This window comes from Sphingopyxis sp. OAS728 (genome assembly GCF_014873485.1).
In the GTDB taxonomy this organism is placed as follows: domain Bacteria; phylum Pseudomonadota; class Alphaproteobacteria; order Sphingomonadales; family Sphingomonadaceae; genus Sphingopyxis.
Genome location: NZ_JADBDT010000001.1, coordinates 1023308 through 1080075 on the forward strand (window position 1 = coordinate 1023308; position 56768 = coordinate 1080075).

General features: G+C 65.3%; 49 protein-coding genes and 2 tRNA genes (2 of these 51 running past the window's edge). 32 read left to right on the forward strand and 19 right to left on the reverse strand.

The features are described from left to right. Positions 1 to 1426: the 5' portion of a TonB-dependent receptor gene (locus tag GGC65_RS04830; protein WP_192646124.1), read on the reverse strand. Its footprint begins 806 nt before the window's first position; only the first 1426 of its 2232 coding nucleotides appear in the window; the start codon lies at positions 1424 to 1426; the stop codon falls past the left edge of the window. A gap of 153 nt (positions 1427 to 1579) precedes the next feature. On the opposite strand from GGC65_RS04830, the gene GGC65_RS04835 reads away from it, so the two are divergent. The 15 genes from GGC65_RS04835 (at position 1580) to GGC65_RS04905 (ending at position 18381) form a co-directional block, all read left to right on the forward strand. Next, on the forward strand, positions 1580 to 2239 hold the full coding sequence (locus GGC65_RS04835; protein WP_192646125.1) for a TetR/AcrR family transcriptional regulator: 660 nt from the start codon (positions 1580 to 1582) through the stop codon (positions 2237 to 2239). Further along, on the forward strand, positions 2236 to 3378 hold the full coding sequence (locus GGC65_RS04840) for an MFS transporter (protein ID WP_192646126.1): 1143 nt from the start codon (positions 2236 to 2238) through the stop codon (positions 3376 to 3378). The genes GGC65_RS04835 and GGC65_RS04840 overlap by 4 nt, the downstream gene beginning before the upstream one ends. Positions 3379 to 3504: 126 nt before the next feature. Next, positions 3505 to 4086 (forward strand): ANTAR domain-containing response regulator, encoded by a 582-nt coding sequence (locus GGC65_RS04845; protein ID WP_192646127.1) that lies wholly within the window; start codon positions 3505 to 3507, stop codon positions 4084 to 4086. Beyond that, positions 4083 to 5294 carry a CmpA/NrtA family ABC transporter substrate-binding protein gene (locus GGC65_RS04850; RefSeq protein WP_192646128.1) on the forward strand — a complete coding sequence of 404 codons (1212 nt, stop codon included), beginning with the start codon at positions 4083 to 4085 and terminating at the stop codon, positions 5292 to 5294. Before GGC65_RS04845 ends, GGC65_RS04850 begins: the two co-directional genes overlap by 4 nt. 249 nt (positions 5295 to 5543) lie before the next feature. After that, the gene (locus GGC65_RS04855) at positions 5544 to 6776 is read left to right on the forward strand and encodes a nitrate/nitrite transporter (RefSeq protein ID WP_192646129.1); all 1233 of its coding nucleotides are present in this window, start codon (positions 5544 to 5546) and stop codon (positions 6774 to 6776) included. Between the two features lie 2 nt (positions 6777 to 6778). Then, positions 6779 to 7981: an alginate export family protein gene (locus GGC65_RS04860; RefSeq protein WP_192646130.1), complete on the forward strand. Its 1203-nt coding sequence runs from the start codon at positions 6779 to 6781 to the stop codon at positions 7979 to 7981. Then, positions 7981 to 10458, forward strand: coding sequence for a nitrite reductase large subunit NirB (gene nirB / locus GGC65_RS04865; protein ID WP_192646131.1), 2478 nt, complete (start codon positions 7981 to 7983; stop codon positions 10456 to 10458). The genes GGC65_RS04860 and nirB overlap by 1 nt, the downstream gene beginning before the upstream one ends. Then, positions 10455 to 10796, forward strand: a complete 342-nt coding sequence (nirD, locus tag GGC65_RS04870) for a nitrite reductase small subunit NirD (RefSeq protein ID WP_054587453.1) — start codon at positions 10455 to 10457, stop codon at positions 10794 to 10796. The genes nirB and nirD overlap by 4 nt, the downstream gene beginning before the upstream one ends. Continuing rightward, the gene (locus tag GGC65_RS04875) at positions 10796 to 13393 is read left to right on the forward strand and encodes a nitrate reductase (RefSeq protein WP_192646132.1); all 2598 of its coding nucleotides are present in this window, start codon (positions 10796 to 10798) and stop codon (positions 13391 to 13393) included. Before nirD ends, GGC65_RS04875 begins: the two co-directional genes overlap by 1 nt. Then, positions 13383 to 14168, forward strand: coding sequence for a uroporphyrinogen-III C-methyltransferase (gene cobA / locus GGC65_RS04880; protein ID WP_192646133.1), 786 nt, complete (start codon positions 13383 to 13385; stop codon positions 14166 to 14168). The genes GGC65_RS04875 and cobA overlap by 11 nt, the downstream gene beginning before the upstream one ends. Further along, positions 14161 to 15390: a molybdopterin molybdotransferase MoeA gene (locus tag GGC65_RS04885; RefSeq protein WP_192646134.1), complete on the forward strand. Its 1230-nt coding sequence runs from the start codon at positions 14161 to 14163 to the stop codon at positions 15388 to 15390. Before cobA ends, GGC65_RS04885 begins: the two co-directional genes overlap by 8 nt. Then, positions 15390 to 15857: a hypothetical protein gene (locus GGC65_RS04890; protein ID WP_225940677.1), complete on the forward strand. Its 468-nt coding sequence runs from the start codon at positions 15390 to 15392 to the stop codon at positions 15855 to 15857. The genes GGC65_RS04885 and GGC65_RS04890 overlap by 1 nt, the downstream gene beginning before the upstream one ends. A gap of 119 nt (positions 15858 to 15976) precedes the next feature. Then, a complete protein-coding gene (locus GGC65_RS04895; protein ID WP_192646136.1) occupies positions 15977 to 16729 on the forward strand; it encodes a hypothetical protein in 753 nt (250 codons plus the stop codon). 245 nt (positions 16730 to 16974) lie between these two features. Then, a complete protein-coding gene (locus GGC65_RS04900; protein WP_192646137.1) occupies positions 16975 to 17853 on the forward strand; it encodes a hypothetical protein in 879 nt (292 codons plus the stop codon). A gap of 36 nt (positions 17854 to 17889) precedes the next feature. After that, positions 17890 to 18381, forward strand: a complete 492-nt coding sequence (locus GGC65_RS04905; protein WP_192646138.1) for a hypothetical protein — start codon at positions 17890 to 17892, stop codon at positions 18379 to 18381. A 64-nt stretch (positions 18382 to 18445) separates the two neighbouring features. Here the strand turns inward: GGC65_RS04905 and GGC65_RS04910 are convergent, their stop codons facing one another. After that, a complete protein-coding gene (locus tag GGC65_RS04910) occupies positions 18446 to 19846 on the reverse strand; it encodes an amidase family protein (RefSeq protein ID WP_225940678.1) in 1401 nt (466 codons plus the stop codon). Continuing rightward, entirely contained in the window at positions 19843 to 21195 is a 1353-nt protein-coding gene (locus tag GGC65_RS04915) for an MFS transporter (protein WP_192646140.1), read from the reverse strand. The genes GGC65_RS04910 and GGC65_RS04915 overlap by 4 nt, the downstream gene beginning before the upstream one ends. Positions 21196 to 21325: 130 nt before the next feature. Here GGC65_RS04915 and GGC65_RS04920 point away from each other — a divergent pair, with 130 nt between their 5' ends. The 3 genes from GGC65_RS04920 to GGC65_RS04930 are packed head-to-tail and all read left to right on the forward strand — an operon-like array spanning position 21326 to position 25130. Then, the gene (locus GGC65_RS04920) at positions 21326 to 22198 is read left to right on the forward strand and encodes an alpha/beta hydrolase (RefSeq protein WP_192646141.1); all 873 of its coding nucleotides are present in this window, start codon (positions 21326 to 21328) and stop codon (positions 22196 to 22198) included. A gap of 36 nt (positions 22199 to 22234) precedes the next feature. Beyond that, positions 22235 to 24463 carry a TonB-dependent receptor gene (locus GGC65_RS04925; RefSeq protein ID WP_192646142.1) on the forward strand — a complete coding sequence of 743 codons (2229 nt, stop codon included), beginning with the start codon at positions 22235 to 22237 and terminating at the stop codon, positions 24461 to 24463. A 46-nt stretch (positions 24464 to 24509) separates the two neighbouring features. Further along, positions 24510 to 25130 (forward strand): TetR/AcrR family transcriptional regulator, encoded by a 621-nt coding sequence (locus tag GGC65_RS04930; RefSeq protein ID WP_192646143.1) that lies wholly within the window; start codon positions 24510 to 24512, stop codon positions 25128 to 25130. Positions 25131 to 25310: 180 nt separating this feature from the next. Here GGC65_RS04930 and GGC65_RS04935 read toward each other — a convergent pair whose 3' ends face one another. Then, on the reverse strand, positions 25311 to 26219 hold the full coding sequence (locus tag GGC65_RS04935; protein ID WP_192646144.1) for a LysR family transcriptional regulator: 909 nt from the start codon (positions 26217 to 26219) through the stop codon (positions 25311 to 25313). Between the two features lie 184 nt (positions 26220 to 26403). Here GGC65_RS04935 and GGC65_RS04940 point away from each other — a divergent pair, with 184 nt between their 5' ends. The 3 genes from GGC65_RS04940 (at position 26404) to GGC65_RS04950 (ending at position 29923) form a co-directional block, all read left to right on the forward strand. Beyond that, positions 26404 to 27612, forward strand: a complete 1209-nt coding sequence (locus tag GGC65_RS04940) for an epoxide hydrolase family protein (RefSeq protein WP_192646145.1) — start codon at positions 26404 to 26406, stop codon at positions 27610 to 27612. Positions 27613 to 27814: 202 nt separating this feature from the next. Further along, positions 27815 to 28777 carry an alpha/beta fold hydrolase gene (locus GGC65_RS04945; protein WP_192646146.1) on the forward strand — a complete coding sequence of 321 codons (963 nt, stop codon included), beginning with the start codon at positions 27815 to 27817 and terminating at the stop codon, positions 28775 to 28777. Positions 28778 to 28945: 168 nt separating this feature from the next. Beyond that, positions 28946 to 29923 carry a carbon-nitrogen hydrolase family protein gene (locus tag GGC65_RS04950; RefSeq protein WP_192646147.1) on the forward strand — a complete coding sequence of 326 codons (978 nt, stop codon included), beginning with the start codon at positions 28946 to 28948 and terminating at the stop codon, positions 29921 to 29923. Positions 29924 to 30010: 87 nt separating this feature from the next. Here GGC65_RS04950 and GGC65_RS23695 read toward each other — a convergent pair whose 3' ends face one another. The 6 genes from GGC65_RS23695 to GGC65_RS04980 all read right to left on the reverse strand — a co-directional run bounded on the left by GGC65_RS23695 (position 30011) and on the right by GGC65_RS04980 (position 39014). Next, positions 30011 to 30310, reverse strand: coding sequence for an SDR family oxidoreductase (locus GGC65_RS23695; protein ID WP_318780122.1), 300 nt, complete (start codon positions 30308 to 30310; stop codon positions 30011 to 30013). Positions 30311 to 30385: 75 nt separating this feature from the next. Next, positions 30386 to 32026: a tannase/feruloyl esterase family alpha/beta hydrolase gene (locus GGC65_RS04960; protein ID WP_192646148.1), complete on the reverse strand. Its 1641-nt coding sequence runs from the start codon at positions 32024 to 32026 to the stop codon at positions 30386 to 30388. Continuing rightward, complete coding sequence (locus tag GGC65_RS04965) at positions 32023 to 33354, reverse strand: spinster family MFS transporter (protein WP_192646149.1); 1332 nt, start codon at positions 33352 to 33354, stop codon at positions 32023 to 32025. The genes GGC65_RS04960 and GGC65_RS04965 overlap by 4 nt, the downstream gene beginning before the upstream one ends. A 16-nt stretch (positions 33355 to 33370) precedes the next feature. After that, complete coding sequence (locus GGC65_RS04970) at positions 33371 to 34216, reverse strand: 3-hydroxyacyl-CoA dehydrogenase family protein (protein WP_192646150.1); 846 nt, start codon at positions 34214 to 34216, stop codon at positions 33371 to 33373. Next, positions 34213 to 36243, reverse strand: coding sequence for an acetoacetate--CoA ligase (locus tag GGC65_RS04975; RefSeq protein ID WP_192646151.1), 2031 nt, complete (start codon positions 36241 to 36243; stop codon positions 34213 to 34215). The genes GGC65_RS04970 and GGC65_RS04975 overlap by 4 nt, the downstream gene beginning before the upstream one ends. 125 nt (positions 36244 to 36368) lie before the next feature. Then, complete coding sequence (locus tag GGC65_RS04980) at positions 36369 to 39014, reverse strand: TonB-dependent receptor plug domain-containing protein (protein ID WP_192646152.1); 2646 nt, start codon at positions 39012 to 39014, stop codon at positions 36369 to 36371. Positions 39015 to 39166: 152 nt separating this feature from the next. Here GGC65_RS04980 and GGC65_RS04985 point away from each other — a divergent pair, with 152 nt between their 5' ends. Further along, complete coding sequence (locus GGC65_RS04985) at positions 39167 to 40237, forward strand: AraC family transcriptional regulator (RefSeq protein ID WP_192646153.1); 1071 nt, start codon at positions 39167 to 39169, stop codon at positions 40235 to 40237. Between the two features lie 121 nt (positions 40238 to 40358). Here the strand turns inward: GGC65_RS04985 and GGC65_RS04990 are convergent. Then, positions 40359 to 40444: transfer RNA gene (locus tag GGC65_RS04990), tRNA-Tyr, on the reverse strand. A gap of 80 nt (positions 40445 to 40524) precedes the next feature. Here GGC65_RS04990 and rlmB point away from each other — a divergent pair. Then, entirely contained in the window at positions 40525 to 41292 is a 768-nt protein-coding gene (gene rlmB / locus GGC65_RS04995) for a 23S rRNA (guanosine(2251)-2'-O)-methyltransferase RlmB (RefSeq protein WP_192646154.1), read from the forward strand. A gap of 3 nt (positions 41293 to 41295) precedes the next feature. Here rlmB and GGC65_RS05000 read toward each other — a convergent pair whose 3' ends face one another. Beyond that, positions 41296 to 41613 carry a 2Fe-2S iron-sulfur cluster-binding protein gene (locus tag GGC65_RS05000; protein WP_192646155.1) on the reverse strand — a complete coding sequence of 106 codons (318 nt, stop codon included), beginning with the start codon at positions 41611 to 41613 and terminating at the stop codon, positions 41296 to 41298. Between the two features lie 102 nt (positions 41614 to 41715). On the opposite strand from GGC65_RS05000, the gene GGC65_RS05005 reads away from it, so the two are divergent. The 4 genes from GGC65_RS05005 to GGC65_RS05020 are packed head-to-tail and all read left to right on the forward strand — an operon-like array spanning position 41716 to position 44232. Then, positions 41716 to 42333 carry a DNA-3-methyladenine glycosylase family protein gene (locus GGC65_RS05005; protein ID WP_192646156.1) on the forward strand — a complete coding sequence of 206 codons (618 nt, stop codon included), beginning with the start codon at positions 41716 to 41718 and terminating at the stop codon, positions 42331 to 42333. A 32-nt stretch (positions 42334 to 42365) separates the two neighbouring features. After that, complete coding sequence (locus GGC65_RS05010; protein ID WP_192646157.1) at positions 42366 to 42767, forward strand: ketosteroid isomerase-related protein; 402 nt, start codon at positions 42366 to 42368, stop codon at positions 42765 to 42767. Beyond that, complete coding sequence (locus tag GGC65_RS05015) at positions 42764 to 43351, forward strand: GNAT family N-acetyltransferase (protein ID WP_192646158.1); 588 nt, start codon at positions 42764 to 42766, stop codon at positions 43349 to 43351. Before GGC65_RS05010 ends, GGC65_RS05015 begins: the two co-directional genes overlap by 4 nt. Continuing rightward, a complete protein-coding gene (locus tag GGC65_RS05020) occupies positions 43348 to 44232 on the forward strand; it encodes a carbon-nitrogen hydrolase family protein (RefSeq protein WP_225940679.1) in 885 nt (294 codons plus the stop codon). The genes GGC65_RS05015 and GGC65_RS05020 overlap by 4 nt, the downstream gene beginning before the upstream one ends. 65 nt (positions 44233 to 44297) lie before the next feature. On the opposite strand, the gene tig is transcribed toward GGC65_RS05020, so the two are convergent. Both tig and GGC65_RS05030 read right to left on the reverse strand, forming a co-directional pair. After that, positions 44298 to 45902, reverse strand: coding sequence for a trigger factor (gene tig, locus GGC65_RS05025; protein ID WP_192646159.1), 1605 nt, complete (start codon positions 45900 to 45902; stop codon positions 44298 to 44300). Between the two features lie 87 nt (positions 45903 to 45989). Beyond that, positions 45990 to 46074 (reverse strand) — tRNA-Leu (locus tag GGC65_RS05030). A 166-nt stretch (positions 46075 to 46240) separates the two neighbouring features. On the opposite strand from GGC65_RS05030, the gene GGC65_RS05035 reads away from it, so the two are divergent. From GGC65_RS05035 to GGC65_RS05050, 4 genes are all read left to right on the forward strand, one after another. After that, positions 46241 to 46438: a hypothetical protein gene (locus GGC65_RS05035; RefSeq protein ID WP_192646160.1), complete on the forward strand. Its 198-nt coding sequence runs from the start codon at positions 46241 to 46243 to the stop codon at positions 46436 to 46438. Positions 46439 to 46601: 163 nt separating this feature from the next. Then, a complete protein-coding gene (locus GGC65_RS05040; protein WP_192646161.1) occupies positions 46602 to 47306 on the forward strand; it encodes a hypothetical protein in 705 nt (234 codons plus the stop codon). 2 nt (positions 47307 to 47308) lie between these two features. After that, positions 47309 to 48061 carry a hypothetical protein gene (locus GGC65_RS05045; protein ID WP_192646162.1) on the forward strand — a complete coding sequence of 251 codons (753 nt, stop codon included), beginning with the start codon at positions 47309 to 47311 and terminating at the stop codon, positions 48059 to 48061. Between the two features lie 65 nt (positions 48062 to 48126). After that, complete coding sequence (locus GGC65_RS05050; RefSeq protein ID WP_192646163.1) at positions 48127 to 49056, forward strand: hypothetical protein; 930 nt, start codon at positions 48127 to 48129, stop codon at positions 49054 to 49056. Here the strand turns inward: GGC65_RS05050 and GGC65_RS05055 are convergent. The 5 genes from GGC65_RS05055 to GGC65_RS05075 form a co-directional block, all read right to left on the reverse strand. Continuing rightward, positions 49053 to 50393 carry an amidohydrolase family protein gene (locus tag GGC65_RS05055; RefSeq protein WP_192646164.1) on the reverse strand — a complete coding sequence of 447 codons (1341 nt, stop codon included), beginning with the start codon at positions 50391 to 50393 and terminating at the stop codon, positions 49053 to 49055. The genes GGC65_RS05050 and GGC65_RS05055 overlap by 4 nt on opposite strands. A 2-nt stretch (positions 50394 to 50395) precedes the next feature. Then, positions 50396 to 51862 carry an Asp-tRNA(Asn)/Glu-tRNA(Gln) amidotransferase subunit GatB gene (gene gatB, locus GGC65_RS05060; protein ID WP_192646165.1) on the reverse strand — a complete coding sequence of 489 codons (1467 nt, stop codon included), beginning with the start codon at positions 51860 to 51862 and terminating at the stop codon, positions 50396 to 50398. Position 51863: 1 nt separating this feature from the next. Continuing rightward, positions 51864 to 53345 carry an Asp-tRNA(Asn)/Glu-tRNA(Gln) amidotransferase subunit GatA gene (gatA, locus tag GGC65_RS05065; protein WP_192646166.1) on the reverse strand — a complete coding sequence of 494 codons (1482 nt, stop codon included), beginning with the start codon at positions 53343 to 53345 and terminating at the stop codon, positions 51864 to 51866. Next, positions 53345 to 53647: an Asp-tRNA(Asn)/Glu-tRNA(Gln) amidotransferase subunit GatC gene (gene gatC, locus GGC65_RS05070; RefSeq protein ID WP_166939344.1), complete on the reverse strand. Its 303-nt coding sequence runs from the start codon at positions 53645 to 53647 to the stop codon at positions 53345 to 53347. Before gatC ends, gatA begins: the two co-directional genes overlap by 1 nt. Before the next feature lie 73 nt (positions 53648 to 53720). Continuing rightward, positions 53721 to 55502, reverse strand: a complete 1782-nt coding sequence (locus tag GGC65_RS05075; protein WP_192646167.1) for a DUF4153 domain-containing protein — start codon at positions 55500 to 55502, stop codon at positions 53721 to 53723. Positions 55503 to 55581: 79 nt separating this feature from the next. Here GGC65_RS05075 and GGC65_RS05080 point away from each other — a divergent pair, with 79 nt between their 5' ends. Next, positions 55582 to 56768: the 5' portion of a DUF3089 domain-containing protein gene (locus GGC65_RS05080; protein WP_192646168.1), read on the forward strand. Its footprint extends 97 nt past the window's final position; 1187 of the gene's 1284 nt are visible here — the first part of the coding sequence; its start codon is at positions 55582 to 55584; its stop codon lies beyond the right edge, outside the window.

Sequence of the window (56768 nt, forward strand, 5' to 3'; positions counted from 1 at the left end):
GTACCGGCACGGTAATCACGTCGTCGAAAAAGCTGTGGAAATCGAAATCGATGCTGTCGCGCGAATAGCGCAGCCCGCCGGTCAGCGTCAGCCGGTCGGTCAGCTTGACGTCGGCCTGCGCGAAGGCGGCCCAGCTTTCGGTCTTCTGCGTATAGGGATAGGCGAAATTGCCGATCGAATTGACCGGATCGAGCGTCCCGAGCAGGTCGTCGGGATCGCGGAAGACGCGCAGGATGTCGAACGCGCTTTCGGTGACCAGCTTGTCGTGGAAATAATAGCCGCCGACGATCCAGTTGACCGCATTGTCCCCCTTCGACTGGAGGCGGATTTCCTGGCTGAACTGCTGCGGCCGGTCGATATAGGTCGCGGTCAGCACATTGTTCGGGCTGGCGTCGGTGTCCTCGACCGTGGTGCGGCGAACCTGTTCATAGGCGCTGATCGAGGTCAGCGAAACGCCGCCCATGTCGATGCTCGCGGTCAGCGAACCACCGAACACATTGACACGCTCCTGCCCCTCAACGTCATAATCGCCGGCGTTGAGGTCGCCGTCCGTGTCGGCATAGCCAAGGCCGTCGAGCGGTACACCGTCGGCGAAATTCGGGTTGCCGGCAAAGTCGATTCCCGATCCGCGATGCTGGAACTGCCGCGCGCCGCCGCGGTTCTGTCCGCCATGGACGATCGCGCGGATCAGGATATCCGAACTCGGCGTAAAGTCGACGATCGCGCGGCCGGCCCACATGTCGAGATCGTTAAGCTTGTTCCCGGTGACGCGGTTGAGCAGCCAGCCGTCGCGGCGGAGGTACGTGCCCGCGACGCGCGCCTTCAGCACGTCGCCGGCGATCGGCCCGCCGACGCCGCCTTCGACCTGCACTTCGTTGAAGCGGCCATATGACAGGGCGGCATTGGCGCTGAACTCGTCGGTCGGCTTGCGCGACGAAAAGCGGATCGCCCCTGCGGTCGTGTTGCGGCCGTAAAGCGTGCCCTGCGGCCCTTTCAACACCTCGATCCCGTCGCTGTCGAAAACGTTGAACAGCTTGCCGGCATTCGCGCCGAGGAAGACGTCGTCGACATAGACGCCGACCGCGCCGGTGGTGTTCGAGTTGAAGTCACCGATGCCGACGCCGCGCAGGAACAGCGAGGTCGTCGTCGCCGACGTGCCCGCCTGCGACGACAGGCCGGGGACGAGGATCGACAGGTCGCGTGGATCGCGGATACCGACCTCGGTCAGCGCTTCGCCGCTGATCGCCGTGATGCTGATCGGGACATCCTGGATATTCTGCTCGCGCCGCTGCGCGGTGACGACAATCTCGCCGATCCCGTCGTCGGCCGGCGCGGCCTCCGCCGATGCGCCCCCATCCTGCGCAAAGACCGTCACCGGTGCGAACGCCAGCAGCGAGACCGAAAGCAATGCAAAACCGCGTGTCATCGACGTCCCCTTCTCCATATCGGAATATTTTCCGGTTTTGTGAATGCGAATCCGCCAACCTGTCAAGAAAATTTCAAAACCGCCCGTTATATTCGGAATTTTTGTTGATTTATGCGCGATTTTCCCAATGATGGCGCGATGACAGGAGCGCGCATGACCAAGAATGAGGTAGCCAAGGCCGAAATCAGGCGCCCCGCCCAGAAGCGAAGCCGGGCGCGGTTCGAGGCGATTCTCGATGGCGCCGAACGGTTGCTCGATACGCTGCCGCCCGCCGCGATCAGCATCCCGGCGATCGCGACCGAGGTCGGCATCTCGCCGCCGTCGATCTATCACTTCTTCCCCGAACCGCAGCTCGTGTTCAGCGCGCTTGCCGAACGCTATCTAAAGCGTTTCGAGGAAGGGGTGCTGACCGAAGTGCCCGAAGGCGTCGAAAGCTGGCAGGACCTCCAGACGCTCCAGTATCGCGCGGGCCAGAAATGGTTCAACGACCATCCGGCGGCGCGGCAAGTGCTGCTCGAAGGCCCGGCCTGGTCGTCGGACATCCGGCTGCAGGATCTCGACAGCAATTTCGTTACCGCAGGACGCAGCATCGAATTGATGACGCAGATGTTCGTGATGCCAGAGATTCCCGACCTTCACGATCGACTGATCGAGGTCATCGTCATCAACGACGCCATCTGGGCACTGTCGATCCATCGCCACGGCCACATCACCGACGAAATGGAAGAACAGGCCCGCCGCGCGCGGATCGCCTATTCGCGCACCTTCCTGCCCGAATATCTGCCGCTTCGCGCGAAGGACCAGCCCGCGTGATCGCGGCGGGTACGGTCGTCAGCGGCCGCACGCTCGCCCTTTCGATCCTCATCGGCTCGTGCGCGCTGCTCGTGCTCGGCGTGCACCCCGTACTGCTCGGTGCGCTGGTGCAGGAGGGGCGCCTTGCCGACGCGCAGGTCGGCAATCTGGTGACGATCGAGATGCTCGCGATCGTCCCCGGCTCGCTCGCCGGCATCGCCCTGCTCCGTCGCGCCAGCGCGCGCGTCGTCGCGATCGCGGCAGGCCTGGCGATGGCGGCGATCAATATCCTCCTGTTGGGCCAATCGGGCATGTCGATCTTGTCCATCGCTCGCGCGTTTGCCGGATTCAGCGAGGGCGTCCTCGTCGCGATCGCGTTGGTTGCCATATCGCGCGTTATGCGGGTCGAACGCGCCAGCGCGATCTTTCTTGCGGTCCAGACGCTGATGCAGGCGGTCGTGGCGGCCGCTCTGCCCGCAATCGCCATCGCCGGGTCGCGCGTCGACGCCGCGCTGATCGCGCTGGCGATCGCGGGGGTGATCGCCGCAGCAGCCGCGCTGGCACTACCCGCCGCCCTCCGCCCGACCGAGCCCGACGGCGAACGCGGCGCGTTGACGCCCGCCAGCCTGACCGCCCTCACCTGCGCCGGCCTGTTCCTCGGCGCGATCGTGTCGGTGTGGGGCTATTTCGGGCTCTGGCTCATCCACTATGGCTATCCGCCGACCTTCGAGGGGACCGCCGTCTCGCTCTGCCTCGTGGCGCAGGTCGTCGGCGCGCTCGCGGCGGCACGCTTCGGTGAGAGCCTGCCCAACCGCCGGACCATCGTTTCCTGCGCAATGACCGCCGCGGCGCTGGTCGGCGCCTTCTATCTCGCGCGCGGCAACGCGGCGGCGATCATCATCGTCAGTATCGCCTTCGGCTTCGTCTGGCTGTTCACCCTGCCCTTTTTTGCAGGCTGGCTCATCGAGATCGACCCCGGCCGGCGCGCCGTTCTCTATCTTACCGCATTCCAGCTTGGCGGGGCCGCCCTTCTCCCCTCGATCGCCGGCATGGCTGTAGGAGCCTACTCGATCAATGCAGCGCTAGCGTTCGCCGGTTGCGCCTTCCTGCTTCTCGCGACCGCAGCAAGCCTCTCAAACAAGGTAAAATTCGCTAGCTGACAATGGCCTTGGGCATTGTCCGCTTTTTGATAGCCTGTTTCGTCAAGCGGACACGTAGGGCGCAGATTATGTCGCCAGCGACAAAGCCTCTGGCAGATTTGTGCGCTGCAGCGTAAAGGCGCGATCATGAGGATCGCGATCATCGATACCAGCGCAGGGCGAGCGGCGGTCATATCCGACGGCCTGCGCGAGGCGGGCCTCGATGATCTCGTACTGGTCGACACGTCCAGACCACTTGTAGCCCAAATCGAGGCGGCGACGCCCGACGTCGTGCTCATCAACCTCGAAAACCCTAGTCGCGACCTGCTCGAGGACTTCTTCGCCATGTCGCGTGCATTGGCGCGGCCGATCGCGATGTTCGTCGACCAGAGCGATGCCGAGGCGACCGGCGCGGCGATCGATGCCGGGGTGTCGGCCTATGTCGTCGATGGCTTGTCCAAGCAACGCATCAAGCCTGTCGTCGATCTCGCGGTGCGGCGGTTCCAGGCCTTTTCGCGGCTCCAGCGCGAACTCGACGACGCCAAGAACGCACTCGCCGAACGTGCCGTCATCGACAAGGCCAAGGCGATCCTGATGAAAAGGCGGCAGATCGACGAGCCGGAAGCTTATGCCCTGCTCCGCGGGCAGGCGATGCGCACCAATCGTCGCATCTCAGAGATTGCCGAAGCGATCGTCACCAGCGAAGCGCTGATGGGAGACATGGAATGACCGGCGAGCGCTTCCGTATCGGCTTCCTTCCGCTCGTCGACGCGGCGTTGCCGGTTCTCGCCCACGAACTAGGCTTCGGTGCCGCCGAGGGCGTCGCCATCGACCTTGTCCGCGACATGACCTGGGCGACCGTGCGCGACCGGTTACTCTATGGCCATACCGACGCCGCGCACATGATCGCGCCGCTTGCCATCGCAACGACGCTGGGGAAAGACCGCCCCGCCGTACCCCTCGCTGTGCCGTTCGTTCTGGGTCTCAACGGCAATGCCGTCACCTTCTCGGCCAGGTTGGCGGCAGAGACCGGTCTGACCGGCGCGCTGGGTGACCCGATCCGGATCGGCGCGGCGCTGAAGCAGGTGGCGGATGCACGGCTTGCAGCGAGCAAACCGCTGCGCTTCGGCGTCGTCCATCGCTATTCGAGCCACAATTACATGCTGCGCTACTGGCTCGCGGGCGTGGGCATTCGTCCCGATCAGGATATCGAAATCGTCGTCACCAGCCCGCCCTTCGCCGCCGACGCGCTCGCGGCGGGCGAAGTCGACGGGATCTGCGTCGGCGAACCGTGGAACTCGATCGCGGTCGATCGCGGCGTCGGGCATATCGCATTGGCAACGGCGCAGATCTGGCGCCGCGGCGTCGAGAAGGTGCTCGCGATGCGCGAAACCATTCTCAACGAACGCCGCGACGCGGTCGAAGCGCTGATCCGCGCGCTGCATGCGGCAGCAGCGCGTTTCGTCGAACCCGGCGCGGCCGAGGAAAGCGCCGACATATTGGCACGGCCCGAATATCTCGACGCGCCGCGCGATGCCGTCTTGCGCGCGGTCACCGACCGCATCCGGCTTGTCCCCGGCGGCGAGCCGATTCACTATCCCGATTTCATGTTCCAGTATCGCGAGGCCGCCAATTTTCCGTGGCGCAGCCAGGCCGCGTGGCTCTATTCGCAGATGGTCCGCTGGGATTATATGGCGTTCGACGACACCGAGGCAGCGGCGGCCGGCAATGTCTTCCGCCCCGACGTCTACCGCGCCGCGCTTGCAGGCTCCGGCGCGCCCCTGCCCGGCGCGAGTTCGAAACTCGAAGGCGGGCTCGACGAGCCGATCGGCGCCGGTTCGACACAGGGCCGCCTCACGCTCGGTAGCGACCGCTTTTTCGACGGCCGCGCCTTTGATCCCGACGACATCGAGACCTATCTCGCTGAACTTCCCTAGCTTTTCCTTTTATGCTGCACCTGCGAAATAACTACTTGCGGCAAAGCCGCGAATCAGGCAGCTTTAACGCACTCGGCAAGGCTGCCGGGGCAGGATAAGGCGGCGCCGGTTCCAACGAGGGGATCGAACCGCAGGCGGACGGGGAGCCATTCCCCGCAATCCCAACAGGCAATGAAGCCGTCAGGATGCGCCCGCATGGCCGCCGTCCTGGCGGCTTTTTTATTGCCCGTCACACAAAGGGGACGGACGATGACGACTGCAACCACGGAGGCCGCGGCTTCCAAATCGAGCTTCTGGGCGAGCGGGCACTGGCCGACGCTGATCGCCGCCTTTCTCTATTTCGATCTCGCCTTCATGGTCTGGGTCATCCTCGGCCCGCTCGCGCCTTCGATTTCCGACGATCTTGGCCTGACGCCGGCGCAAAAGGGACTGATGGTCGCGGTCCCGACGCTCGCCGGCGCGGTGCTGCGCGTCGTAAACGGGCTTCTCGTCGACCGCATCGGGCCGAAGCGCTCGGGCGCGATCAGCCAGGTCATCGTCATCGCCGGGCTTTTTGCCGCCTGGTTCTTCGGCGTCCACAGTTTCGCGGGCACGCTTGCGCTCGGCGTCATCCTCGGCTTTGCGGGCGCGAGCTTCGCGATCGCGCTGCCGCTCGCCAGCCGCTGGTACCCCCCCGAGCATCAGGGCAAGGCGATGGGCCTTGCCGGCATGGGCAATTCGGGCACCGTGCTCGCCGCGCTCTTCGCCCCCGGCCTCGCCAAGCTGTTCGGCTGGAACGCGGTGCTCGGCCTCGCCTGCATCCCGCTGACGATCGTCTTCTTCATCTACCTCGCGATGGCGAAGGATGCGCCGGGCGCGCCGGCGCCGAAAAAGCTGGTCGACTATTTCCAGCCGCTCAAGACCGCCGACGCCTGGTGGTTGATGGCCTTCTACTCGGTGACGTTCGGCGGCTTCGTCGGCCTCGCCGCCTCGCTCCCCATCTATTTCACCGACCAGTTCCATCTGACCCCGGTGATGGCAGGATATTGCACCGCGGCCTGCGTATTCGCCGGATCGCTGGTGCGGCCGATGGGCGGCGCGCTCGCGGACAAGATCGGCGGCGTGAAGGCGCTGATGGCCGTATTTGTCGTCGCGGCCCTTGCCCTCGCCGGCGTACCGCAAGCGGATACGTTGCCCGCCGCGCTCGGCCTGTTCGTGGTTGCGATGCTCGCGCTCGGCACCGGCAACGGCTCCGTGTTCCAGCTCGTCCCGCAGCGTTTCTCTGCGGAAATCGGCGTGATGACCGGCCTTGTCGGCATGGCGGGCGGCGTCGGCGGCTTCTACCTCGCCTCTTCGCTCGGCTTTGCAAAGCAGTGGAGCGGCAGCTTCGGCCCCGGCTTCTACATCTTCGCGGGGCTCGCGGTCGCGGCGTTGGTCGGGCTGATCTTCGTCAAGGGCCAGTGGCGCGCAACGTGGGGCGCAGCCGAAGGCGTGCGGATCTAGTCATGACCCGTACCGTTGCGATCTTGCTGGCGCTTGCGCCGACCGGGGTGGCGCACGCCCAGGACGTCACCCTCAAACCGCTCGGCGAAGCCCGGCTCCGCTATGAGAGCGTCGACCAAGACGGTCTCGCCGCCGAAGCCCACGCCCTGACCCTGCGCCTCCGCGCCGGGGTCGAGGCGAAAGCCGGGCGCTGGTCAGCACTGGTCGAGGGTCAGGGCACGCTGGCGGTCGTCGACGATTATTTCGACGGCCTCCACGGGGCCGCGACGCGGCCGCTCGTGGCGGATCCCCAGAATATCGCCCTCGCGCGCGCCCAGATCCGCTACGCCTCACCGACCTTCGCCCTCACCGCGGGGCGGCAGCGGATCGCGCTCGACGACGAGCGTTTCGTCGGCGCGGTGCCCTTCCGCCAGAACGCGCAGAGCTTCGACGCGGTGCGTGCCGAGATCACGCCGGCGAAGGGCGTCAAGGCCGACCTGACCTACGCATGGAGCGTGCGCACCATCTGGGGTATCGACGGCACCGGCGCGCGGCAGCAGGCGGTGTCGGGCGACAATGTCTTCGCCAACCTCGGCGTCGTAACGCCGGTCGGCAAGGTTGCGGCCTTCGCCTATCTCGTCGATCAGGACGAGGCTGCGATGCAGGGCTTTCGCATGTCGAGCCAGAGCTACGGCGCCCGGCTCGACGGCAGCCAGCCGCTCGGCAAGGCGAAGATCGCGTACCAGCTGAGCTATGCGCGCCAGTCGGACTGGCACCGCAACCCCAATGATTATGCGGCGGACTATTTCCTTGCCGATGCCGCGATCGACTTCGGAGCCCCCCGGGTCGGCGTCGGGTATGAAATACTCGGCGCCGACGACGGGGTCGCCCTCACCAGCTTCCAGACACCGCTGGCGACGGGTTTCAAGTTTCAGGGCTGGGCCGACAAATTCCTCGTCACCCCGCCCGACGGCGTGCGCGACCTTTATGCGAGCGCCGGCTGGGGCTGGAAGGCGATCGGGCTGCTCAAAGCCGTCACGCTGCAGACAGTCTACCACGACTATCGCAGCGACCGCGCTTCCCGCTCCTACGGCGACGAGATCGACCTGCTGGCCAGCGCCAAGCTTGGCAAGGTCACCGCCTCGGCGCGCTACGCCCATTACGACGCGGACACTTTCGCCACCGATACCGACAAATTCTGGCTGCAACTGGACTGGATGCTCTGATGGAACACCGCCCCCTCAAACCCGACGCCGACACGCGCGAGCATCTCGTCGTCATCGGCAACGGCATGGCCGGCTGCCGCGCGGTCGAGGAACTTATCGCGCGCGATCCGAACCGCTATCGCGTCACGATCTTCGGCGCCGAACCGCGGGTCAATTACAACCGCATCATGCTCTCCCCCGTCCTCGCGGGCGAGAAATGCTTCGACGACATCGTGATCAACGATGCCGCATGGTACGCGGACAACGGCATCGCGCTTGTCGCGGGCGATCCGGTCGCGGCGATCGACCGCGCGGCGAAGACGGTGACGACGCGCAGCGGGCTCGCCGAGACCTACGACCGGCTGCTGATCGCGACCGGTTCGGATCCCTTCATCATCCCCGTCCCCGGCAAGGACCTGCCCGGCGTCATCGCCTTTCGCGACATGGACGATGTCGACACGATGCTCGCCGCCGCCGATGCGGGCGGCGACGCAGTCGTCATCGGCGGCGGGCTGCTCGGGCTCGAGGCCGCGCACGGCCTCAGCTTGCGCGGCATGAAAGTCACCGTCATCCACCTGATGCCGACGCTGATGGAACGCCAACTCGACGAAGCCGCGGGCTGGCTGCTCAAGGAGGCACTTGAGGGGCGCGGCCAGACGATCCTGACCGGCGCTGACACTGCGGAGATCGTCGGCACCGGCAAGGTCGAAGGGGTGAAGCTCAAGGACGGCACGCTGATCCCCGCCAGCCTCGTGGTCATGGCCGTCGGCATCCGCCCATCGGTCGCCCTCGCCCGCGAGGCGGGCCTCGCGGTGGGGCGCGGCATTCAGGTCGACGACCATATGGTTACCAGCGATCCGGCAGTGCTCGCGGTCGGCGAATGCGTCGAGCATGACGGACAGGTCTACGGCCTCGTCGCGCCGCTGTGGGACATGTGCCGCAGCCTCGCCGACGGCCTCGTCGAACAGCACAGCGGCTACCGCGGCTCGGTCACCTCGACCAAGCTCAAGGTGTCGGGCATCGACGTCTTCTCGGCGGGCGATTTCTCGGGTGGCGACGGCTGCGAGGATATCGTGCTCCGCGACGCCAGCCGCGGCGTCTACAAGCGCGTGATCGTCAAGGACGACCGCATCGTCGGCGCCGTCCTCTATGGCGATACCGCCGACGGCAGCTGGTATTTCGACCTACTCAAACGCCAAGAGGATGTCTCCGGCCTCCGCGACCTCCTGATCTTCGGACAGGCCTTCGCCGCGGGAGGCGGCGCGGCGGACCCTAAGGCGGCCGTTGCGGCGCTCTCGGACGATGCCGAGATTTGCGGCTGCAACGGCGTCACCAAGGGCCAGGTCGTCTCGTGCATCGCCAAGGGCGCGCACAGCCTCGACGCGGTGCGCGGCACCTGCAAGGCGTCGGCAAGCTGCGGCAGCTGCACCGGCCTCGTCGAGAACCTGCTCGCACTGACATTGGGCGACGATGTCCAGTCGGGGCCCAAGACGATGTGCAAATGCACCAGCTTCGGCCACGACGACGTCCGCCGCGAAATCGTCGCGCAGGACATGCGCTCGATCCCCGAGGTGATGCAGAAGCTCCACTGGACCACCCCCGACGGCTGCTCCTCATGCCGCCCCGCGCTCAATTACTATCTGCTCTGCGCGCTGCCCGGCGATTATGTCGACGACCAGCAGAGCCGCTTCGTCAACGAGCGCCTCCACGCCAATATCCAGAAGGACGGCACCTATTCGGTCGTGCCGCGCATGTGGGGCGGGCTCACCAACCCGACCGAGCTGCGCGCGATCGCCGATGTCGTCGAAAAGTACAATGCGCCGATGGTCAAGGTGACCGGCGGCCAGCGGCTCGACATCTTCGGGATCAAGAAAGAGGATTTGCCCGCGGTCTGGGCCGATCTCAATGCCGCCGGCATGGTCTCGGGCCATGCCTATGGCAAGGCGCTGCGCACCGTGAAGACCTGCGTCGGGTCCGAATGGTGCCGTTTCGGCACGCAGGATTCGACCGGGCTCGGCGTCAAGCTCGAACGGATGAGCTGGGGCAGCTGGATGCCGCACAAATTCAAGATCGCAGTCTCCGGCTGCCCGCGCAACTGCGCCGAGGCGACGATCAAGGATTTCGGCGTCGTCTGCGTCGACAGCGGCTACGAGTTGCACGTCGGCGGCAATGGCGGAATTCACGTGCGCGCCACCGACCTCCTCTGCAAGGTCGCGACCGAGCAGGAGGCGATGGATTATTGCGCCGCCTTCATCCAGCTCTACCGCGAGGAAGCGCGCTATCTCGAACGCACCGCGCCATGGATCGAACGCGTCGGGCTCGCGCACATAATCGCGCGTATTGTTGACGACGAACCGGGCCGCGAGGCGCTGCGCGCGCGCTTCCTCTTCTCGCAAAGCTTCTCGCAGAACGACCCCTGGGCGCAGCGCGCCGAGGGCGCCGAAGCCGAACATCATGCGCCGATGGCGCGCTTCACCCCGCAGGAGGCTTTCGCATGACCACCGCAGAATGGCTCGACATTGGCTGGGTCGACCAGATCCCCGTGCGCGGCAGCCGCACCGTGCAGGTCGAGGGCGGCGACGACATCGCCGTCTTCCGCACCGCCGAAGGCAAGGTCTTCGCGCTGCTCGACCGCTGCCCGCACAAGCATGGACGGCTGTCGCAGGGCATCGTCCATGGAGGCGCGGTCGCCTGCCCGCTGCACAATTGGCGGATCAGCCTGTCGACCGGCGAAGCGCTTGGCGAAGACAAGGGTTGTACGCCGACCGTCCCCGTCAAGATCGACGGGGGCCGCGTCCTCATCTGTCGCGCGAGCACGCTGAAGGCCGCCGCCTGATGGCAGAAGCAGTCCGCACGACCTGCGCCTATTGCGGCGTCGGCTGCGGCATCCGCGCGACGGTCACGGGCGAACGGAGCGTCGAGATCGCGGGCGATCCCGATCATCCCGCGAACCGTGGCCGCCTCTGCTCGAAGGGGACGCATCTGGGCGAGACCGTCGGGCTGGAGGGCCGCCTCCTCCACCCGATGATCGGCAACAAGCGCGCGAGCTGGGACAAGGCGCTCGATCTCGTCGCGAAGCGGTTCAAGGAGACAATTGCACGCCACGGTCCGGGCAGCGTCGCCTTCTATGTTTCGGGGCAACTCCTCACCGAGGATTATTATGTCGCGAACAAGCTGATGAAGGGGTTCATCGGCACCGCGAACATCGACACCAATTCGCGACTCTGCATGTCGAGCGCGGTCGCGGGCCATATGCGCGCGTTCGGCGAGGACATCGTCCCCGCCACCTATGACGATCTCGACGCCGCCGACTTGTTCGTCCTCGTCGGGTCGAACACTGCCTGGTGCCACCCGATCGTCTATCAGCGTATCCGCGGACGCTGCGAGGCGGGCGCAAAGCTCGTCGTCATCGACCCGCGCCGCACCGAAACCGCCGAGGAAGCCGACCTCCATCTGTCGATCCGGCCGGGCAGCGACGTCGCCCTGATGAACGGCCTGCTCCAGCATTGCCGCGAAACCGGCATCGTCGATGAGGATTATCTCGCCGCACATGTCGCGGTACCCGCGGAATATTGGGACCGGCTTGGAGAGGGAAATGACCTGTGGTCGGTGGCGCGGACTTGCGATGTCCCCGCCGCCGACCTCAGGCATTTCTACGAGCTGTTCGCTGCGAACGCCCGCACCGTCACCCTCTTCAGCCAAGGGATCAACCAGTCGACCACCGGCACGGACCAAGTCAACGCGATCACCAATCTCCACCTCGCAACCGGCCGGATCGGCAAGCCCGGCGCAGCGCCCTTCTCGATCACCGGCCAGCCCAATGCGATGGGCGGCCGCGAGGTCGGCGGATTGGCCTCGACGCTCGCCGCGCATATGGACTTCGCGCCCGAGAACCGCGCGCGTGTCCAGCGCTTCTGGGCGTCGCCGACGATGGCCGAGAAGCCGGGCCTGAAAGCCGTCGACCTGTTCCGCGCGATCGGCGAAGGCCGGATCAAGGCGCTGTGGGTGATGGCGACCAACCCCGCCGTATCGATGCCCGACGGGAACGCCGTGCGCGAAGCCCTGAAAACATGCCCCTTCGTCGTCGTCAGCGACGTCGTCGAAAAAACCGACACCGGCGCCTTCGCGCATGTCCACCTGCCTGCCGCGGCGTGGGGCGAAAAGGGCGGCACCGTCACCAACAGCGACCGCACGATCAGCCGCCAGCGCGCGCTGTTTCCGCTCCCCGGCGAGGCGATGCCCGACTGGTGGATCGTCAAGGAGGTCGGGCGGCGCATGGGGTGGAAAACCGCCTTCACCTACGACCGCCCTGCCGACATCTGGCGCGAGCATTGCCGCCTGTCCAACTACGATAACAACGGCGCGCGGCTCTTTGCTTTGCCCGGTGCAGCGCTGGGCGGCAACGCCGCCTATGACACGATGGAGCCGTTTCGCTGGGGCGGCGACCATCCTTTCGCCGACGGGCGTTTTTCGACCGACGACCGCCGCGCGCGTCTCATCCCCGTCGCGCAAAAGCCACTCCCCGAACCGCTCGCCAAATGGCCGCTGACGCTCAACACCGGCCGCTACCGCGACCAGTGGCACACGATGACGCGCACCGGCCTCGCGCCGAAACTCGCGCGCCACCGCGAGGAGCCACTTGTCGAGGTCCACCCCGACGACGGGGCGCGCCTTGGCCTCACCGACGGCGGGCTCGCGCGCATCGAAACGCCGCAGGGCGACAGCCTCTACCGCGTCGCCTTCCACCCCGGTCAGCGCCCCGGTGAGCTGTTCGTGCCGATCCACTGGACCGACCGCACCGCGAGCGTCGGCCGCACCGGGCTGCTCCCCCGCCCGCTCGTCGATCCGGTATCGGGCCAGCCGGGCTTCAAGCGCACCCCCGCGTCGATCGCCGCCGTCACGCCCAAATGGCGCGGCTTCCTGCTCCTCGCCCGCGAGCTCGCCGACACCCCGCGCTGCCTGTGGGCGACGCGCGTCGCGGTGCCGTCGGGGGTGATGTGGGAAGTCGCGGGCAATGGCTACGTCAAGGCCATCGAAGCGCTGCTCCCCAAGGGCGAACGCATCGAGGCGCAGGACGCCGCGCGCGGAACGCGGCGCATCGCGATCGTCGCGAACGGCCGCCTCGCCGGCGCGCTCTTTGTCACCGAGAGCGGCGAACTGCCCCCGCGCGACTGGCTGATCGCACAGCTTTCTGCGCCCGACATCGCCCCCACCCTGCTCGCCGGCCGCGCGCCCGGGGTACAGGCCGACCGCGGCCCGATCGTCTGTGTCTGCTTCGACATCGGGCTCAAGACCATCGTCGCCGCGATCCGCGACCAGAAGCTGACCGACGTCGCCGCGATCGGCGCGGCGATCGGCGCCGGCACCAATTGCGGCTCGTGCCGCCCCGCGCTCGCGCGCATCCTGACCGAGGAGACCAGCAATGCAGCCTGACGATTTCGCGCCCGGCACCGTCTGGCTTGTCGGAGCCGGCCCGGGCGATCCCGAACTGCTCACCATGAAGGCCGTGCGCTTGGTCGAGCGCGCCGACATCGTCTTCTACGACGCGCTTGTCGGCGTCGGCGTGCTTGCGCTGATCCCGACCGGGACGGAGACGGTCAGCGTCGGCAAACGGTCGGGGCGGCACTCGAAGGACCAGCGCACCATCGACACGATGCTGGTCGAAGCGGCTGCTGCCGGCAAGCGCGTTGTACGTCTGAAGGGCGGCGATCCGTCGATCTTCGGCCGCTCGACCGAGGAGCTGACCGCGCTACGCGACGCGGGATACCCCGTGCATATCTGCCCTGGCATCACTACCGCCTGCGCCGCTGCGGCCTCCGCCGGCCTCTCGCTGACACTTCGCGGCGTGGCTCGCGACGTCCGCTTCGTCACCGCGCACAGCAAGCGCGGCGCGGCGCTCGACATCGACTGGACCTCGCTCGCCAGCGGGGGGTCGACCCTCGCCGTCTACATGGGTCGCGATGCCGCGGGCGAGATCATGCGCGGGCTCATGCGCGCGGGCCTGGCTGAAGGCACTCCAGTGATGATCGCTTGCCACGTCAGCGGCCGCGACGAACGCAGACTGGCAACGCGGCTCGATCTGCTCGAGCTCGCGACCCGGTCGTTCACAGCGAACGCGCCGACGCTGATCCTCATTGGCGAGGCGGTCAGACAAGGCGCCTCCGCGCTTACGATTTCGGAAGCGCAAGCGAGACAGACGCATGGGTAAGCTGGTTCCCGCACTGGCATTCGGCGCCTGCGCTGCTTCGATCGATTTCGACGGCGCGCTGGCGATCCTCGCCGCGAATGCCCGTCCCCTCGGCAAGGAAAGCGTCTCGTTGGCCGATGCCGGCGGACGCCATCTCGCTGCCCCGGTGGTCGCACGGATCGATGCTCCACGGCGCGACTGTGCAGCCATGGACGGCCATGCGGTCCGCGACGCCGACCTTAACGGCGGCACCATAATCTTGCGATCGAGGGGCACGAGCTATGCGGGCGCTGCCGAACCGGGCGCAATCTCGGCGGGCGAAACCTGGCGCGTAATGACGGGCGCGCCCCTTCCCCACGGAAGCGATCGCGTCGTGATGATCGAGCATTGCCGCCATCGCGGCGAGCTCGTGGTACTGGACGCTCCCCCGCTCGGGAAACCGCACGTCCGGAAAGCCGGCTCTGATTTCCTCGCGGGCGACGAGCTTCTTGCTGCGGGCACGAGGATGACGCCAGCGCGGATGGTCGTGGCGGCCGCCGCCGATCGCGCGGAGGTCGAAGTATGGCGCACTCCGCGTATCCTGCTGGTTGCGACCGGTGACGAAATCGTCGCGCCGGGGTGTGCATCGCACATGCGGAGCGCGATCCCGGACAGTCTCAGCCTCGCAATAGGGCAGTTGTGCACTTCGACTGGTGCGGAAGTCGTCGCAAGCCTCCGGCTTCCCGACAATGAGCAGGCAATTGCCGAAGCTCAGCAAGAGGCCCTCGCCGACGTGGTCGTCGTCATCGGCGGCGCCTCGCGCGGCGACCGCGATTTTGGACGGTCGGCCTTCGTATCGCTTGGGCTCGACGTCGCTTTTGCCGATGTCGCCATGAAACCCGGCAAGCCGGTCTGGTATGGCCGGTTGGCGCAAACGCATGTTTTGGGGCTGCCGGGAAACCCGACTGCGGCACTTACGGTTGCCCGCCTGTTTCTATCACCGTTGATCGCAAGTCTCTCGGGCGGCGCGATATCCGACGCGCTGCCCTGGCAACTCAGGCGGGCGACGAAGCCGATGCCCGCCAATGGCCCGCGCGAGGCATTTCTTTGTGCATCGCTATCCTACGAGGGCGCCGCCATTTGCGATCGTCAGGACGCATCCGGGCAAGCCGCACTAGCTTTGGCAGATTGCCTGGTGCGCCGCCCCCCCAACGCGCCCGCAGTGGCCGCGGGTGGTCTCGTACCGGTGCTACCGCTGTGCTGATGGGCCTCCTGCTCGACCGGTTCCGCGCCCATGGGGCCCAGCCGCATCCGGCAAGGACAGAGAATTCTACCAGCCTTGAAACGATGCTCGCAGCGATTGCCCGGAAGGTCGAAAGCAGAGGCGGGACGGCCCTTTCCGCGAAGGAGAGCAAGGTGTGGAACACGGCGGTCGTGATCTCATTCATGTCGTCTGATCGAAGAGACCATGCCCCTGCAAACGCCAAGGTGCTCAGCTGGGCAGCGGCGCGGGCCGGCTTCGAGGACATGGGTTTGCCGACCGCCGCGGCATTCGTCACATCCTTGGTGACCGAACTGGCCTTTCGAACGGAAATCGATCCCCGCAACCGGCGGCGCGAGGCGGATTCGCTCGTCAGGCTTGCCACGTTGAAACGGCAGTTCTCTTCCATCGAGGAACAACATGACCTCTGGGAATTGCTGCGAAAGTTGATCGAGCCAACAGCTCCCTAGCTTCGCTTCGGCAAAAAATGCGCCCACCGAATGACTCCGACGGGCGCAATTCAGGCGCCCGAGCGCCGTGAAAAAACGATCCGCTTGTATGCGTCGTCGCCGACCAATAAGCGGAATATATGCACATCGGCGCAAGGCTTCCTGCACTTATTCTCTTTGCGATCATCCTTTTCGGTGGTTTCGGCATAGTGCGGATGGTCTTCGTTCGCCACGATCCCGTTGGGATCTCAGCCATCGTTGTAGCGCTGGTTTTGGTCGCGATATTCGAGCGTGTTGCAACGTCCCGACATCCTTTGGCCAACAGGGTTATGGGCGTCCCGGCATCGAAATGGCCAATAAAGCTCGCAACAGCAGCAAGCGACAGCTTCGAATTTTTCCCGGGGCGCCCGGAGGGCTATGTCGGTTACACCGATTACACTGCAATGAGCGTCGATGTTAACGACGATCTAGCGGCGAGAAGGCCAGCAGAGCAATATGCGCTTCTTGGTTTCGGGAATGGCTTTCTGCAAAGCATTCGGGACAGAATTGTCGATGTTGGAGATCGCCGCGTTAATTTCCGTGTCATCAACGCCTCCGCACCATGCCAAGAGTCGATCGGGTGGCTCGCCTATCTCCAACGGTCGGGCACGGACAATGCAGGGCCGTCCACCGAAAACCTGCACTCTGTGATTCAATCAGTTTCAAAGGACGTCGGCTCGGAAGGGCCAATTACGATGACGTTTTGGAACAAGGTTCACAATAAGCAAAGCGAAAGTCTCGACACAAGCGGTACCTCCCTTGCGATGCTCGATGAATGGATGAGCATCTATCAAGCGGCAGTCGCGGAAGGACGGAAACAGGCTATCGAAGCGGTCGTTATAACGAACTCCTAATTGAGCGTCCGCTTTCCGGAACTTGCCGATGCGAAGCCGGTTGGCCGCTTGCTGCCTGACCGTCTTCGATCAGCCAAGCGACGATTGCCGCCATTCGAATAATCAGTTCCGGCACTCGCTCAACCCATTCACCGCACCCCTGCTCGGAAACTGGGCGGATAATATTGCGAATGGCAATGCAATGCGCAAAAAGGCAATCAGGGTCAGCGGCTTGCGCGAGTTTGCGAGTGCTAAGGGGGACTGCAATGATGACGAACTGGGGAACGCGCTTGGTCGCGCTTGCGGCAGTGCTGGTTGCGACACCGGCGACGGCCGAAATGAACTGCTATGAGCCGCAATGGCAACGCTTCGCCGATCCGCAGCTTGGGGTCGCGCTCGAGGTCAGCACCGACGTGCATCAAAGCTATTCGCTGGACCGCGAGAAATTCGTCAACATCGAAACACGCGAAAGAGCGCGGCCGGGCAACGAAATCGGCGGCCGTTGCAGCAGCTTCAACTTCAATGTCGTCGATTTCGGCAACAACAGCATCTCCGATGCGGCAGGTCTTTTGAAGGACCACAGCGACCGGATCGCGAGCGGCGGCCTCAACGGCTTCAAGGTCATAAGGAATCGGGCGCTGACCTTTCAGGGCCTGCCTGCGCGCGAGGTAATCTTCACCTTCACGATCGACTATTTCCATACACCCGCGACGCACCGGTATCTGAGCGTGGCGCGCGACAACAAGCTTTATACCTTCGGCTGGGTCTGGGGCGATGCCGGGGCGGTTCCAGCCGACTCAGCGCGCGTCTATGATTCGATCCGTTTCACTCCCGTGGCGGCGGATCCTAACGGCCGCTCGCGGGCCATGTTGGAGGATACGATCCTCCTCTACTGGCTACGCGGCGAATATCCGACGACGATCCACATGTCGCCATCGCTCCGCCAGATCGCCGACCCGAAGCGTGTGGCGGAAAGCAAGTTGGTCGACGGTTACGGCTATGTGCAGAAGGTCGACTATCTGCGAACCGAGAAGGGCTTCCGGGTCTTTCGTGTCGAGCACAGCAAGGCGATCGTCGACTGGTATACCGCCGACGATGGAAACCAGATTTCGGCCCTGTACTGGAAAAAAGTCCGTGACCTCTGACCGAAAGACTCCGCGGGCAGCCGGCCAAACCACCGCATGAGCGCCGCCGCTACCTACGCCATCATTCCGGCCTTCCTTCGCTTCGACGTCGGCGCGATCGGTCTGGATATGGGCGGCGCCCACGGCGACTATGAGCGGCTGGAGCGTTACATGTTCGCGCCCTTGAATGCGCTCGCCAGCCAACGGATCACAAGCGCGGCGGGGGTTCTCAACGCGCTGAAAGGAGAACTCGTCATCGCCGATGCGGCAGAAGACGGCTCTGATTGGAACGGAAGCATCCGCCGAAGTATCTTTGCGAGCAACGGTTCGGACGCGGTCGATTATGTCGTCCAGCTCGACCTGTCGCCGCTGGCTTTCGACCGCCTCATCGCGCTGATGCAGACCGGGCGGATGTTGTCGCTGCTATCGCTGGATTTCCAGAATATCGACGGCCCGCTGAACGAAGATCCGCTCGATCGACCAATCCCTTGGGATGACGTGCAATACCCGCACGTCGCCTTGACAAACTTTACGCTGCGATGGGTTTGACCGTCGATGGCCGATAACGGACCATCGGCTTTGGGACGGCTATGCCAACAAGCGAACAATTTCATCAATTTCCGGGAAGCGCTCCGACCCAAATCGGCGGGATTCGAGCTTTCCATTCAAGTGCCGCCTCAAGCTGATATGCCAGTGCCAAGAGCAATGCTTCTCCACCCACGCGGGTCGCGAACTGGATGCCGACGGGAAGGCCCGTGTCGCTGAATCCGACGGGCAGGCTGATCGCAGGCGTTCCCGCGAAATTGTCGATCCAGCAATAGCCGGCATAGTCGATCAGCGCATCGCGCTGTTCACCCCAGGCGACGTCGGGGCCGAAGACGCCGATACGCGGGATTTCGTGGCTCAGCGTCGGGGTCATCCAGATATCGATCTGTTCCAGCCGTTCGAGATAGGCGGCGACCACATCCTCCATCGCCCCCCAGGCGGCGGCGTAATGCTCGTCGCTCATCGCCTCGCCCGCGGCGATCAGCGTCGCCGAGCGATGCTCGAGGTCGTCGGCGCGCAGTTCGATGCCGATTTGCTGCGACAACATGCCAAGCCGGCGCGCGAACATGCCCTCCGTAATATCGCCGAGCAGTGTCATTGCAGCGGGGCCGTCGAAGGGCAGCGCAGCGTCGGACACATGGTGGCCGAACCGGTCGAGCAAGGCGACCGCTTCGCCAAAAACGCGCGCGACGCTGGCGTCGGGCGCGGCGCCGGTGCGCATCACCGCGCTATACGCGTGGATGCGCAGCCGATGCTCGACCGGCCGGTCGACCAGCTCAACCGGCAGCAGGCAGGCGGCGTCGTGCGTCTGGGTCGCCGCCAGCCACGCCGCGGTGTCGCGCACCGTGCGACTGACGCAGCCGTTGACGGTCAGGTCGGTGATCGCGCGAAACGCCTCTTCGCCCGCATTACGCCCGCGCGACGGCTTGAGCCCGACGAGCCCGCACGGCGCGGCGCCATGGCGGATCGAGCCGAGCCCGTCGCTGGCGTGCGCGACCGGCACCACCCCCGCGGCAACCGCCGCCGCGCCGCCGCCCGACGAACCGCCGGGGGTGTGGTCAAGGCTCCAAGGGTTGCGCGTCGGGCCGATCAGCGGCGACTCGGTCACCGCATTGAGCCCGAGTTCGGGCATCGAAGATCGCGCGATCGAGATCGGCCCCGCCTTGCCGATCGCCTGCGCATAGGGCGCATCGGCGGGCGCGATGAAATCGCGGAGCGCGGCCGACCCGAAGGCGGCGGGCAGCCCCTTTTCGGGCAGCATGTCCTTGATCAGCGTCGGGATGCCCGCCAGCGGGCCCGGGCGGGGCGCCGCTGCCTGCTCGCGCGCGCGGCCGTAATTGCGAAAGGCGATGAAATTGAGCTGCGGATTGACCGCCTCGGCGCGCTCGATGGCCTGCTCGACCAGCGCGGCAGCGGTCGTGCGCTCGTCGGCGAGCGCTTCGCGCATCGCCACCATGTCCGTCATCATATCGTCTCCTGCGAAGGCCGCGGGCGGATCGCGCGCAGCGTAGCGGCATAGGGCGTCGGCGCGAGCATCATCAGCACAGCCGAGAGAATCAGCGAAGGGAGGCTGACAACCGCGATCGCCTGCAGCATGCCGCGCGGCCCGTCGAACAGCCCTGACAGCGCACCAATCGCGAGCGGCGAAGCGGCGAGCGCGAGCGCGTTGACGATGCCGAGCAACGCAAGCACGCGCGAGCGCAGCGCCGGCGGCGCCAGATTCTGGAGCACGCCGGGCATCAACGACGAAGCCGCAATACCGAGCGCGCCCTGCACCCCCGCCACGAGATAGGCCTGCAGGGGCGAGGCGGTGAAGGGAAGCAGCGCGGCGGGAAGCGGGGTCAGCGCGACGAAGATCGCGGCGACGCGGAGCGGGTCGAGTTCGGCGTCGCGGCGCCGGAGCCTGAGCAGCGCAGGCGCGAGCAGGACGCCTGCCAAGGTCGCGACCGTGATTGCGGTGCCCAGTCCTACCCCGACACTCGCCGGGTCGATCCCGAACGCGCGCGGCAGTGCAAGCGGAAACCACATCACGCCCGAGGTCATTGCAACCGCCATCGCGAAGATCGACCCGAAGACACAGGCGAGCGTGCGCCAATGCGCGCGCGCATAAGGCAGGAAGTCGCGCGATGCGTCCGATTCGGCCTCGGCCCCTGCGTCCGCCGCCGCAATTTTCGCCACCGGCATCGTCAGCACCAGCAGGAAGAAGAGCGGCCCCGGCAAGGCTATGAGCATCATCGCGATCCGCCAGCTGTCGACCCCGGCGAGCCACGCCGGCAACACGTCTGGCGCGGTTGCAAGCCACTGCAACAAAGCACCGCCGAGCGCCATGCCCAGGCCCGCGCCGAGCAGCGAGCCGCCGTAGAAAATGAAGTTGGCGGTATTGCGCTGCCGCTCGGGGAAGAGGTCGGGGATCAGCGCGAATACGATCGGCGCGAGCCCCGCCTCGCCGATCGCGATGCCGATCGTCGCCACGAAAAGCCCGCCGAAGCTGTCCTGGAACGCGCTGAGCCCGGTCGCGATCGACCAGCAGGCCACGCCGAGCGCGAGGATCAGGCGGCGCCCGTAGCGGTCGGCGAGCCAGCCCATCGGATAGCTCGCGACGCTGGCGAAAACCGCCATGCCGAGCCCCTGCAGCAGGCCGAGCTGCCAGTCGCTGAAACCGAGCGTCGCCTGCAACGACGGCGCGATCAGGCTGAGCATCTGGCGCACGACGAAGGCGAAGAGCGTCGTCATCAGCAGCACGCCCAGCCCGTACCAGGCCCACACCGCCGCGCGAGGTGATTCGCCGTTGAAAGCCTTTGCTGCTGCGCTGTCCATGTCGCTCTCCCGACCGATTGCTTGGTTTCATATAAACAAGTTGACTTTATTGTAAATGGAGTCGATGAAGATATCGCACGACGGGACGGGACTCAGCGCGAACGGCGCCGGTCCAGCTTGGAGACAATCGATGGCCTTTTCGGTTCGCGCGTCGCTGGAACAATTCGCCCTGCCCCATCCGTCGGGCGAAGGGCAGCTGACGATCAGCGTCGCCTCGCCGGCGGTCCCTGCCCCCGATGCCGCCGTGCCCGTGCTCACCGTCGTCGACGGCGACATGTTGTTCGGCCTCGCCGCCGAGACCGCACGCGCGGTGTCGAGCGTCGCAGCCTTTCCCGCGCATTATGTCGTCGGCATCGCCTACGACGCCGACTATGCCGAATTCCTCAAGCGGCGCACCGCCGACCTGACCCCGCCGATCGGCGCCGAGGCGCTCGCCAAGCTTGGCGGGATGGGCGCGGCGATCGGCAGTGCGCAAGGCGGCGGCGCCGACGCCTTCCTCCCCTTTCTGACAGAGACGCTGCGCCCCGCAATCGCCGAGCGCCATCCCGTGACGGCCAGCGGCCCTCAAATCCTCTACGGCCATTCGCTTGGCGGGCTGTTCACGGCACATGCCTTGCTCACTCGCCCCGACAGCTTCGACGCCTTCATCGTCAGCAGCCCATCGCTGTGGTGGAACGATTTCGCCATCCTCGGCGAACTGCCCGGCTTCAAAGAGCGCCTCGCCGCCCTGCCCCGCCGGCCGCGCGTCTTCGTCGACGTCGGTGCGCGCGAGCAGGACTTACCGGCCAGCGTGCCCGAAGGCCTGGGCGTGACACTCGAGGAAGCGCAGGCGCAGATCCGAAACGCACGCATGGTCGATGCGGCGCGCGAATTCGCCGACGCGCTGCGCGGCGCGGGCGTGACCGCGCTGCACCACATCGCCTTCGCGCACGACGACCATGTTTCGGCCGCACCCGCTGCGCTGCTGCATGGTATGCGCTTCGCGCTCGGACGCGACCATTGAACTTCGAGCCATAAGATATTGATGAGGGGAATGATTATGCGACACCTGACCAAAGCCCTCGGCGGCACCGCCATGATGCTCGCGCTGGCCGCGCCGGCCATGGCGCAAGCGCAGGGCAGCGAAGCGAGCCCGGGCGACGAGATCGTCGTCACCGCGCAGAAGCGAACCCAGTCGCTGATCGATGTCGCACAATCGGTCTCGGTGGTGTCCGAAGCGACGCTCGAGGCGCAGGGCGCGACGGGCTTCGTCGACTATCTCAAGAATGTCCCCAGCCTCCAGCTCGTCCAGGGCACGCCGGGCCAGGGCCGGCTCGTGCTGCGCGGCATCAACACCGGCGGCGTCGCGTCGACCGTCGCGGTCTATCTCGACGAAACCCCCTTCGGGTCGAGCACCGGCCTCGCCAACGGCTCCGAACTCGCGGGCGACTTCGACAGCTTCGACATCGCGCGGATCGAGGTGCTGCGTGGCCCGCAGGGCACGCTCTATGGCGCGAGTTCATTGGGCGGCCTGCTCAAATTCGTGACCAACGCGCCTTCGACGGCGGGTTTCGAGGCCAAGGCGCTCGGCGGCGCCGAATTCACCGACGGCGGCGACGCCTCCTACCGCGGTGCGGCGATGGTGAATGTGCCGCTCGGCGAAACGCTCGCCTTCCGCGCCTCGGGGTCGTACCGCAAGCAGGGCGGCTATATCGACAGCGTCGGCACCGCGGGCTCGAACCTGCGCAGCAACATCAACGATTTCGAAAATTACGGCGGCCGCGCCTCGCTGCTCTGGGAGCCTGTTAGCGGCACCAAGGTGCGGCTGAGCGCGCTGTTCCAAAATCTCTATGTCGACGCGCCAAGCATCGTCGAGGCTGACGCCGCGACGCTGAAGCCGCTTTATGACGGCCTCACGCAATCGGAATATATCCCGACCTTCAGCGACGTGAAATACCGGCTCTATAACGCGACGATCGACCATGATTTCGGCGGCGTGACGCTGACCTCGGCGACGAGCTATAGCCAGCAACTCCAGTCGTTCCGCGCCGACTACACCGCCAATCTGTCGGCGGTGCTCGGTGGTCCTTACGTCTATTTCGACCAGCAGACCGAGAACCGCAAATGGACGCAGGAACTACGCCTCGCGTCAAACGGCGGCGACTTCATCGAATGGCTGGTCGGCGGCTATTACACCCACGAAAAGGGCCGAATCTTCCAGAATCTCAAGACCGCGGTGCCGGGGACGCCGGGCGTACTGACCCCGATCGACCTGCCCTTCGAACTCGCGGTGTTCAACCTCGACTCGCGCTACGAGGAGGTCGCGGGTTTCGCCAATGCCACGCTCCACCTTGCGCCCTGGTTCGATATCGACCTCGGCGGGCGCTACAGCCACAACAGCCAGCGCGCGGCGCAGGTCACCGACGGTATTCTTCTGGGCACTGCGGTGATCGACGGGCTCCACTCCTCGGACAATGTTTTCACCTGGTCGGTCGCACCCAAGGTCAAATTCGGGCGGCAGGCGTCGCTCTATGCGCGCGTCGCCAAGGGCTATCGCCCCGGCGGCCCGAACGTCATCCCGATCGGCTCGCCGCCGGGCACCCCGACGACCTTCGACCCCGACACGGTCACCAGCTACGAAATCGGCTTCAAGGGCGATACCGACGACCGCAGCGCCTCCATCGAGGCCGCAATCTATCATATCGACTGGACGAACATCCAGCTCGCGGCAGTGGTCAACGGCTTCGGGGTCAACGTCAACGGCGCGAGCGCCAAGGTGGACGGCGCCGAAATCGCCGCGACGCTGCGCCCGGTCGCCGGGCTCACCGCGTCGATCAGCTTCGCCTATAACGACGCACGGCTCAGCGGCGACACCGATCCGGTCGCGGTCGGCGCGGTCAAGGGCGATCCCCTGCCCTTCACGCCGAAATATGCGGTCAACGCCAACGCCGATTACCAATGGGATTTGGGCGGCGACGTCAGCGCATCGCTCGGCGCGTCGATCCGCTCGGTCTCGCGCCAGACCGGCGGGTTCGATCCCGCCTATCTCGCCACCTTCGGCCGCTTCCCGCGCATCCGCGCGCATGAGGTGATCGACCTGCGCGCCGGGCTCGACTTCGGGCGCTATGCGATCAATGCCTATGTCAGCAACCTCACCAATTCGGGCGGGATTACGTCGACGCAGGCGCTGCTCGGCGTCGCGGGGCTGCCGCGCAACCCCAATGGCGCGCTCGGCACCGGAGTGGTGCGGCCGCGCACCATCGGGGTCAACGCGACCGTCAGCTTCTAAAGGCCGCTCGCCTATGCCCGTTCCCGACGCTATCGACGAAAGTCGCATGTCGACGACGATCGCCAAACCCCGCCGCAGCCAGGCCGACCGCAGCGCCGCCACGCGCGCCAAGGTGCTGGCGGCGGCGCGCGACGTGCTCTGCGCGCAGGGCTATTCGGGCGCGACGATGCACGCGATCCGCGACGCCGCGGGGATGAGCCTCGGCGCGATCCAGCACCAGTTCCCGACCAAGGCAAAGATCATGGCCGCGGTCGCCGCCGAATTCGCCGCCTATCGCACGCGCGTCTACACCGAGGCGATCCGTGCCGGCGCGACCCCGCGGCAGTCGATGGAAAATCTGATCGACGCCAATTTCCGGATGGTCAGTCGTCCCGAAATGGCTGCCGTGCTCGAAATCCACCTCGCGCGGCGTAACGACCCCGACCTCGAGCAAGAGGTCGGCCCCGGCACGCGGCGCTTCGACCGGCGCGTCCGCCTGTGGGGCCATTTCATCCTCAGCGCTGCGGGCATCGACAACGACAAGGCGTATCAGAGCCTTCAACTCCTCAACAATGCGGTTACGCGCGGGCTGACCGTCGAATATATCCGCAACCCCGATATGGGCCTGATCGAGCGATCGGTAGAGGTGTGGAAAAAACAGATGCTCGACTTGGTGTTCGGTCCCTGACGGCCGGTTGATGCGCGCCGCGCATCGGCGCCCGCGTCCGCATAGCGCGGTACGCTGGTGGCGTGCTTCGGCCTTTTACCCCCCTGCTTTCCATCCCCTCCCCGCCCGCAATAACCGGTGGGGACCGTCCGCCCCCGGCTGTCGAGCTCGGAAAAGTCGGCGCGCATCTCGAACTGCGAATTAGGGCAGGTCCCGAAGCTCTTTCAGGCGCTCCCTGAGACGCGGCGTGATCCAGTCCAGAAACACGCGCAACTTGAGCGGGATCAACCCCTGGCCGACATAGACGAGGTGAACCGGGAACGGATCGACCTCATAGGCTTCCAATATCCGGACGAGAGCGCCAGAGCGCAGATGGTCGGCGACCTGGAAATCGAGCGCACGGGTAATGCCGATCCCGCCGAGCGCTGCGGTGATGGAGGCTGCGGCGGTATTGCCTCGCAGCCGCGGCTGTGGCTTCGCCTCGACGATATTTCCGTCGAGGCGGTATTTCCACCATCCTTCGTTAAGCTTGCCGAACAGGGCGCCGTCGTGAAGCGGCAAGTCGGCGGGCCGGTCCGGCCGACCGCGGCGTTCGAGATAGGCAGGGCTGGCGCAGGTCAATGGCCTGACTTCGCCGATCTTTACCGCTACCAAGGAGCTGTCGGCCAGCTGGCCGATGCGGACCGCAACGTCGAGATGGTCTTCGATCAGCGGCAGGGCGCCGTCGACTGAAACGACATCGATCGTGACGTCCGGATATTCCTCCAGAAACGGCATCAACAAAGGCAGGACGATGAGCCGTCCGAATTCGATCGATGTCGTCAGCCTGAGCTCGCCGCGCGGTACGGTATACTCTCCCGACGCGCGGCGCTCGACATGCTCGATCTGGTCGAGAAGCTGACGAATGCCGTCGACATAATCCTTCCCCGCATCGGTCAGCTGAATATTGCGATGCGTGCGGATCAGCAGCGTGGTTCCCAGCCGCTGTTCCAACTCGGCGACGCGGCGACTGACGTTAGGAAGGGGAATATTGAGGTTGCGGCTTGCGGCCGACAAACTGCCGGCGTCCACGACTGCGAGCAGCACCTGCATTGCGTCCAGACGGTCCATCCCGCGGCTCCCACGGCCGCTCGCCCATAGCAGATAATCGCGGGGCGGCACAGATGGGCGTGGCCAGCCTATCGGAATCGGAGAGGCCGGTTTTCGATCTTCGCGAATTCTGCCGCCCCCTAGCGAGGCGTAATCCCCTGGCACCCGCCGGATGGTCCGGCGCGAACGACCAAGGAGACTAGACATGACTATCGAAACCCTCGACCGCCCCGCGACGCAGGACGCGATCCGGCCTTTCCACATCGCCTTCCCCGAAGCCGACCTCGACGATCTGCGCTACCGCCTCGCGAATACGCGTCTTCCGGAGAAGGAAGCGGTCGACGATTTCTCGCAGGGCGTGCCGCTGAAGACGATCGAGCAAATTCTGCGTTACTGGCAGACCGACTATGACTGGCGGAAGGTCGAAGCGCGCCTGAATTCTGTGCCCAACTTCATCACCGAAATCGACGGGCTCGACATTCACTTCATCCACGTCCGCTCGAAGCATGAAAATGCGCTGCCGCTGATCGTCACCCATGGCTGGCCGGGCTCGATCGTCGAGCAGCTCAAGATCATCGGCCCGCTTACCGATCCCACCGCATTCGGCGGATCGGCGGAGGACGCGTTTCACGTCATCATTCCGTCGATGCCCGGCTATGGTTTCTCGGGCAAGCCGTCGAAGGCTGGCTGGGGACCCGAGCGGATCGCCAAGGCCTGGACGACGCTGATGCGCCGGCTCGGCTACGACCGGTTCGTCGCACAGGGCGGCGACTGGGGCGCCGTGGTCACCGACATGATGGGGGTGCAGGCACCGCCCGAATTGATCGGCATCCACAGCAATATGCCCGGCGCGATCCCTGCCGAGATCGACCAGGCGGCGCTCGCCGGCCTTCCCGCACCCGACGGGCTCAGCGACGAGGAGCGCGCGACCTATGACCAGCTCGTCGCCTTCTACAAGAATGTCTATTACGCATTCTTCATGGGGACGCGGCCCCAGACGCTCGCTGCGCTCGCCGACTCGCCGATCGGGCTCGCCACCTTCATGCTCGACCATGATGCGCGCAGTCTCGAACTGATCGCCCGGTCGTTCGACGGCGTCAAGGAAGGCCTGTCGCGCGACGACTTCCTCGACAATGTAACCCTGTTCTGGCTGACCAACACCGGGGTGTCGGCGTCACGGCTCTACTGGGAAAACAAGCTCGCCTTCTTCGCACCGAAGGGCGTGAAGGTCCCGGTCGCGGTCAGCGCCTTCCCCGACGAGCTGTACCAGACACCGCGGTCGTGGGCGGAAAAGGCCTATCCCAACCTCATCCACTATAACAAGATGGACAAGGGCGGGCATTTTGCCGCTTGGGAACAGCCGGCAGCACTGGCGGATGAAATCCGTGCCGGATTCCGCCCGCTCCGCAAGTAAATCTCGAGACAATTGCTCGGCGCGCACTTCGGTGCGCGCCGGACTCCTTGCCAGCGACGAGAGGCTGACTCTCGCTTTCACCGGCTACTGCAATCGGGCCCGAGAATTTAGATCCGCTTCATCGGCACCGACACGCGGTAACGTCGCGGTCGAGTTCACCGTTGTCCGAATGAGCAGCTACGCTCTTCCAAAGGATCGTGACATGACGAAGCTCACCCCCTCCATCATTGCCGCCGCCATCGCGCTCGGCAGCCCCGTATCGACGCCATTCGCCTACGCGGCCCCCGCCCCCGCCCCCGAGATCGGCTATTTGTCAGTCGACGACGGGATCGACCTGCGGCGAATGGTCGTTCGCCACGCGGAGCCAAGGCCCACCGTGCTATTTCTTCACGGCTTTCCGGAGACACTGTACGCGTGGCAGGATGTGTCGGCCGATCTCGCCGCCGACTATGAGCTGCACGCTTTCGACTGGCCGGGCTTTGGGCTTTCGTCCCGCCCCGCCGATGGCTTTGGCTATTCCCCGCGCGATTATGCCCGCGTCCTTCGCCAATATATCGACAAGGCGGGGATCGACCGATCGCGGCTCGTCATTTACGCGACCGACATCGGCGGCCTTCCCGCGCTTCTCGCCGCACTGGATGAGCCGGGGATCGCCCGCAGGATCATCGTCGGTGACTTCGCACCCTTCGATCGGCCGCAGTTCATGCAGGAACGCCTGCAAGCGCTGAAGTCCAGGGCGACGAACGAGCAGGTCCGTGTCCAGTTCAACGCCGGCCGCGACGAAATCCTGGCCAACGCCATGCGCCGTGGACTGTCCCCCGAGGAGCAGTTCGAGATATCGGCCGCCTATCGCACCGACATGGCGGCAGGCTGGCAGCATGGCCCGATCACCAGCGCCGATGCTTTCGCGCGCTATTATGCCGTCTTCTCCCGCGACCAGGCCGAGTTCGAGACCAAGGCGGAGCAGCTGACGACGCCGGTGTCGGTCGTCTGGGGCGCAAAGGACATTTATATCGATCCGGCAATGGGGGCCGAGTTTGCGGCACGCATCGGCGCGCGCTTTTCGATCCTCGCCGGCGCCGGCCACTACCCCCACCTCCAGGATGCCAAGCGCGCCGCGGCCGAAATCCGCGCCGCATTTGCCGATGAAGGGATCGAGCAATGATATTCGCGCTCCCTATCACGGCGCTTGGCGCCGCGTCGGTCCCCGCAGCCAAACCCGGCGAGCAACGGGCCACGCCGCACGCGGCCCTCGCCGCCTGACGAAGCCGGCGCGGTCGCCGATCGTCGACGTGATCCACGGGTCCTGCGCCACCGATAGAAGGAATTCTCCATGACCAAGATTGTCAAAGCCGCAGCCGTCCAGATCAGCCCGGTGTTGTACAGCCGCGAAGCGACGACCGCGAAGGTCGTCCGGAAAATCCGGGAGCTTGGCGAACAGGGCGTCGAGTTCGCGACGTTTCCCGAAGTTCTGATACCTTATTATCCCTATTTCGCTGCGGTCCAGACGCCAGCTGAGCAGCTTTTCGGCGACGAATATCTTCGGCTGCTCGATCAGTCGGTGGTCGTGCCGTCACCGACCACGGACGCGATCGGCAAAGCAGCACGCGATGCCGGCATGGTCGTGTCGATCGGCGTCAACGAGCGCGATGGCGGCTCGCTTTACAACACGCAGCTCCTTTTCGATGCCGATGGCACGCTGATCCAGCGCCGCCGCAAGATCACGCCGACCCACTATGAGCGAATGATCTGGGGCCAAGGCGATGGCTCGGGCCTTGCTGCGGTTGAGAGCAAAATAGGGCGCATTGGCCAGCTCGCGTGCATTGAGCACAACAACCCGCTCGCTCGCTATGCCTTGATTGCCGATGGCGAAGAGATCCACTCGGCGATGTATCCGGGGTCAGCCTTTGGCGAGCCCTTCGCCATGAAAATGGAGATCAACATCCGCCAGCACGCTCTCGAATCCGGGGCTTTCGTCGTCAATGCGACAGCATGGCTCGATCCTGCACAGCAGGCTCAGATCGTGAAGGACACGCGCTGCAGCATCGATCTCATATCGGGCGGCTGCTTCACGGCGATCGTTGCACCGGATGGATCGCTGCTCGGCGAGCCTATCCGCGAAGGCGAAGGCGACCTCATCGTCGATCTCGATTTCTCCAAGATCGACCGGCGCAAGCAGGTGGTCGACATGCGCGGACATTATGCGCGGCCCGATCTGCTTAGCCTACTGATCGATCGCACGCCCGCCGCCTACGCCCGCGACAGGGAAAGTTGGCAGCGCCACTCGGGGGCAACCGAGGAAGCGATTTGAGCGGCCGATATAGCGAACGAGATTTCCCGCCCGGCTAGAATATCGGACATCCGCGTGACCATATTCCGAAATCCGGCCGGGCCGGTTTCAAAGCGTAAAGCCGCCGTCGATCGTTACGCTGGCGCCGGTCATATATCCGGCTTCGTCCTTGACCAAATAGGCCACGAGCCCCGCGATCTCATTGGGCTGCGCCACACGTTTCAGCGGGCTCATCGTCGACAGCGCTTCGATCCCGCCCGCATTGATGTCGGCAGTCGATACCGCCGCGCGGATCTCTTCCGCCTTGCCGCTGTCCGCACGGATCGCCTTCGCCCGCCCGCTGCGTGCCACGACGCCTTCCTCGATCACGCGCGCGGCGGCTTCGCTCGATACATAGGTGAACGCCACTGCGTAGCCGCGACTGAGGCGGCTACACCCGCAGCGGCAAGGCCCGAAAACTCCCTTCGGTTCAACACCCGCTACTCACCGTGCGTCCGGTGCGGTGCAGGCGAAATTGCTCGCCGAAGACGTTGAACCCCACCCGCGGTAGACTGCTTTCTGCGGATAGGGACAGAGCGGCCGCTGCATGTCGATTCTGCCGATATCGTCGCTTGCGAACTTCGTCGCGATGATCTCATCGGGCGCCTTGCCGCCGTCGGCCCAGTCGATCAGTGCCGAGAAGATGTCATGCCTTGCGTCATAGGCGGGTGGCTGCCGGGGTATGCCGAGCGTGCCATTGAATGAATCGGGGCCGGCACCGCCGCCACAATGCATCATGCCGGGCGCGAGGAACAGGCGCGCATTGTCGGCGAGTTTGCCCATGCCGCCAAATTCCTTCGCATGCCGTTCGTAGAATGCGACCGACTGTCCCGGCGCGACGAGGGTATCGGCAAGCCCGTGGTAGACGATCAGCTTGCCGCCCCGAGCGGCGAAGGCTTTGAGACTGCCACGCGTTGCATCGTTCACGATTGCGTCGAGCCGCTTATCGACCAGAGGCATGTCGCGATCGAAGTCGAAGCTCTTCCAGTCCCAGTCGGCACCGAACACCCACTTGAACAGAGCCCCGAACGGCGGCTCCTCATTGATCGGCTTTTGGAGGAACGCCCACCCGAAGGTGTCGGGCATCTCGCTCCCGGGCAACCAGCCAAAATAGCTCGCCTTGCCCTCGGCGCTCGTCGGGCCCGAATAGAAGGCGCGGGCCGTCTCGATTTCACCCGGCGTGAGACAAGCGTCGGATGCACCACCCTTGCACGCGAGAATGGCAGGATCGAACTTGCAGCCCATCGGATCAGAAACGAACCGGTCGCCGGCAAGGCCATGACCCTGGCGCCAGCAACTCGCGACGGCGGCCTTGTTGAGCAGCTTGAGCTTGGCATCCGACAGTCGGCTCTCTGCCGAGCGATGCGCGGCAGCATAGTCCCACAGCACGGCGGCGTGCCCCCAGGTCCGGTTCATGACCGGGGCGCCCACGAGAATCCCGTCATAGTCTTCGGGATAATAGAGCGACTCGATGAGCCCTTGCTGGCCGCCGGTCGAGCAGCCGGTGTAATAGGAGCGCTTGGCCGGCTCCCCGTAGAAGGCCTTGGTGATCGCTTTTCCGGTGGTCGTCATCACATGCGTCGACAGGCGGCCCCAGTCGCGCCATTTGCGCTCTTGGCCAATGAGGGCATCGCCCTCCAGCGGCGACGCGGGGGCCGTACCGGCGTCGGTCGTCGCGGTTGCAAAGCCGCGCCGCAGACCATCCGCCATGCCCGAATATCCGCCGGCGAGAATGCCGGCAAAGCCGCCATTTCCATTGCCGTGAAAGACACCGGCCCACCCATCGACCGGCAACCAGATTTCGACCCCGATGTCGGACCCGGGCGCCGAGCGGACCCGCGCAACGACGCGGCAGAAGCTGCGATAGCCGGCGACCTCGCCGGCAATCGACGTCTCCGCCGCCTTTCCTGGAACAAGCACCGCGCTCGCAATGGTGGTATCGGCAAGACGGAGCCCGGCGAGGCTTCCGCAACGCGCGGCAAGAGCCCCCGGCGCGGACGCCGGCGCTTTCTCCGCAGCGCTCGCGGGAGCCAGCCATCCCGCCGCGACTCCCGCCAGAATGGCAACACCATGTCTCCGCTTCATGTCTGTTTCCCTAAAGTTGATGCCGCCGCTTGGCCGGTCTCGGAATTGCTGATTAGTCGGGCGAGCCAGACGAAGAGCAGCGCACCGACGAGGTACATCGGCGCGAGCGCGTAATAGGCCATCCGCAGCGCATGCTCGCCATATTGGGGACGAAAATAGTCGCTCGCCATGCCGACGAAAGTCGGACCAAGGCCTAGGCCGATCAGGTTCATGACGAGGAGCAGCAGCGCGCCGGAAATCACCCGCGCGCCCGGGTCGACCTCGCCCTGGACGAAGGTGACAGTCGCGGGAAGAAAGAAGGAATTAAGGAAGAGCGGCACGAACAGCAGGGCGAGCGCGACCTCCCAGCGATCGGCCGCCGCGAAGCCGAGAAAGAATGGCAAGGCGAGGAGCAGCGAGAGCGCCGGAATGCTGGCATAGGCGGCCTTGTTCTTCACGGCGAAGCGGTCGATCAGCCGACCGGCGACGAAGATGCCCGTGCCCATTCCGAGTCCGACCGCCAGTGCATACCAGATCGCGACATCTTCCAGCGTCATCCCCTTTTCGCGCATCAGGAACAGGGTCGCGAAATTGCTGAGGCCATAGGTGATGAAATTGGCGGCACCGCTCGCCAGCGCTGCAACCGCCAGAACGCGATTACCGAAGAAGGAACGAATGGCCGACCCGAAGCTTTGCGCGGGCGCGGCCGCCGAAGCCGGTGCCGGGTCGAACCGGCCTCGCTCGGGCTCGGGAATGACCAGATAGACGATGACGGCGGTAAGCACGCCGATCGCGCCGACAACGTAAAAGGGTATGCGCCAGTCATATGCGGCGGCCAGCGATGCGCCGAAGGCGACCCCGAGCGCCGAGCCAAGCGGCGGCCCGAGATTGAATATGCCCATGGCCGTCCCGCGCTGATCGCGCGGATAGGTGTCCGAAATGATCGCATAGGATGGCGGCACCCCACCCGCCTCCCCCACGCCGACCGCCATGCGGGCGACGACGAGTTGGCCGTAAGTCGCTGCCATACCGCACGCGGCAGTCGCGGCGCTCCACAAGCCGCAGGCGATCGAGAGGGTTTTCACCCGGTTCGTGCGATCCGCGAGCCACCCGACCGGAATGGCGATGAAACAATAGAAGAGCGCGAAATAAAAACCCGTGATCCGGCCGAGCTGGCTGTCGCTGATCTGGAGGCTGTCCTGAATGGGCTTTGCAAGGATCGACACGAGCTGTCGGTCGAGGAAGTTCAGCACATAGACGAAGCAGAGCATCCCGAGCACCAGCCCCCGGTTGCCCGGCGCGCGGCGAGCGGCGGGCGCCGGCCGATCCTGCAATTCGATGGTGTCCATAACTCTCCGCCCCTTTTTATCCGTTTCGCGTCCATCCGGGACGCCCCTTGCCGCCGCCCAGCCCCGCCGCCACGCGCTGCTTGAGTAGCGCCGGGGGTCTGAAACGCTCGCCATAGGCATCGTGCAATATGTCCTGCACCTGCAGACAAAGGTCCGACGTCACGACGTCCATCATCGCGAACGGACCGATCGGATGCCCCAGCCCCAGACGGCAAGCCGTATCGAGATCGGCCGGCGTTGCCACCCCCTCCTCCACGAGGCGGACGGCTTCGATGAGAAGGGCGTGGAGCATGCGATTGACGGCGAACCCGGCCACATCCTTGATCTCGACAGGCTGCTTGCCGACGCCTTCCAGCCACGCCGCAACCTGTTCAACCGTCGCGCGATCGGTGGAAAAACCCGGGATGATCTCGACAAGCTGCATCTGCGACACGGGCGAGAAATAATGGGTGTCGAGGAAGAGCGGACGGCGCCCGGGCCTCAATGAGGCCGCAAGCGTCGAGATCGGGAGCGTCGACGTGTTCGACGCGAGGATGCAATGCGGCGCGCACAAATCGTCGAGCGTCTTGAGGACGCCCGTCTTGGCCTCCAGCGATTCGAAAACCGCCTCGGTCACGAGATCGCGGTCGGCAAGTTCATCAATCTTCGTCGTCGGCCGAATAAGCGTCAGCGCCTCGCGCGCGGCGTCGGCAGCATAGACTTGCCGCGAGATGCCTTTCTCGACGAGGCCGCCGAGCCGGGCCATCGCGCGATCGAGCGCTTCTTCTGATAGATCGGTCAACAGGACATCATGGCCGGCCAACGCGAAGACGAGCGCGATTTCCGCCCCCATCAGCCCTGCCCCGACGACGGCCGCCTTCATGCGGCATCTCCCGCACGCTGCCAGCGTCGTGCCTGGTCGATATACCAGGGCAGGACGTCGGGCGTGGCAGTCGCGTCGGCGTTGATCACTTTTGCAACCGGCCAGCCGGCAAACAGCCGTTTGATCGGCAGCTCCTGCTTCTTGCCCGACAGCGTGAGGGGAATAGCCGGCGCAGCGATCAGGCGATCAGGCACGAAGCGCGGCGAGAGGCTGGTGCGGATGGCCGATGCGATCGCCGTTTCCATGGCGGGATGAAGCTGCTCCCCCTCGTCGGGGACGACGAACATGATCAGCTGGCTGCCACCCGCACCATCCTCGACATCGATGATCATCGTATCGGCAACGCCCGGCAGGCCTTCGACCGCCGCGTAGATTTCGGCGGTGCCCATACGCAGTCCGTGCCGGTTGATCGTCGCGTCGCTGCGGCCCGAGATCGTGCAGCCGCCGTCGATACCGATCGTGAGCCAGTCACCATGGCGCCAGATACCCGGCCATTCGGAGAAATAGGCTTCCCGGTAGCGGTTTCCTTCCTCGTCGCCCCAGAAATAGAGCGGCATACTGGGGAAAGGCCGCGTGCAAACAAGCTCGCCGACCTCGTCGATCACGGGCTGGCCGTTCTCGTCCCATGCCTCGATAGCCGCGCCAAGATGGCGGCACTGAAGCCTGCCGGGCGTGTCGGGCAGTTCGGGATTTCCGGCCATGAAGGCGGCGGCGATTTCGGTCCCGCCGCTGACGTTGCACCACCAAATGCCGGGTCGCCCGGCCGTTTCGAACTGCGCCGATCCCCAGCGCTGCACGTCGGGAGGAAGCGGCGAACCGGTGCTACCGAGTGCTCGGATTCCCCCAAGACACCCGAGACCCGCCAGATCGAGACCCGCCTTGCGGCAACTTGCGAAAAAGGCGGCGCCGGCGCCGAACCAGGTCACGCCGCTCCGCGCGGCAAAATCCCAGAGCCGGCTCCAGTCGGGATCGGCCTTCGTTCCGCTCGGCGACCCGTCGAAGATGCAGATGGTCGTGCCACTCAGCAGTCCGCCGACCTGGATATTCCACATGACCCAGCCCGTGGCGCTGAACCAGTGAAACCGGTCGCTGAAATTATTCGCGGAATAGCTTGGCCCGAGATCGAAATGCAGCCGGCCCGCAGCGGTCGCCAGAAGGACGCCGCCATGACCGTGCACGATCGGCTTGGGAAGCCCGGTCGTCCCGCTCGAATAGAGAATCCAGAGGGGGTGATCGAAAGGGACCCATTCGGGTTCGAACGCCGCCACCTCCGCATCGTCGCGAGCGATCGCCTCAACGAAATCAAGTGCACCGGGCACCCCGATCGCGCCATGTCCGCTGGCGGCCACGAACAGCAGCTCGATACAGGGCAGCTGCGCACCGATTTCGGCGACGGCCGCACTGCGATCGATCGACTTGCCCGCATAAAAGACGCCGTCGACCGCAATCAGTGCCTTGGGCCTGGTCTGCCGGAGCCGGTCGAGCACCGCGCTCGTCCCCATATCGGGCGAGCAAAGGGTCCAGATCGCGCCGAGGCTCGCACAGGCGAGCAGGCCCACGACCGTGGCGGGAATATTGGGGAGGTAGGCCGCGACGCGATCGCCCTTCCCTATTCCGTGCCGGCGCAGTTCGAGTGCCAGCGACGCCACCTGCCGTCGAAGCTCGGCCCAGCCAAGAGTTTCGCTCTCGCCGCGCTCGTTCATGGCGACGATCGCCGGCTGGCCAGCTGCATCCGCCGCTGCGGCGTGCCGGAATATATGCCGCGCATAATTGACCTGGGCGCCGTCGAACCAGCGTGCTCGCGGCATGGCTTCTGTACTCAGCACCGCGGAGAACGGCGTCGGAGATTCGATTGCATCATATTCCCAGATGCTGCGCCAGAAAGCGTCCAGATCGTCGACCGACCAGCGCCACAAATCTTCGTAGCTCGCGAATTCAAGGCCGTGCCTCGCCTTGAGCCATTCCGAATACAGGCGCATCTGCGGAACCGGCGCCGAGACATTTGCGCTGTTGCTGGAAAGATTCATCGACTGACAGGACCTTGTTCAAACGGCGGGAAGGATCGGGGCATAGTCCGGCGTCGCTCCGAGCCCTCCCGGCCTCGACAGCGAAGGATAGGCGGCGACCTCGACAAGGTGCGCCGCCCGAGAGGTCAGAAGGCGGTCCGGAGGCTCATGGCCGCATAGCGACCGATGGCATTGTAGGTACCGCCGATACCGTCCGTCCCCGGGAAGTAGGGCGGCGTCTTGTCGAACAGATCGTTGATCTGCAGACCGATTTCGGTACCCTTCATGAAGCCCGTGTCCGGCAGCTTGACGGAAAGGCGCAGGTCCGCCGTCGTATAGCTCTTCGATTGATAGAGGCTCGATCCCGTCGGGGTCGCGAAAGACGCCGTAATCCCGCTGCGGTGATTGACGAAATTGACGAACGTCACCGGACCCGCTGTGAAGCCAAGCGTGGTACGCAGGGTGGTTCGGGGGATCCCGGCGTCAAGCGAGTTGCTGACCGCCGAGGTCGGCGACAATTGGGTGCGATATTTCAGGATGTAGTTGCCGGCGATCCCGCCGAATATCGTCCCGAAGCTGGCAGTATGCCGGTACCGCACGTCGAAATCGATGCCGTTCGTCTTGCGGATGCCGAAATTGCCCTGACGCAGGTCCAATATGTTGCCGATCGTCGGCACGGCCGAGAAGGTGTAGAAGAAGGGCACGGTGTCCGCGATCGCCGACGTGACCTGCGCGGCGCTCGGGTCGCGAATGACCAGCGAGGCAAAGGTGGGATCGGTAAAGACGAGCGCGCCGAGACCCGACGGGGTGCCGATCACATCGCGATATCTGATGTCGTAGAAGGTCGCACCGGCGGTGAACCCGGGCGCAAAGCGCGGCCGCAGGTCGAAGCCAAGGGAGAAGGTCCGGGCCTTTTCGGGCTTCAGGTTCTGATTGCCACCGAAGAGCAACATCGTGTTGACCTGCGTCGCACCGCGCAGGGGATCTCGCGCGCCAAAGGCGTCGACCAGCGCGGCGGCTGCATAATAAGAGCCGACGGTGGAGCCGAGGTCGCGTAGCCCGGGCGCCCGGAACGACCGGCCGTAACTGCCCCGAAGGTTGATGCCCTCGACGGGCTCCCAGGTAATGCCGACCTTGGGGTTGGTCGTCGAACCGAAATCGCTGTAGTGGTCGTAGCGCCCCGACAGCGACAGGGCGAGACTGCGAAACATCGGTGCCGCATTGTCCGCGCCGAAAATCGGGACGAACAACTCGCCATATACCGACCCGACATTGCGGCTCAAATCTTCGGGAAAGCCCACGCCGCCGCTCGATCCGCGCTGCATATAGGTCTCGCGGCGATATTCTCCGCCAAGCGCGACCTTGAGCTCCCCGCCCGGCAAATCCGCCAGCGGCCCATCAATCTTTACCGCGCCGATCCGCGTGCGCTGGCGGTTGGTGAAATCGGTCGGATTATCGAGAATGGCCGCAACGACAGCCGGATTGGTGCGGGTTCCGAACGGGTCGAGCGCAGTCGCGGTCGTCGTGCCCGCTGCCGCTGCCGTCAGCGCGGTGGTGTTGATGCCCGGCTGGAAGGTGTCGTTTCGCGCCCAGTTGAATGTGCCAAAAATGCTGGCTTTGAAGTCGCCCGGCAATTTGATGTCGAGCCCGGCCGTCGCATTGCCGCTCCTGACGCGAAATGTCTGGTCGAAATGATCGGCGCCAACCAGATTGTCGGGCCGGAAGTCGACAAACTCGAACGTCGCCCCGGTACCGGGGGGCGCCCGGAAGAAGGGATTGGCCGCGGTAACCAGCACGAAGGTCTGCCCGGGTAGTGCTGCCTGAACGACATCCTTTCGATCCGAATAGAGCACATCCGCCCACAAGGTCACGGCCGACGACAGCTCCTGGCGGGCCGAGACGAACGCCGCGTGGGTGCGGTTCTCGGGTACAAGATCGACCGGCCCGCGCGGATCGCAGCTATTGAGCCCCGGTGCCAGGCTGGGCGCGGCATAAATGGTCCCGGTGAACAGGTTGACGTTTGCGTCCGGACACACTGCCGATCGCGTGTCGACCCCGCCGGCCGCGCGAAAATCGAGCGAGCGATACCGCCGGTCAGCGCCGGTGATGTTGCTATTCTCCGAATATTGGTAGGCGGCGACAAACGAACCGCTGCTCCATTCACGGCCGAAAATGCCGCCCGCGTTGAACGCGTGATAATCGTCGGCGAAGCCATAACGCACGTTCGTCTCGACCCCCGAGACGCGCTTGCGCGTGATGAAATTGACCACCCCCGCGACGGCATCCGACCCATAGATCGCCGATGCGCCATCCGCGACGATCTCGACACGCTCGATCGCGAGCTCGGGAAGAAACGGATAGTCGGGATTGGTCTGCTGCGTGCTCCCTGAAATCAGCCGATGTCCGTTCATCAGCGGCAAGGTGGCAGCGGGCGGCAGGCCGCGAAGGCCCGGCGCGAAGGAGCCGAGCCCGCCGTTGCTGGTACGCGGCGCGGTATTGAAGCTGTTGAGCTGCGGCACGGTCGCGAGCAGTTCGGGCGTGCTCGCCGCGCCGACCAGCTTTGCGTCCTCGCGCGACACGCCGATGAGGCCCGACCCCGTCGGCGGAATACCACGGATGCTTGTGCCGGTGACGACGATTTCGCTATCCGCTGCACCGTCCGCGCTTGCCTGAACGCTATCGTCGGCGGACTGGGCCTCAGCAGCGGCCGGCACAAAACATCCCGCCGCGACGATTGCCGAGCCGGACAGCAAACAGGCACGGCGGGCCACGAGAATGATATTGTTCGACATGATGGTCCTCTCCCTCGCTTCTTGAATGCGGCCTGGGCCGCGGCCGGGCTTTGCCGACTTGATGCCGTGCTTATGGTCTGCCAGAGCGGTTTGTAAGCGCCCTGCCGGACATCGATGTGTCTTTTCCGGACAGGCGATACGGGAGAGAGACGATGTCAATCGGCGATGCAGAAGGCGGCGTGGGCGGCAGCGCGCGCGCCGGGTTTCCCTCGCTCAATCAGCGGATCTTTGCGCCCTTCAAGCTGGCCACCGTCATAGACGCGGTCGCCGGCCGCGGTATCATGCCGGAGACGGTATTGGACCGCACCGGGTTGACGCTTGCCGAGGTCCGCGATCCGCATACGCTGACCTCGATCGGCCAGTATCTGATCGCGTGCGAGAATATCGTCGCCGCGGGCGCCGAGTTTGCCGACGCGTTCGAGATCGGCTCGCGGCTCCACCTCTCCGCCTACGGCATGTACGGCTATGCCCTTATGTGCTCCCCGACGATGCGCGAGTTCTTCGATTTCGCGGTGCGATACCAGCCGCTCGCCACGCCGACCGTGCGGCTGGGATGGCGAATCGAAGGCGCATTCGCAATCTGGCGGTTTCAGGAAATCTATCGCGACGTGATGAGCAACGAGGTCCGGACTTTCCTTATCCGCCAGCAGATGAAGATGACCTACACCCATATTCGTGACACCGCCGGGGCGGACAACCTGCCGGTGCGGGCAATATTCGCATTAGCCGAAGATGCGCAGTCGGCAGACGATGAAAAAGAGCTGTCCTGTTCCTGTATCTACGGCGAGGACGCCAATGAACTCCACTATCCGATCGGCATTCTCGAGCAGACACCGGAACTGGGCAACCGGCTCACGAGGGCCATGCTCGAAGAAACATGCGACCGCCTGATCGGCCAGTCGCGGATCGCATCGGGGCTGTCCGGCGAGGTCTACCAGCTCCTGCTGCTCGCCCCGAACCAGGCCGCCTCGATGACATCGATCGCGGAGCAGCTTGGCCTGCAGGAGCGCACCTTGCGCCGCCGGCTCGCCGCGGAAGACACAAGTTATGGCGAGATCGTGGACGACGTTCGCCGCAAGCTTGCGATCGAATATCTGCAGACAACCCGGATGAGCGTGGACGATGTCGCGTGGAAAGTGGGATTTAGCGATAGCGCAAACTTGCGCCGCGCCATCAGACGATGGACAGGAAAGACCATCAACGAAGTCCGCGCCGGAAAATAGAACGCCGACAGAGCATCTCGTCAGCGTATCTCGCTTCCCCATACAAGTTCGGCCGTGAGCGGACGGCCCTCAGCTTTTGCACCATTTCCAGGGATTTTGGGGGAGCCCTCGGATGGGAGGGTGGTGGACAGGGCTGGATTCGAACCAGCGTACGGAAACCCGGGCAGATTTACAGTCTGCTGCCTTTAACCACTCGGCCACCTGTCCATTGGGGCCCGCTTTGGGAAGCGGTCCAATGGCGAAACGATGCTTGCCTGTCAATGCCAGTCATGGGAAAGGCGCGCGCTATGAGACAATTTTCCCGTCACCGCCGCCCGCAGGGCCAAAGCACTCGTGGTCAGCCCATTCGTTTCTGGGGCCGCCACGCCGTATTGGCCGCGCTTGCCAACCCCGAACGCACCGTCAAGCGCATCTGGGGCACCCGCGAAGCGCTCGGCCAACTCGACCTGCCGCCGGTGATTCCGATCAGCTACGCCGACGTCACCGACCTCGCGCGACTCGTCGCGCGCGACGCGCCGCATCAGGGGCTCGTGATCGAGGTCGACCCGCTCGAAGGCGTCTATCTCGGCGATCTGCTGCAGGAAGAAAGCGATTCAGGCAGCAAGCGCCCGCTCGTCATCCTCGACCAGGTCACCGACCCGCACAATATCGGCGCGGTGCTGCGCTCGGCCGCGGCCTTCGACGCCGCCGCCATCATCACGCAGGACCGCCACAGCCCGCCCGAAAGCGGCGTGATCGCGCGCTCGGCATCGGGCGCGCTCGAAATCGTGCCGTGGGTTCGCGTGGTCAACCTGTCGCGCGCGCTGGAAGAAATCGCCGAGGCGCAATATTGGCGCATCGGCCTGATGGGCGACACCGAGACCACGCTCGGTTCGACGCTCGACGGCAGCAAGGTCGCGCTGGTTCTCGGGTCCGAGGGCGACGGCATGCGCCACAATGTCATGGAACATTGCGACGTGCTGGCGAAACTCCCCATCTCGCCGCGCATGGAGAGCCTCAACATCTCGAACGCCGCGGCGATCGCGCTCTACGCGGTCGCGACGGCGGGGCAATAAGGCTCAGTCCTCGGCGGCGATCCGCACGCGGAGGCCGTCGAGCGCGTCGCTGAACGGGATCTGGCACGACAGGCGCGAGGCGTCGTCGCGGTCGGTGGTCGAATCGAGCAGGTCGTTCTCGTCCTCGCTCATCGCGGGCATCGCGGCCGTATCGCCCGCCTCGACATGGACATGGCAGGTCGCGCACGAGCAGCAACCGCCGCACAGCGCGAGCAGTTCGTCGAACCCGGCGTCGCGGATATTTTCCATGACCGTCAGGCTGGTGTCGCCCTCGATCTCATGCTCGGTTCCATCGCGCGTCACGACAATCAGCTTGGCCATGCTAGTCCTCATCTCTTTCTTGTTGCAGGCGCTATGTCGCGCGTTGCGCCCCAAATCAAGCGTTGCTAAAGGCAACTTTGGGAACAAAAGGAGAATATCGCGATGGGTCTCAGCCAGCAGCAGCTGAACGCGGGAATCGATGCCCTCGCGGCGCAGGATTCAAACTTCGCGCGCGCGCTCGGCAATGCGGGCTATCCCGAACCGCGCATCCGTGCGCCGGGCTACACCACGCTGCTGCGAACCATCGTCGGCCAGCAGGTCAGCGTCGCCGCCGCCAACTCGATCTGGAACAAGCTCGAAGCGCAATTCGGCGAGGGCTGCCCGGCGGAAACCGTCGCCGCCGCCGACTTCGACACGCTGCGCGCGTGCGGGCTTTCGGGCCAGAAACAGGGCTATGCCAAAAGCCTCGCGCAGCTGATCCTCGACGGCGAACTCAAATTCGACGCCCTCCCCGCCGACGACGAGGACGCGATCGCGCTGCTCACCAAGGTCAAGGGCATCGGCCGCTGGTCGGCCGAAATCTACCTCCTCTTTGCCGAGGGGCGCCCCGACATCTGGCCCGCCGGCGACCTCGCGGTGCAGGAAGCCGTCGGCCGCATCCTCCAGCTCGGCACGCGGCCGAGCGAAAAACAGGCGCGCGAACTGGCCGAGGCCTGGCGCCCGCATCGCGGGTCCGCCGCGATCTTCAGCTGGCACTGCTACAATATGGATGTGATCTGATAATGCGCAGCGAAACCTTTTCGGAGATTCGCATGACCACCACCCGCGACATCGTCACCGCTTATTATGCCGCCTTCAACGCCGGCGACACCGACGCGATGCTCGCGCTCGTCGCTGACGATATGCGTCATGACGTCAACCAAGGCGAGCCGCGGCACGGCAAGGCGCTGTTCGCCGAGTTCAACGTGCATATGACGCACTGTTACCGCGAGCAGCTCACCGACATGGTGATCTTCGCAGAGGGCAACCGCGCTGCCGCCGAATTTATCGTCAACGGCACCTATCTCGCCACCGACGAGGGCCTGCCCGCAGCGAGCGGTCAGACCTATCGCCTCCCCGGCGGCGCCTTCCTCTCGGTAAACGACGCCGGGCTGATCGACCGCGTCACCACCTATTACAACCTGCAGGACTGGCTGAAGCAGGTCGGCGCATGACGGTCAGCGTCGCGCCGGTGACGGGCGCCGGGCTGGCGGAGGTCATCCCCACCCTCGCCCGGCTGCGCACCACCGTATTCCGCGACTTTCCCTATCTCTACGACGGCGACGCCGCCTATGAGTCCGGCTATCTCGCCGATTTCGCTGCGTCCGGTGGCGCGGTGATCGTCGTCGCACGCGACGGCGAAGAGATTGTCGGCGCCGCGACCGCCGCCCCGCTCGCGACGCAGGACGCGGCATGGCAACAGCCCCTCGCCGCCGCCGGCTTCGACATCGCGCGCACCTTCTATTTCGGCGAATCGGTCCTGCTCGCCAGCCATCGCGGTCAGGGCATCGGCCATGCCTTCTTCGACCATCGCGAGGCGCAGGCGCGCGCGCTCGGCGCATCGCACGCCGCCTTCTGCAGCGTGATCCGCGCCGACGACCACCCCGCCCGCCCCGACGATTACCGCCCGCTCGACGCCTTCTGGCGTGGGCGCGGCTATGCGCCGCTCGCGGGGGTCACTGCGCGTTTCGACTGGAAATGCGTCGGCGAAACGGCCGAGAGCAGCCATAGCCTCCAATATTGGACTCGCGCTTTATGATCCGCGTCGCCAGCGCCGCCTGGCCGATCGACCGGCACCCCGACTGGGCCAGCTATTCCGCCAAACTCGAAGCATGGGTTGCCGAAGCGGCGGGCAATGGCGCGCAGCTGCTCGTCTTCCCCGAATATGGCAATATGGAGCTCGCCGCCCTGCTCGATCCCGAGGTCGCGCTCGACGCAGCGGCACAGGTCGAGCCGCTCGCCGCCATGGCGAGCGACGTGGCGAACCTCCACGCCGAGCTCGCCCAGCGCCACAAGGTCCACATCCTCGCAGGGTCGATGGTCGAACGCGACGAACGCGGCAGCATCGTCAACCGCGCGCGCATCTTCGGCCCCGAGGGCGGCATGGGCCATCAGGACAAGCTGATCCTGACGATGTGGGAGCGCACCCACTGGACGATTGCCCCCGGCGCGCCGCAGGTCACGCTCTTCGACCTCGGCTTTGCGAAGGTCGGCGTGATCATCTGTTACGACAGCGAATTTCCCGCCGCCGCGCAGGCGCTCGCCGCCGCCGGCGCCGACATCTTGCTGATCCCGAGCTGCACCGACAGCCTCGCGGGCTATTGGCGCGTGCGCATCGGGGCGATGGCGCGCGCGCTCGAAGCCCAATGCTTCACCGTCCAGTCGCCGACGGTCGGCGCCGCGCCCTGGTCGGCGGTGGTCGACATCAATGTCGGCGCCGCGGGCATCTTCGCCCCGCCCGACCTCGGCATGCCGGCCGATGGCGTGATCGCGCTTGGCGAGATGGACAAACCCGGCTGGACTTATGCCGATCTCGATCTCGATGCGCTCGCCGAACTACGCCGAAACGGCGCGGTGCGTGGCCCCGTACATTGGGGCGAGCAACCTCAAGCACCCCCGCTCCAGCTTCAAGTACGTTAGCAAACCCCAACAAAAAGGCCGGGTGGATCGCTCCACCCGGCCTTTTGTGTAACCTGAAGTCAGGCTTATTTCTTGGCAGCGGCCTTCTTGGCCGGAGCCTTCGCAGCGGGCTTGTCTTCGGCCGCCTTCGCCGGAGCAGCCTTCTTCGCAGCAGCGGGCTTTTCCTCAGCCTTGGCTTCGGCCTTCTTCGCCGGGGCCTTCTTGGCGGGCGCTTCCTCGGCCTTGGCCTCTTCCTTCACCGCGTCCTTCTTGGCGGCCGGCTTCTTTGCGGCAGCCTTTTTGGCGGGCTTGTGGTCGTGGTCATGGTCGTGGCCGCAACCCGGGCCATGGACGTGGCCGTCGTCATCGGCTTCGATCGCGGCTTCCAGTTCCTCGCGGGTGGTTTCGCGATCGCTGATCTCGGCCTTTTCGAACAGGAAGTCGACGACCTTGTCTTCATAGAGCGGCGCGCGCAGCTGGGCCGCGGCGAGCGCGTCCTGCTGCACATATTCGATGAAGCGCGTGCGGTCTTCGGGGCGATACTGCTGCGCGGCCTGTGCGATCAGGCGCGACATTTCCTGCTGCGACACCTGCACGCCATGCGCCTGGCCGATTTCCGACAGGAGCAGGCCGAGGCGGACGCGGCGCACCGCGATCGCACGATAATCGTCGCGGTCGTTCTCGAGTTCGGCCTTCGCCGCTTCGGGATCTTCCTCGTGGCTGACTTCATGCTCGAGCTGCTGCCAGATCTGGTTGAACTCGGCCTCGACCATCGTCGGCGGCACGTCGAAATCGTGGCTCGCGGCTAGCTGGTCGAGCAGCTTGCGCTTCATATAGGTGCGCGTGAGGCCGTTCAGTTCCTGCTCGACCTGATCCTTCATCAACTCTTTCAGCTTGTCGAGGCTTTCGAGGCCGAGCGTCTTGGCGAACTCGTCGTCGATCTTCGACGTTGCCGGAACCTTCACTTCCTTCACCGTTACAGCGAATTCGGCGGGCTGACCCTTGAGGTTCTCGACCGGATATTCGTCCGGGAAGGTCACCTTCAAGACCTTTTCGTCACCGACCTTGACGCCAACCAGCTGGTCCTCGAAGCCCGGGATCAGCTGACCCGAACCGATTTCGACCGCCATGTCTTCGCCCGTGCCGCCGTCGAAGGCGACGCCGTCAACGCTGCCAGCGAAGTCGATGATGACCTGGTCGCCGGTCGCGGCCTTCTTGGTCTTCGGCGCTTCTTCGAAGCGCTTCATCTGCGCGGCGAATTCTTCGATCTTGGCCATCACGGCCTTGTCGTCGGCGGGAACGGTCAGGCGCTCGAGCTTCAGGCCGTCGATCGACGGCGTTTCGATTTCGGGCAGCACTTCGAGGCTGACGGTCAGTTCGGCGTCCTTGCCGGCTTCATAACCATCGGCGAGCGAAACGGCGGGCTGCAGCGCCGGGCGAAGCTTTTCCTTCGCCATCAGGTCGCGCACGCCGGCGTCGATCGCCTTGTTGAGCGCGTCGGCCGACAGCGCCGGGCCATGCATCTTGCGGATCAGGTTCGGCGGAACCTTGCCGGGGCGGAAGCCGGGCATGCGGACGGTCGGGGCGATGCTCTTCACCTCGTCGTCGACGCGCGCGTCGATATCCTTGGCGGTGATGGTCACGCGATATTCGCGCTTCAGGCCTTCGTTCAGCGTTTCGACGGTCTTCATTGCCTTGGTCTTATCCTTGCTCAAAATCTCGTATCGAACCCCGCCGGAGCGGCGGAGTTCCCCATGATCCCGGCCTGCATTGCAGAATGGTGCGGGCGAAGGGACTCGAACCCCCACATCTTGCGATACTGGTACCTAAAACCAGCGCGTCTACCAATTCCGCCACGCCCGCAGGTGCTTTCGGCCGGGTGCACGAAATCGCGCGCTGCCGCGCACGCCCGTGCGGGCCGCGCGGGGCTATAGCAGACGCGCCGCCAAGGGCAAGGGCACAAAGCCCCCTATTCCGCCAGCGGAACATGCTCGGCGCCCGTTCGTTGGTTAACTCAAGGAGAGTGACCATGACAAGCAGCCCCGACCCGCTTCCCAAGCCGAAGCCCGACACGATCGAACCGCAGGCGCCGCCCGAACAGCCGGTGCAGCCGACGCCGGTCGAAGACCCCGCCGGCCAGCCGACCGAAATCCCCGGCCGCCCCGGCGGCGGCGACATCGACCAGCCCGGCCGCGGGCCGGACGAGATGCCGCCGCAGCAGGTATGATCAGGCACCGCCTCCCAATTTCGCCTCCCGCTGCGCCATGTTTTCCGGCCCCGTCCGGCAGCCCGCGAAAAACCGCTTGCAAAGATGTAAGCAGCAGCTAGCAACCTGCTTTATCTAGCCTATTGGCTAGTGTGACGGGGGTCACACAATGCGTTGGGGGGGAATGGCTGCCGGCTTGTCGGCGGCCGCTTGGTGGAGCACTGCGGGCGGAGCGGCGCAGCCGGAAACGGCGAGCATCCCGCCAGCGCCCGCCATCGTCGCGCCCGCCCCGTCTCCCGAACCCGAATCCCGCCCGACCGCGACGCTCGCCTCCGGAACGCCCGTCTTCGTCATGCTCGACCAGGATCTGTCGACGACGACCGCCGTGCTGGGCGACCGTTTTCCCGTCGTCGTCCTGCACGATGTCGTCGATCGAGACACGATCGTCATCCCCAAGGGTGCGACGGGTTATGGCGAGGTGACCTTCACGACCAACAAGGGCGGCTTCGGAAAACCCGGCATCATCGGCATTGCACTGCGCCGCCTGCAACTCGGCGACCGGCAGGTCGCGCTCAGCGGCCGCTATCGGGAAGAAGGCGCGAATAATAATGGCGCCACCGCCGCAACCTTTTTTGCGGTCGGTGTCTTCGCCGGCTTCATCAACGGAAAACCCGGCGCCATCCCCAGAGGCCGCGAGCTCAAGGCACGCACCGGCGAAGCGATCGTCTTCACGCCCGGCCTGACGGCAACCTTGCCCACCCCGCCGGCCACTGCGGCCCTCGTCGTGGCCGAAGCGCCCGATCCCGCCATTTCCGTCGCAGCCGAACCGGCCGCGACACGCGATTCCCCGGCCGAAGAACCGGAAACAATATCCAAAACAGGAGGATGAATATGAAGTTCGCAACTACCAGGACCGCTTTGGCCGCGATCGCCGTATCGTGCATCGCGATCGCGCCGGCCATCGCGCAGGACAGCACCGCTGCCGCTGAAACGGCCACCGCCGCGGCCGAAGCCACCGTCGCGGCCGAAGCGGTCGACGCCGCTGTGGCGGCTGTCCCCGCCGCACCCGCCGCGCCGCAGCCGGCGTGCGAACTCCACGTCTTCCCCACGCTCGAAGGTCAGGCGATGACGACAGGCTGGCTGTCGGGCTTCGGCGTCGTCGGCGCGATCGCCGACGCCGCATCGAACAAGAATCGCAACATCAGCGAAGCCGAATATCTGAAAGAAGCGCTGGGCCCGCAGATGCAGATCGACGCGCTAAATTCTATCAATCTCGTCGAGGCGCTGAAGCTGCCGCCGTCGCAGATCATCTATGAAACGCCGATCGCCGACCGCAAGATCACGACCAAGGCCGCGACGCGGCTCAGCGCGTCGAAGGCACCCTGCTATGTCGAACTGGTCATCACGCAGAATTTCTACACGAAAAAGGCGATCTACGGCCGCTCGCTCAACAACCGCTTCATCGTCAAGGACTTCCGCACCGGCAAGGACAAGGCGGCGCTGGTCAAGGGGCGCGGCGGTAACGGGCTCGAACATTTCCCGCCCAAGACGACCGACGAAACCGAAGCCGCCGAAAACGAGCTGCGCGAGGTGTTCGTAAAGAACTTCCTCGAATATGCGAAGGGCATCAAGCCCGCGAAATAGGCCGATAATCGACCGGGGGTTCGCGCACGGCCCCCGGTTCTTTCCCGATCGTTCCGGAGCTCAACTTGCGACTTATTACCGGCCCCTCCCTCGCCGCGCTTCTCGCCGCGCTCCTCGCGGCGGTCCCCGCTCATGCCGCGCCCAAGCCGGCGGATGCCCCCGGCACCATCGCCGAACGCGATCGCGCCGACGCCGGTCCGCGCGCCGTCCAGCTTCTCCTCGCGCAAAAGGAGATCGAGACCAGCTTCGATGTCGGCCGCGTTGCCGCCGCTTATGGGGGCGGAATCCTTGACTCGCTGATCATCAGCGCAATGGACAATAAAAAGCAGGTCATGACCGCCAATCTGCGCGAAAAAGCGCTGGTCACGGTGCGTCCGCTGCACGCCGCACTCGCCTCCTTCGACGTCGATGCCCTCGCGCTCACCACGACGCAGGCGGCGTTGGCGAAGCCCGGCTGGCTCAATCCGCTGCCGTTCGCGGTTACCAAGGATGCCTCGCCCGCTGTCCGCTCGGCGTTCGTCGCGGGCGCCGAAACGCCCGGGCTCGCCCTCGTCGCCTATCGCTACGACCTGTCCCCCGACTTCACGCAAATCCGCGTCACCGCCGACATCGCGCTGGCACGCAAGCCGGCCGCGAAAGGTGGCAAGCCGCCCACCACGGCCAGCGACTTTTATCGCCAGCGCATCGCCAGCATCGTCCAGTTGGGCAAGCGCTCATACGAGCATGGCGACAATGTCGCGCAGTGGAGCGCCGACGACGGAAAGCTGGCCCGCACGGCGCTGACGACCGCCTTTGCGGAGATCGAGCGGCTCATTCCCTATGCGCTTGCCCTCGGCCCGGCTGACGTCGCGCGCTTTACCGCCAAAAATCGCGAAAAAGCGTTCGCGGCGGGCCTCTATGCGCCGCTTGTCGAACGCGCGGCCGACGGTTCGGACGCCGTGCTGATCTGGTCGAACGGCCTCGTCCATATCCGGACGCTGCCCGCGGGCAGCTAGGGCATCACACGCGATGCGGCGACGCTGCCCAGCATCGCATCCAGCGCCGCCCGGTCGTACCAGCGTTCGCCGGCCATCACGCCCAGCGGCGCGCGCAGCGTGGCCGGCTTCTCCAACGGATTATCCGGCACGAGCAAAAGGTCTGCCCGATAGCCGGGCGCAATAATGCCGAACTTCGCCGCCCCCGGAACCGTCTTCGCGATAAATTCGCCCGGCGTGCACGTCGCCGCCGACAGCGCCTGCCACGGCGTCAGTCCCGCCGCCAGCATCGAGTCGATCTCGCCGTGCAGCGCGAACCCGGGCACCAGCCCCGGAATCGACGGCGCATCGCCCCCGGTGATCAGCGGCACGCCCGCGTCGGCCATCGCCTTCACGAAGCGCGCCTCGAACGCCACGCGCCGCGACAGGTCGACCGCCTTTTTCTGATAGCCCGACCGCGTCCAGTCGATCCGGTCGCCCGGCTCCAGATAGCGCGCCTCGGGCGCGGCGAGATAGGCTTTCACGACATCGGGCTTGCCGAACTGCGCCGCGATCGTGCGATAGGTGAAGAGGTCCGACGTCACGAACGTCCCGTTCGCCCTCACCAGCGCGACCGCCTCGGCAATCCGCGCGTCGGCGGGCGGCGCCTGCTGGTCGTCCGCGGGCGGTTCGGGGAAGAAGCCGTAAAAGAATTCCTCGACGTGCGCGACCATCGCCTGCCCCGCCGCCAGCTGCTTCGCGAGCCCGACCGCCGCGACATTATGCCCGACGACGCCGATCCCCTGCGCCTTCGCTTCTTCGGCGAGCGCCGCGAACGCCTCGGCCGAAAGATTGGTATAAACCTTCATGAAGCTGTAGCCGTTGGCCTTCGCGAGCCGCACGATCGCGCGCGCCTCCTCGGGCGTCCGTACGACGAAATGCCCATATTGCGGGTCGCCATCGACCACGAAGGCGGCAAAAATCTGCGGTCCCGCAATATCGCCCTTGGCGACGCCCAGCCGGATGCGCCCGACGAAGGCATTGGTCGCCTCGCCCATGTTGAGCATCGTCGTCACGCCATTGGCAAGCAACAGCGCCAGGTCGTCGCGGCTCGTCACATGATTGTGCATATCGGCGAGCCCCGGCACCAGCCACGCACCCTTGCCGTCCACCACCGGCGTGCCTGCGGGCAGCTTCGCCTTGATGCCGATGCTCGCGATCTTGCCATCGGTGACGATCACCGTCGTCCGCGAGATCACGCGCTCGCGGTCCATCGGCACGACATTGACGTCGGTGAACACGATCGTTTCCGCCCGCGCGAGCCCCGCGCCGGCGACCAGCAGCCAGAGGATCAGGAGCGCGCGAAAAACCGCGCGCATCCTCAGCCCAGCGCCTTCTTCAGCAACTCGTTGACGACCTGCGGGTTCGCCTTGCCCTGCATCGCCTTCATCGTCTGCCCGACGAAGAAGCCGAACAGCGCTTCCTTGCCGCCCTTATACTGCTCGACCTTGTCGGCATTGGCGGTCAGGATCTTGGCGATTTCGGCTTCGATCGCGCCGGTGTCGCTCGTCTGCTTCAGCCCGTCGCGCTCGACGATCACGCCCGCGGCATCGCCGCTTTCGAGCATCTTTTCGAACACCTGTTTGGCGATCGTCCCCGAAATCGTGCCGTCGGCGACGAGGCCGAGCAGTTCGCCTGCCTGCGCCGGCGTGACCGGGCAATCCTCGAAGCTCTTGCCGAGGCGGTTGAGCGCCCCGAACAGCTCGCTCGAAACCCAGTTCGCCGCCGCGGCCGGCTTCGCGCCGGTTTCCAGCAGCGTATCGAACCACAGCGCGCTCTCGACCTCGGCCGTCAGCACGTCGGCGTTATAGGCCGAAATCCCTGCTGCGAGATAACGAGCCCGCTTGGCGTCCGGCAGTTCGGGCAAGGACTCGCGACACTCGGCGAGAAACGCATCGTCGAGCTCGAGCGGCAACAGGTCGGGATCGGGGAAGTAGCGGTAATCATGCGCATCTTCCTTCGACCGCATCGAGCGCGTCTCGTTGCGGTCGGGGTCGTAAAGCCGCGTTTCCTGCACCACCGTGCCGCCGCTTTCGATCAGCTCGACCTGGCGCTTCGCCTCACCCTCGATCACCGCCATCACGAAGCGCACCGAATTGACATTCTTCGTCTCGGTGCGCGTGCCGAATTCGTCACCGGGCTTGCGGACCGACACGTTGACGTCGGCGCGCATCGAGCCCTCTTCCATATTGCCGTCGCACGAGCCGACATAGCGCAAGATCGAACGCAGCTTGCGCACATAGGCGCCGGCTTCGGCGGGCGAGCGCATGTCGGGGCGCGAGACGATCTCCATCAGCGCGACGCCCGAACGGTTAAGGTCGACGTAGGACATCGTCGGATGCTGGTCGTGCATCAGCTTGCCGGCGTCCTGTTCGACATGGATACGCTCGATCCCGATGCGCTTGGGTTCGGCAATCCCGGCCTTCTCATCTTCCTCGATCATCAGCGAACCTTCGCCGACAAGCGGATGATAAAGCTGCGAAATCTGGTAGCCCTGCGGCAAGTCGGCATAGAAATAATTCTTGCGGTCGAACCGCGACCATTTGTTGATCTCGGCCTCGATCGCCATGCCCGTGCGCACCGCCTGGCGGATGCACTCGCGGTTCGGTACCGGCAGCATCCCCGGCATCGCGGCGTCGACCAGCGACACCTGCGTGTTCGGCTCGGCCCCGAACGCCGTCGCGGCGCCCGAGAACAACTTGGCGTTGGAGGTGACCTGCGCATGGACCTCGAGGCCGATCACGACCTCCCACTCGCCGGTTTCGCCCTTGATGCGATAATCGCTCATCTTACCACCACTTCTCGGCGCGCGCGTTGAAGCCCGCCCGCTCTTCAATTGCCAGACCGGCGTTCAGCACGCCTTGCTCGTCGAACGCCTTGCCGATGATCTGCAAGCCCAGCGGCAGCCCTTCGCGGTTCAGCGCCGCGGGGACCGACATCGCGGGCAACCCCGCGAGGCTCGCGGGCACCGCGAACACGTCGTTGAGGTACATCGCCAGCGGATCGGCCATCTTCTCGCCCAGCCCGAACGCCGCCGACGGCGCGGTCGGCGCGAGGATGACGTCGCACACCCCGAACGCTTGTTCGAAATCGCGCGCGATCAGCGTCCGCACCTTCTGCGCCTGCGTGTAATAGGCGTCGTAGAAGCCCGCCGACAGCACATAGGTGCCGATCATGATGCGGCGCTTGACCTCGGGCCCGAAGCCGTCGGCGCGCGTCGCGGCATACATGTCCTGCAACCCCGCCTTTTCGGGCAGGTCGCGCAGGCCATAACGCACACCGTCATAGCGCGCGAGGTTCGACGACGCCTCGGCGGGCGCGATGATATAGTATGCCGGAAGCGCATATTTGGTGTGCGGCAGGCTGATCTCGACGACCTCGGCCCCCGCATCCTTCAGCATCGCGATGCCCGCGTCCCACATCGCGTCGATGTCGGGATCGATGCCCTCCAATCGATATTCCTTGGGAATACCGACCTTCTTGCCCTTGAGATCGCTCGACAAAGCCGCTTCCCAATTGGGTACGGCCATGTTCAGGCTCGTCGCGTCCTTGGGATCGAAGCCCGCCATATTTTCGAGCATGATCGCGCAATCCTTGACGTCGCGCGCCATCGGTCCCGCCTGATCGAGCGAGCTTGCGAACGCCACGATGCCCCAGCGTGAGCAGCGGCCATAGGTCGGCTTGATCCCCGAAATCCCCACGAAGGCCGCAGGCTGGCGGATCGAGCCGCCGGTATCGGTCCCCGTCGCCGCGGGGCAGAGTCGCGCCGCGATCGCCGACGAAGAGCCGCCCGACGACCCGCCCGGCGCGAGCGCGGCATTGCCGCCATCCTTGCGCTTCCAGGGCGAGATCACATTGCCGAAATAGCTCGTCTCGTTCGACGACCCCATCGCGAACTGATCAAGGTTGAGCTTGCCGAGCATGCCGCAACCCGCGTCCCACAATTTCTGCGAAACGGTGGATTCATATCGCGGCACGAAACCTTCGAGCATATGGCTCGCGGCGGTCGTCTGGACGCCGTTCGTCGCGAACAGGTCCTTCATCCCGATCGGCACGCCCGACAGCGGCTTCAGCGTTCCCGCCGAACGGTCGGCGTCGGCCACTTTCGCCGCCGCAATCGCATGCTCGGGCGTTTCGACGATAAACGCATTGAGCGCCTTGGCGCCCGCGACGTTGGCGTTGAACGCCTCGGCGACCTCGACGGCCGAAAAATCGCCCGCGCGGTGCCCGTCGCGGATCTCGGCGACGGTCAGGTTGGTCAGTTCGGTCATTATTCGATTACCTTGGGAACGCCAAAAAAGCCGTGCTGCGGCGCCGGCGCGTTGGCGAGAATATCGTCGCGGCGGTTGCCGCCGGTCAGCGGGTCGGCGTCGACGACATCGTCGCGCAGCCGGAGCGTGTTAGGGATCACCGCGGTCATCGGTTCGACCCCGGTCACATCGACTTCGCCGAGTTGCTCGACCCAGCCCAAGATGCCGTTCAATTCGCCTTCCATCGCGGCGGCTTCGGCATCGCTGATCGCGATGCGCGCCAGCGACGCGATTTTCCTTACTGTTGCCTGATCGATTGCCATTCTCTGTGCCTTTACGGGAGAAGCTGCGCCGCTAGCATCCTCCCCAGCCCGCTTCAAGGCAGGCGCGCGATTCTCACTCGAAATCCTCGCCCAGCGGCTTGCCGTTCACGAACACCTGCCGCCGCGCGACCGGCCGCACCTCGATCACTCCCTTTTCGACCTCGTCGTTCGTCGGCCCCTCGGCCACCGCGCCGCCGGAGAAACCCTGATAATTCTCCTGCCAGCTCTTCGTCTTTGCATCGCGCGCGAACAGCACGACATTATTGCCGCGCCCGATCACAACCATGCGGTCCGTTCCTAATATATAGGCGGCACATGGCGCCGTGCGGCACTGCCCGCGATCCTCGATTGCCTTATAGGCATCGGCGTCCAACGCCTGTCCGGCGGGAAGCACGCGCACCTTGTCGCGGATCGGCTTTGCCCCGTAAGAGACATCGGCGGCATCGACAGACTCACCGGGAATATTGAGATCCCAGCGATTCTTGGTTTCGAGCGCCCATTTCGCAAGCTCTGCCTTCGCTTTGTCGGGCGATCTGGCAATCTTCGCCAACGCCTTGCGCCCGCTCGGTCCGAAATCGAACGCCATCGCCGCCCAGTCGAACTTGTCGGCCTTTACCGTCCCGTTCTGCAGCCGCGCGAGCTGATCGCGCGTCGAGATCGCGCCGAAATCCATGACCGGCAGCGCAAGGAACAGCGCGAGCAGCATCATTCCGATCGCTAGCTTCTGCTGCAAGGGCCGCAGCCAGTCGTCGAAGTCCCACCTGCCCTTCACCGCCGCCCACAGCCCGGCAAAGCCATAGGCGAGCGCGATCATCGCCGCGATCGCGCCCCAGATGCGCTCGGGAGTCCAGCCATATTGGATCACGCGCAAATGCATCGAATAGAAAGCGATGATCGCCAGCGGCAGCACCGCGACGACGAGCACCGCCGCCGCGCCGTGCAGGAAACGGTTGCCCGACCGCTCCTCGCGCCCGTTGCCGATCACCGCATTGGCGAGCAGTACGGCAAAGGCGGCCGCACCCATCATCAGCGCGGCGGTCGAAAAGCCTGATTCCCAGAGCGGCTTCAGTCCGGTGCCCGCGAGCGACAGCAGGAACAGCGCTACCGCGACCGCCAGCACCGGCGCCAGCACCGCAAGGACGATCATCACCAGCTTCTGGAGCGTCGCGACCAGCTTGTCGCGCTCGCGAAGCAGCCCGACCGCACCGCCGAACGCCGCGCCCGCGAGCATCCACGGGAACCAGCCGGTCTCGAACGCTTCCACGACCAGGTTGATGCCGATCAGCTTGAACATCTGCCCGATCAGCAGCACGAGCAGGAAGGTCAGCCCGGTGAAGGCCAGCCCCGCCGCGCCGATCACCGCGTCGGTCCACGCATGGCTGTGCAATCGCTCGTAAGGCATCTGCCACAGCTTCCAGAAACGCCAGTCGGGCGCGACGTCGCGCCGCGTCTGGAACAACGGCGTCGCGATCAGCACCGCGAGCAGTCCCGACCAGAAAGGCCATTCGAACACCGACGCGTTGACGTTATACCCGACCGAGGTCCAGACAATCAGGGCGATCACCACGCCCCACGCCAAAGCGAAGCCGAGCGCCCATAGCCAGCGGCGCAATTCCACCCCGAGCACGAACACCAGGGTCGACACCGTGATGAACGCCGCCAGCGCGTTGCGCCCCGGGTCATGGTCGGGGTCGTAGCGCCAGTCGATCGTCAGGTGAAAGGCGAGCCCCGCGAGTGCGCAGATCGCCGCCATGATCCACGGTCGCTGCGGCCAGGGCAGATCGCTGGCGTCGAGGCGGGCCGAGACGGGCGGAGCCGAATCGGGGGCGGACACGGTTGCGGCAGCATCGGTCATGCCCATATCTGGGCTTGTTTCGCGGCGCACGGCAAGCCAAAGCTGCGCCGCACTCTCCCCCGACCGCATGGAGCGCCTTTTGGCCCGCAAATTTCTCTACGTCATCGCTGCCATCATCCTGCTGATCCTCGCCGCCGGGGTCGTGTACCAGCTCTTCCCGGGCTGGATCGCGCGCACCGCCTTCGTCCCCAGCACCGAATTCAAGCCGCAGGCCGCGGTCGCGCCCAACGCCTATGACGACCCCAAAATGTGGTTCGCGCGCCCGGGCATGGAAAAAGACCCGTCGGCCTGGCGCCCCGCCGCCGACGGCAGCGAGACCCCCGGCACCGGAGATACCAAGACGGGCGGCCAGCTCATACCGCCCGCCAAAGCCGCGCAGACGACCGATGCGGCCCCCTTCCCCAAGGGTGACGCCGCGGTCTTCTTCGTCCACCCGACGAGCTATTACAGCCGCTCGAGCTGGAACGCGCCGCTCGAGGACCGCGATTCCGACCACCGCGCGAACCTCTTCGTACAAGGCATGGCGAGCGCCTTTGCCGACGCGGGCGAAATCTGGGCGCCGCGCTATCGCCAGGCGACGCTCGGCGCTTTCCTCGCCGAGGATCGCGTCACCGCGGGCAAGGCGATCGATTCGGCCTATCGCGACGTTGAGGAAGCCTTCGACGCCTTCCTCGCCGCGCAGCCGAAGAATAAACCGATCATCCTCGCCGGCCACAGCCAGGGCGCGCTCCACCTCACCACCTTGCTCAAGACGCGGATCGCGGGCACGCCGCTCGCAAAACGCATCGTCGCGGCCTATGTCATCGGCTGGCCGATCAGCCTCGACACCGACATCGCCGGCCTCGGCCTGCCCGCGTGCCAGACGCCTGATCAAAAGGGCTGCATCCTCGGCTGGGCCAGTTTCGCTGACCCCGCCGACCCGATCATGGTCACCGATGCCTATGACGGCACGATCGGCTTCGACGGCCGCCCGCGCGCGGGAACGCGGATGCTCTGCACCAACCCGCTCACCGGCATCCCCGACACCGAGGCGCCGCCCGCAGCCAATATCGGCACGCTGAAACCGACCGAAGGCTTCAAGTCGGGATCGCTGATCGCGGGCAAGATCGGCGCCAAATGCGACGACACGCGCGGCTTCCTGATGATCGGCGACGCCGAGATTGCGAAAAATTACGTCGTCGCGGGCTATGTGCTGCCGGGCAACAATTATCACGTCTACGACATCACCCTCTTCTGGGCGAACGTCCGCGCCGACGCGCTCCGCCG

Excerpts from the sequence above, each read along its gene's own strand:
- GGC65_RS04835 (WP_192646125.1), top strand. The coding sequence starts at position 1,580 with ATGACCAAGAATGAGGTAGCCAAGGCCGAAATCAGGCGCCCCGCCCAG.
- GGC65_RS04845 (WP_192646127.1), top strand. The coding sequence starts at position 3,505 with ATGAGGATCGCGATCATCGATACCAGCGCAGGGCGAGCGGCGGTCATA.
- GGC65_RS04850 (WP_192646128.1), top strand. The coding sequence starts at position 4,083 with ATGACCGGCGAGCGCTTCCGTATCGGCTTCCTTCCGCTCGTCGACGCG.
- GGC65_RS04855 (WP_192646129.1), top strand. The coding sequence starts at position 5,544 with ATGACGACTGCAACCACGGAGGCCGCGGCTTCCAAATCGAGCTTCTGG.
- GGC65_RS04860 (WP_192646130.1), top strand. The coding sequence starts at position 6,779 with ATGACCCGTACCGTTGCGATCTTGCTGGCGCTTGCGCCGACCGGGGTG.
- nirB (WP_192646131.1), top strand. The coding sequence starts at position 7,981 with ATGGAACACCGCCCCCTCAAACCCGACGCCGACACGCGCGAGCATCTC.
- nirD (WP_054587453.1), top strand. The coding sequence starts at position 10,455 with ATGACCACCGCAGAATGGCTCGACATTGGCTGGGTCGACCAGATCCCC.
- GGC65_RS04875 (WP_192646132.1), top strand. The coding sequence starts at position 10,796 with ATGGCAGAAGCAGTCCGCACGACCTGCGCCTATTGCGGCGTCGGCTGC.
- cobA (WP_192646133.1), top strand. The coding sequence starts at position 13,383 with ATGCAGCCTGACGATTTCGCGCCCGGCACCGTCTGGCTTGTCGGAGCC.
- GGC65_RS04885 (WP_192646134.1), top strand. The coding sequence starts at position 14,161 with ATGGGTAAGCTGGTTCCCGCACTGGCATTCGGCGCCTGCGCTGCTTCG.
- GGC65_RS04890 (WP_225940677.1), top strand. The coding sequence starts at position 15,390 with ATGGGCCTCCTGCTCGACCGGTTCCGCGCCCATGGGGCCCAGCCGCAT.
- GGC65_RS04895 (WP_192646136.1), top strand. The coding sequence starts at position 15,977 with ATGCACATCGGCGCAAGGCTTCCTGCACTTATTCTCTTTGCGATCATC.
- GGC65_RS04900 (WP_192646137.1), top strand. The coding sequence starts at position 16,975 with ATGATGACGAACTGGGGAACGCGCTTGGTCGCGCTTGCGGCAGTGCTG.
- GGC65_RS04905 (WP_192646138.1), top strand. The coding sequence starts at position 17,890 with ATGAGCGCCGCCGCTACCTACGCCATCATTCCGGCCTTCCTTCGCTTC.
- GGC65_RS04910 (WP_225940678.1), bottom strand. The coding sequence starts at position 19,846 with ATGATGACGGACATGGTGGCGATGCGCGAAGCGCTCGCCGACGAGCGC.
- GGC65_RS04915 (WP_192646140.1), bottom strand. The coding sequence starts at position 21,195 with ATGGACAGCGCAGCAGCAAAGGCTTTCAACGGCGAATCACCTCGCGCG.
- GGC65_RS04920 (WP_192646141.1), top strand. The coding sequence starts at position 21,326 with ATGGCCTTTTCGGTTCGCGCGTCGCTGGAACAATTCGCCCTGCCCCAT.
- GGC65_RS04925 (WP_192646142.1), top strand. The coding sequence starts at position 22,235 with ATGCGACACCTGACCAAAGCCCTCGGCGGCACCGCCATGATGCTCGCG.
- GGC65_RS04930 (WP_192646143.1), top strand. The coding sequence starts at position 24,510 with ATGTCGACGACGATCGCCAAACCCCGCCGCAGCCAGGCCGACCGCAGC.
- GGC65_RS04935 (WP_192646144.1), bottom strand. The coding sequence starts at position 26,219 with ATGGACCGTCTGGACGCAATGCAGGTGCTGCTCGCAGTCGTGGACGCC.
- GGC65_RS04940 (WP_192646145.1), top strand. The coding sequence starts at position 26,404 with ATGACTATCGAAACCCTCGACCGCCCCGCGACGCAGGACGCGATCCGG.
- GGC65_RS04945 (WP_192646146.1), top strand. The coding sequence starts at position 27,815 with ATGACGAAGCTCACCCCCTCCATCATTGCCGCCGCCATCGCGCTCGGC.
- GGC65_RS04950 (WP_192646147.1), top strand. The coding sequence starts at position 28,946 with ATGACCAAGATTGTCAAAGCCGCAGCCGTCCAGATCAGCCCGGTGTTG.
- GGC65_RS04960 (WP_192646148.1), bottom strand. The coding sequence starts at position 32,026 with ATGAAGCGGAGACATGGTGTTGCCATTCTGGCGGGAGTCGCGGCGGGA.
- GGC65_RS04965 (WP_192646149.1), bottom strand. The coding sequence starts at position 33,354 with ATGGACACCATCGAATTGCAGGATCGGCCGGCGCCCGCCGCTCGCCGC.
- GGC65_RS04970 (WP_192646150.1), bottom strand. The coding sequence starts at position 34,216 with ATGAAGGCGGCCGTCGTCGGGGCAGGGCTGATGGGGGCGGAAATCGCG.
- GGC65_RS04975 (WP_192646151.1), bottom strand. The coding sequence starts at position 36,243 with ATGAATCTTTCCAGCAACAGCGCAAATGTCTCGGCGCCGGTTCCGCAG.
- GGC65_RS04980 (WP_192646152.1), bottom strand. The coding sequence starts at position 39,014 with ATGTCGAACAATATCATTCTCGTGGCCCGCCGTGCCTGTTTGCTGTCC.
- GGC65_RS04985 (WP_192646153.1), top strand. The coding sequence starts at position 39,167 with ATGTCAATCGGCGATGCAGAAGGCGGCGTGGGCGGCAGCGCGCGCGCC.
- rlmB (WP_192646154.1), top strand. The coding sequence starts at position 40,525 with ATGAGACAATTTTCCCGTCACCGCCGCCCGCAGGGCCAAAGCACTCGT.
- GGC65_RS05000 (WP_192646155.1), bottom strand. The coding sequence starts at position 41,613 with ATGGCCAAGCTGATTGTCGTGACGCGCGATGGAACCGAGCATGAGATC.
- GGC65_RS05005 (WP_192646156.1), top strand. The coding sequence starts at position 41,716 with ATGGGTCTCAGCCAGCAGCAGCTGAACGCGGGAATCGATGCCCTCGCG.
- GGC65_RS05010 (WP_192646157.1), top strand. The coding sequence starts at position 42,366 with ATGACCACCACCCGCGACATCGTCACCGCTTATTATGCCGCCTTCAAC.
- GGC65_RS05015 (WP_192646158.1), top strand. The coding sequence starts at position 42,764 with ATGACGGTCAGCGTCGCGCCGGTGACGGGCGCCGGGCTGGCGGAGGTC.
- GGC65_RS05020 (WP_225940679.1), top strand. The coding sequence starts at position 43,348 with ATGATCCGCGTCGCCAGCGCCGCCTGGCCGATCGACCGGCACCCCGAC.
- tig (WP_192646159.1), bottom strand. The coding sequence starts at position 45,902 with ATGAAGACCGTCGAAACGCTGAACGAAGGCCTGAAGCGCGAATATCGC.
- GGC65_RS05035 (WP_192646160.1), top strand. The coding sequence starts at position 46,241 with ATGACAAGCAGCCCCGACCCGCTTCCCAAGCCGAAGCCCGACACGATC.
- GGC65_RS05040 (WP_192646161.1), top strand. The coding sequence starts at position 46,602 with ATGGCTGCCGGCTTGTCGGCGGCCGCTTGGTGGAGCACTGCGGGCGGA.
- GGC65_RS05045 (WP_192646162.1), top strand. The coding sequence starts at position 47,309 with ATGAAGTTCGCAACTACCAGGACCGCTTTGGCCGCGATCGCCGTATCG.
- GGC65_RS05055 (WP_192646164.1), bottom strand. The coding sequence starts at position 50,393 with ATGCGCGCGGTTTTTCGCGCGCTCCTGATCCTCTGGCTGCTGGTCGCC.
- gatB (WP_192646165.1), bottom strand. The coding sequence starts at position 51,862 with ATGAGCGATTATCGCATCAAGGGCGAAACCGGCGAGTGGGAGGTCGTG.
- gatA (WP_192646166.1), bottom strand. The coding sequence starts at position 53,345 with ATGACCGAACTGACCAACCTGACCGTCGCCGAGATCCGCGACGGGCAC.
- gatC (WP_166939344.1), bottom strand. The coding sequence starts at position 53,647 with ATGGCAATCGATCAGGCAACAGTAAGGAAAATCGCGTCGCTGGCGCGC.
- GGC65_RS05075 (WP_192646167.1), bottom strand. The coding sequence starts at position 55,502 with ATGACCGATGCTGCCGCAACCGTGTCCGCCCCCGATTCGGCTCCGCCC.